We start from the raw sequence: 57671 nt of genomic DNA on the forward strand, positions 1-57671 counted from the left end.
TCTCGACCAGCTCGAGCAGTTCCTTGTCGTCGACCAGGTCGACCTTGTTCATGAACACCACCAGGGCCGGCACGCCGACCTGACGGGCCAGCAGGATGTGCTCGCGGGTCTGGGGCATCGGGCCGTCAGCGGCCGACACCACCAGGATCGCGCCGTCCATCTGGGCGGCACCGGTGATCATGTTCTTCACATAGTCGGCGTGGCCGGGGCAGTCGACGTGGGCATAGTGACGGTTGGCCGTCTCGTATTCCACGTGCGCGGTGTTAATCGTGATGCCGCGGGCCTTTTCTTCCGGCGCGGCGTCGATGTCGGCGTAGTTCATCGCCTTGGCACCACCGGCCTTGGCCAGCGTCATCGTGATCGCCGCCGTCAGCGTCGTCTTGCCATGGTCAACGTGACCGATCGTGCCGATGTTGCAGTGCGGCTTGGTGCGTTCGAACTTTTCCTTGGCCATTCTCTTCTCTCCATCCCCTGAGTAGGGGCTTATCCAGTTTGTCAGGGGTGATGGCGGACGATGTCCGCCGGTTTATCCAAAGGTATCAGGCGGAATACTTCTTGATCACTTCGTCGGCGACGTGTTGCGGTACCGGCTCGTAGTGGTCGTATTGCATGGTGAAGGCGGCGCGGCCCTGCGACATCCCGCGAAGGGTGTTCACATAGCCGAACATGTTGGCCAGCGGCACGAAGGCGTTCACGACGGTGGCGTTACCGCGCATGTCCTGACCCTGGATCATGCCGCGACGGCCGTTCAGGTCGCCGATGACCGAACCCAGATACTCTTCCGGGGTCACGACCTCGACCGCCATGATCGGCTCGAGCAGCTTGGGCGAACCCTTCTCCTTCAGCTCGCGGAACGCAGCGCGGGCTGCGATTTCGAACGCCAGCACGCTGGAGTCGACGTCGTGGAACTTGCCGTCCGTCAGCGTCGCCTTGAAGTCGATCAGCGGGAAGCCGGCCAGCAGGCCGTTGTCCTTGGCCGAGTTCAGGCCCTTTTCGACGCCGGGGATGTATTCCTTGGGCACCGCACCACCGACGATCGAGTTCTCGAACACGAAGCCCGAGCCCGGCTCGCCGGGTTCGAAGGTGATCATGACGCGGGCGAACTGACCCGTACCACCGGTCTGCTTCTTGTGGGTGTAGTCGATATCGACCTTGCGGCCCAGGCTTTCACGATAGGCCACCTGCGGCTGGCCGATGTTGGCCTCGACCTTGTAGGTGCGCTTCAGGATGTCGATCTTGATGTCGAGGTGCAGCTCGCCCATGCCCTTCAGGATCGTCTGGCCCGACTCGTGGTCGGTCGAGACGGTGAAGGACGGGTCTTCCGAGGCCAGCTTCTGCAGGGCGACGCCCAGCTTTTCCTGGTCGGCCTTGGACTTGGGCTCCACCGAGATCTCGATCACGGGGGCCGGGAATTCCATCTTCTCGAGGATGACGGGCGACTTGATCGGGTCGCACAGGGTATCGCCCGTGCGGGTTTCCTTCAGGCCGGCCAGGGCGACGATGTCGCCGGCGTAGGCTTCCTTGATGTCCTCACGGTTGTTGGAGTGCATCTGCAGCATCCGGCCGACGCGCTCGCGCTTGTCACGGCTGGAGTTCAGCAGGCCCATGCCCGTTTCCATCTTGCCCGAGTACAGGCGGCAGAAGGTCAGCGAGCCGACGAAGGGGTCATCCATGATCTTGAACGCCAGGACCGACAGGGGCTCGTCGTCCGAGGCCTTGCGGACCACGGGCTCTTCCGTCTTGAAGTCGATGCCGGGCGTCGGCGGGATGTCGATGGGCGACGGCAGATAGTCGACCACGGCGTCCAGCAGGGTCTGCACGCCCTTGTTCTTGAAGGCCGAGCCGCACAGGATCGGATAGAAGGCACCGGTCAGCACGGCCTTGCGGATGCACTTCTTCAGCGTCTCGACCGAAGGCTCGGTGCCTTCCAGATAGGCTTCCATCGCCTCGTCATCCAGCTCGACGGCGTTGTCGATCAGGTACTGGCGGGCCTCATTGGCCTTGTCGACCAGATCGGCGGGGATTTCGCCGACGGTGTAGTTGGCGCCCAGGGCGTCGTTGTCCCAGACCACCGACTTCATCTCGACGATGTCGACCAGGCCGGACAGCGAAGACTCGGCACCGATCGGGAACTGGATCGGCACGGCCTTGGCACCCAGACGGTCGCGGATCGACTGGACCGAGGCGTCGAAGTCGGCGCCGATCTTGTCCATCTTGTTGACGAAAACGATGCGCGGAACCTTGTACTTGTCGGCCTGGCGCCAGACGGTTTCGGTCTGCGGCTCCACACCGGCGTTGCCGTCCAGCACGGTCACGGCACCGTCGAGCACGCGCAGCGAACGCTCGACCTCGATGGTGAAGTCCACGTGGCCGGGGGTGTCGATGATGTTGAGGCGCTTCTCTTTCCAGAAGGCGGTCGTCGCGGCGGACGTAATGGTGATGCCGCGCTCCTGCTCCTGGTCCATCCAGTCCATGGTGGCGGCGCCGTCGTGCACTTCGCCGATCTTGTGGGACTTGCCGGTGTAATACAGGATCCGCTCGGTCGTCGTCGTCTTGCCCGCATCGATGTGGGCCATGATGCCGAAGTTGCGGTAGTCTTCGATTTTGTGCGTACGGGCCATGAGGCGTGCCTTGAAGTGAGTTCAGGACGCGTCAGGCGCCCTCGGGGAGATCAGTCTGTGCGGATAAGCGAGCGCGGGCGATTTAGCTCAAACCGCCCGCGCCGGAAACCCTTAGATAGTCAGCGCAAGTGACGCTTTGAAGGCGTTACCAGCGGTAGTGCGAGAAGGCGCGGTTGGCTTCGGCCATCTTGTGGGTGTCTTCACGCTTCTTGACGGCGGTGCCGCGGTTGTTGGACGCATCCAGCAGCTCGGCGGCCAGCTTTTCCGTCATGGTGTTCTCACCACGCTTGCGCGCGGCGTTGACCAGCCAGCGGATGGCCAGGGCGCGACGACGGTCCGGACGAACCTCGACCGGCACCTGATAGGTGGCACCACCGACGCGGCGCGAGCGCACTTCGACCGAAGGCGCGACGTTGTCTAGGGCCGAGTGGAAGGTGGCGACCGCTTCCTGGTCCTTCTTCTTCTCGGCCAGGATGTCGAACGCGCCATAGACGATGTTCTCGGCGACGGCCTTTTTGCCCTCGTACATGACGTAGTTCATGAACTTGGTGACGATCAGATCCTTGTACTTCGGATCCGGCAGGACTTCGCGTTTCTGAGCGCGGTGGCGACGTGACATGGGCTTGGCCTTCTAAAGACGTATCGAGGATGCCGGCCCAACATCCGAGGGAATGGGCCGGCGAATGGAGAAGCGGAGCGCTTACTTCGGACGCTTGGCACCGTAGTGCGAGCGGCGCTGCTTGCGGTCCTTGACGCCTTGCGTGTCGAGCACGCCGCGCAGGATGTGGTAGCGCACGCCGGGCAAGTCCTTGACGCGGCCGCCGCGGATCAGGACCACCGAGTGCTCCTGCAGATTGTGGCCTTCGCCCGGGATGTAGCACACGGCTTCGATGCCCGTGGTCAGACGAACCTTGGCGACCTTACGAAGCGCCGAGTTAGGCTTCTTGGGGGTCGTGGTATATACGCGGGTGCAGACGCCGCGGCGCTGGGGGCAGCCCTTCAGGGCGGGCACCTTGTTGCGGACCGGCTTGGGTTGGCGCGGCTTGCGGATCAGCTGGTTAATCGTAGGCATAGAGGTCTCGTCTCTTTCAAATCGGTGGAGGCGTGTGCCTTTCGGCCGGAGCGCCTCGTGAGCCTTCTTTTCGGACGACGCAGGTGCGCCGCCCCGGGTTGAGTTTCGAGCCGTGAGATGACCGCCAAACGAAAAAACCGGAACGCGCGCTTCGGGCGTTCCGGCGGGACACAGCCCGTCCGTTCAACTGTCACGATCCCGACGCCCGGCGAACCGGACACCTCGAAAGTGCGCGGCTTCTACGCCGGGGGGCAGGTTTGGTCAAGTCGCGCAGCGTCGCAGCGATTAACGACCGACTTCACCGCCCCAATACCGCCATGCTGACACCCTCACCTGTCTTCGAACAGGGTTCGGGGGACGGATGAGCGCGGGGCAGGTCATTGGACGCAGGTTGCCCGAGCGCTGGCACAAGCCTGCCCTCGTCGCGGGATCGGTGGCCTTTCATGCCCTCGTCCTGGCGGTGCTGGGCCTCCGGGCGGTTCAGCTGGAAGAGGTGCCCTATACGCCTCAGCCACCGGTGGTGTTCGTCGATATCGCGCCTCGCCCCAAGCTGAGAGACGAGACAGCGCGGGTCAGGCCGACACCGTCCGAAAGCCCGACCGATCGGCTGACCCTGCCCGACCAGGCGGCGGCCAGCCAGGCCCTGCCTCTGCGTGATCCGCGTGAGGAGGAACAGGTGCAAGGCCTGCCGTCCTCGCCGAGTCCGCGTGTCGGCACCCCCGCGCCGGGTGTGCCCGCCCCCACAGGCTCTGCGGCGTCCGGCGGATGGACCGTCCGGCCCGAGACCCAGGGCGACCGTATCCAGCGCGGGCTGAACAACAGCGTCCTGGCCTGCCGCACGCCCCAGTTGCTGACGCCCGCCGAACAGGCGCGTTGCGACGAGCGCATGGCTAATGCGGCCAACAGCACGCCGGAAATGCGTGGCTCCGGCGATCCCGAGACCGACAGCCGCTTTGCCCGCCAGGGGGCCGCGCGGCTGGCCGAATACGAGGCGCGCCGTCGCCCGCTGTCCGGCGGCAACGGCAATGTGGGGGTTCAGGAGGGTCCGGGCTCCAACTTCGGAATCGGTGTGGCGGGTGCGCATCTGGACCCGTCGCTTCGTCCAGACAGCACCACCAATATCCGCACCCGCCGCGACGGCCGGCGCGCCGCCGGCGAACCTCTGGTGCCGGGCGGTGGTGGGTTTTCACGGGAGTAGCGCTACCTCCCCGTTGCCGGTGCGAAAGCAACGAGGCTCTGCGGGCTCAGCGATAGCGCAAGAAAAAGACGGCCCCGTTTCCGGGACCGCCTTGTTCAGTTCAGTCTGAACCGGGGATCAGCTTTCGCTGCCCTCCAGCTCCAGGGCCAGGTCGGCCGGCAGTTCCTCGATGGCCTCTTCGCGAGCGGACGTCAAAGCGGCGTCGCGCGCGTTGGCGATCTTCTGCAGGCTGCGCAGATAGGCACCGGTGCCCGCCGGAATCAGACGGCCCACGATGACGTTTTCTTTCAGGCCTTCCAGCGTATCCTTCTTGCCGTTGACCGAGGCGTCGGTGAGGACGCGGGTGGTCTCCTGGAAGGACGCCGCCGAGATGAAGCTGCGTGTCTGCAGCGACGCCTTGGTGATACCGAGCAGTACCGGCTGCACCGTGGCCAGCCGGCCACCGCGCTTCTCGACCTTGTCGTTCTCGGCCTGGGCCTCGGCGATCTCGACGGTGTCGCCCTTGATCAGGGTCGTTTCACCCGAGTCGATCACCTCGACCTTCTGCAGCATCTGGCGGACGATCACTTCGATGTGCTTGTCGTTAATCGGCACGCCCTGCAGTCGGTAGACCTCCTGCACCTCGTTCACCAGATACTCGGCCAGCGCCTCGACGCCCTGGATGCGCAGAAGATCGTGCGGATCGGGGTTGCCGTCGATGATGTAGTCGCCCTTCTGGATCAGATCGCCGTCGTGGACGGAGATGTGCTTGCCCTTGGGGATCAGGAATTCGACCGGTTCGGCCTGGTTTCCATCGGCATCCGGCTCCGGCGTGATCTTGATGCGACGCTTGTTCTTGTAGTCGCGTCCGAACTCCACGCGGCCGTCCATCTCGGCGATGACCGCGCAGTCCTTTGGACGACGGGCTTCGAACAGCTCGGCCACCCGCGGCAGACCGCCGGTGATGTCGCGCGTCTTGGCACCCTCGGTCGGGACGCGGGCGATGATCTCGCCCGGCTTGACCACGTCACCGTTGGACACCGACAGAACGGCCCCCACCGGCAGCAGGTAGCGGGCGTCGGAGCCCGAGGCCAGCTTGGCATAGGCGTCGCCATTGGTGACACCCATCGCCGGACGCAGGTCCGCACCGCGCGGGCTGGCGCGCCAGTCGCTGACGACGCGCTGGGCGATACCCGTGGCTTCGTCGGTTTCCTCGCGGACCGACAGACCATCGACCAGATCTTCGAACCGGATCGTGCCGCCGACTTCCGTCAGGATCGGAGAGGTATAGGGGTCCCACTCCGCCAGACGCTGGCTGCGCGCGATGTCCGCACCCTCGGTCACCCGCAAGCGAGCACCGTAGGGCAGTTTGTGGGTCTCGCGGTCCTTGCCGTCGACGACGACCGTGATCGTGACGTTGCGACCCATGGCCACCAGATCGCCGTGCGCGGCCTTGACGGTCGGGCCGGTGATCTTGGCGACACCGGCGTTGGTCGCCTCGTAGAACGAGGTTTCCGCCACCTGGGCCGTACCGCCGATGTGGAAGGTCCGCATCGTCAGCTGGGTACCCGGCTCACCGATCGACTGGGCGGCGATGACGCCGACCGCTTCACCGATGTTCACGTTGGTGCCGCGCGCCAGGTCGCGACCGTAGCACATGCCGCAGATGCCGGCCTCGGCCTCGCAGGTCAGGGCCGAGCGGACCTTGATGGACTGCACGCCGGCCGCGTCGATGGCCTCGATCTCTTCTTCCTGCAGATAGGTGTCTGCGGGGAACAGGATCCTGTCGCCGCCCGGCTCCTTGATGTCCTCGGCCGCATAGCGACCCAGAACCCGCTGGCCGAGCGAGACCAGCACGTCACCGCCTTCGACCACGGCGCGCAGGGTGATGCCGCGCGTGGTGCCGCAGTCTTCCTCGGTGACGATCGAGTCCTGCGCCACGTCGACCAGACGACGCGTCAGATAGCCGGAGTTAGCGGTCTTCAGCGCGGTGTCGGCCAGACCCTTACGGGCACCGTGGGTGGAGTTGAAGTATTCGAGGACGGTCAGGCCTTCCTTGAAGTTCGAGATGATGGGCGTCTCGATGATCTCGCCCGACGGCTTGGCCATCAGGCCTCGCATGCCGCCCAACTGCTTCATCTGGGCCTGCGAACCACGGGCACCGGAGTTGGCCATCATGAACACCGAGTTGATGTCGGGGTTCTCGCCCTTGATCAGGGCGCGAGGCTGGGCGATCTCGCCCATCATCGCGTCGGCGATCTTGTCCGTGGCCTTGGCCCAGGCGTCGACGACCTTGTTGTACTTCTCGCCCTTGGTGATCAGGCCGTCGGCATACTGTTGCTCGTATTCCTCGACCTGGGTGCGGGTATCCGCCACCAGTCCGGCCTTGGCCGCAGGGATGACGATGTCGTCCTTGCCGAACGAAATGCCCGCCTTGGCAGCCTCGCGGAAGCCCAGCTGCATCATCTGGTCGGCGAAGATGACCGTCGCCTTCTGACCGCAGTGGCGATAGACCTGATCAATCAGGTTGCCGATTTCCTTCTTGGTCAGGTTCTTCTCGAGCAGGCGGTAGCCGATGTTGGCGTTGTGCGGCAGCAGCGCACCCAGCTTCATCCGGCCCGGCGTGGTGTCGATCACCTTGGTGATGACTTCGCCATCCGCGTTCATCTCGGTCCAGCGCGCCTTGATCTTGGTGTGCAGGGTGACGACCTTGGCATCCAGCGCGGCATCGATTTCGCCGATATTGGCGAACAGCTTGCCTTCGCCCGGCTCGCCTTCCTTGACCAGCGACAGATAGTACAGACCCAGGACGATGTCCTGCGACGGCACGATGATCGGCTTGCCGTTGGCGGGCGAAAGGATGTTGTTCGTCGACATCATCAGGACGCGCGCTTCCAGCTGGGCCTCGAGGCTCAGCGGGACGTGAACGGCCATCTGGTCGCCGTCGAAGTCGGCGTTGAACGCGGTACAGACCAGCGGGTGCAGACGGATAGCCTTGCCCTCGATCAGCTTGGGCTCGAACGCCTGGATGCCCAGACGGTGCAGCGTCGGCGCACGGTTCAGCAGGACCGGGTGTTCGCGGATGACCTCGTCCAGGATATCCCAGACCTGCGGCTGCTCGCGCTCGACCATGCGCTTGGACTGTTTGACGGTGCCCGACAGGCCCTTGGCGTCGAGGCGCGCATAGATGAAGGGCTTGAACAGCTCCAGCGCCATCTTCTTGGGCAGGCCGCACTCGTGCAGCTTGAGCTCGGGACCCACGGTGATGACCGAACGGCCCGAATAGTCGACGCGCTTGCCCAGCAGGTTCTGACGGAAGCGACCCTGCTTGCCCTTCAGCATGTCGGCCAGCGACTTCAGCGGACGCTTGTTGGCGCCCGTGATGACGCGACCGCGACGGCCGTTGTCGAACAGGGCGTCGACGGATTCCTGCAGCATCCGCTTTTCGTTGCGGATGATGATGTCCGGCGCGCGCAGCTCGATCAGGCGCTTCAGGCGGTTGTTGCGGTTGATGACGCGGCGATACAGGTCGTTCAGGTCCGAGGTCGCGAACCGACCGCCGTCCAGCGGCACCAGCGGGCGCAGTTCCGGCGGGATGACCGGCACGACGGTCATGATCATCCACTCGGGCTTGTTGCCCGATTCCAGGAAGGCCTCGATCAGCTTCAGGCGCTTGGACGCCTTCTTGGCCTTGATCTCGGACGGGCTGTCGGCCAGCTCTCCGCGGTGACGCTCGGCCTCGGCATGCAGGTCGATGCCGATCAGCAGGTTGCGCACGGCCTCGGCGCCGATCTCGGCAGTGAAGCCGTCATCGCCGTATTCGTCCTGGTAGCGATAGAACTCGTCTTCCGTCAGCAGCTGGTTCTGCTTCAGCGGGGTCAGGCCCGGCTCGGTGACGATGTAGTTCTCGAAATACAGGACGCGTTCGACGTCCTTCAGCGCCATGTCCAGCATCAGCGAGATGCGCGACGGCAGCGACTTCAGGAACCAGATGTGGGCGACCGGGGCGGCCAGTTCGATGTGGCCCATCCGCTCGCGGCGAACGCGGGCCAGGGTGACCTCCACGCCGCACTTCTCGCAGATGATACCCTTGTACTTCATGCGCTTGTACTTGCCGCACAGGCATTCGTAGTCCTTGGTCGGGCCAAAGATACGGGCGCAGAACAGGCCGTCACGCTCGGGCTTGAACGTGCGGTAGTTGATGGTTTCCGGCTTCTTGATCTCGCCGAACGACCACGAGCGGATCTTCTCTGGCGAGGCCAGAGCGATCTTGATCTGGTCAAAGGTCGGGGTGACCGGAAGCGGGTTGAAGATGTTCAGGACGTCCTGGTTCATCTTGGTTTCCTTCTGCGGGGCTTCCCGCGAAAATTCAGACAGTGGAGAGAGCGAAAGACCGTCCCTCCCCGCTTTCGCGGAGAGGGATCATCCGGTCGGTCAGCTGTTCTCCAGCTCCACGTTCAGGCCCAGCGAGCGCATTTCCTTGACGAGAACGTTGAAGCTCTCGGGGATGCCCGCCTCGAAGCTGTCGTCGCCGCGGACGATGGCCTCGTAGACCTTGGTACGGCCGGCGACGTCGTCGGACTTCACCGTCAGCATTTCCTGCAGGGTGTAGGCGGCGCCGTAGGCTTCCAGAGCCCAGACCTCCATCTCCCCGAAGCGCTGGCCACCGAACTGCGCCTTGCCGCCCAGCGGTTGCTGGGTGACGAGCGAGTACGGCCCGATCGAACGCGCGTGGATCTTGTCGTCGACCAGGTGGTGCAGCTTCAGCATGTAGATGTAGCCGACGGTGACCGGCCTCTTGAACTGCTCGCCCGTCTGACCGTCGTAGACGATCGACTGACCCGAGCGATCCAGACCGGCCTTCTCCAGCAGGTCCTCGATGTCCCCGATGTGGGCACCGTCGAAGACCGGCGTAGCGAACGGCACACCCTTGGACAGGTTCTTGGCCAGCTCGATCAGCTCTTCTTCCGTATCCGGAAGAGGCGTCTCGGGGCCGTAGACGCTGGTCAGGTGATCTACCAGCGCCTTCTTCTGTCCGCCCTGTTGCCAGGCTTCCAGCAGACCCTGGATCTGCTTGCCCAGACCGGCGGCGGCCCAACCCAGGTGGGTTTCGAAGATCTGTCCGATGTTCATGCGCGACGGCACGCCCAGCGGGTTCAGAACGACGTCGACCGAGGTCCCGTCCTCCAGGTGCGGCATGTCCTCGATCGGCAGGATCTTGGAGATGACGCCCTTGTTGCCGTGACGGCCGGCCATCTTGTCGCCGGGCTGAAGCTTGCGCTTCACGGCCACGAAGACCTTGACCATCTTCATCACGCCGGGGGGCAGTTCGTCGCCGCGTTGCAGCTTCTCGACCTTGTCCTCGAAGCGGCGGTCGAGCGCCTTGCGGGCGTCCTCGAACTGCTTCTTCATGGCCTCGAGCTCGCCCATGGCCTTCTCGTCATCCAGGGCGATCTGCCACCACAGGCCGCGCGACAGTTCGCCCAGCTTGTCCTCGGTGACCTCACCGCGACCCAGGCCCTTCGGACCCGACACGGCGTTCTTGCCCAGCAGCAGGGGCTTCAGGCGACCATAGACGTTGCGCTCCAGGATCTTGAGCTCGTCGTCGCGGTCCTTGCCCAGGCGCTCGATTTCCGAACGCTCGATGGCGATGGCCCGCTCGTCCTTGTCGACGCCGTGACGGTTGAAGACGCGAACGTCCACGACAGTACCGGCCACGCCGGGCGGCAGGCGAAGGGAAGTGTCGCGCACGTCCGAAGCCTTTTCGCCGAAGATGGCGCGCAGCAGCTTCTCTTCCGGGGTCATCGGGCTCTCGCCCTTCGGCGTGACCTTGCCGCACAGGATGTCGCCCGGCTGGACCTCGGCACCGATGGCCACGATGCCCGCCTCGTCGAGGTTGCGCAGGGCCTCCTCGCCGACGTTGGGGATGTCGCGGGTGATCTCTTCCGGCCCCAGCTTGGTGTCGCGGGCCATCACCTCGAACTCGTCGATGTGGATCGAGGTGAAGATGTCGTCGCGCACGATACGCTCGGAAATCAGGATCGAGTCCTCGAAGTTGTAGCCGTTCCAGGGCATGAAGGCGACGAGGGCGTTGCGGCCCAGGGCCAGTTCGCCCAGGTCCGTCGAGGGGCCGTCGGCGATCACGTCACCGGCCTTGACCTCGTCACCCACGCGCACGATCGGGCGCTGGTTGATGCAGGTCGACTGGTTGGAACGCTGGAACTTCGACAGGCGATAGATGTCGACGCCGGAGCGGCCGGCATCCAGTTCGCCGGTGGCGCGCACGACGATGCGGGTACCGTCGATCTGCTCGACGACGCCGTCACGCTTGGCAACCACGACCGCGCCGGAGTCGACGGCCACGACCGCTTCCATGCCGGTGCCGACCAGCGGCGCGTCCGACTGCACCAGAGGCACGGCCTGACGCTGCATGTTCGCGCCCATCAGGGCCCGGTTGGCGTCGTCGTTTTCCAGGAAGGGGATCAGGGCGGCGGCGACCGAAACGACCTGTTTCGGCGACACGTCCATCATGTCCACCGACTCCTTGGTCAGCAGCTGGCTGTCGCCGTTGATCCGGCCGGGGACCAGGTCCTCGACGATCTGGCCGTCCTTCAGCTCGATGTTGGCCTGGGCGATGGTGTATTTCGCCTCTTCCATGGCCGAGATGTAGACTACCTCGTCCTGGGCCTGGCCGTCCTTGACCCGGCGGTACGGGCTTTCGATGAAGCCGTACTTGTTAACGCGGGCGTGGGTGGCCAGCGAGTTGATCAGGCCGATGTTCGGGCCTTCCGGCGTTTCGATCGGGCAGATGCGACCGTAGTGGGTCGGGTGCACGTCGCGGACCTCAAAGCCGGCGCGCTCACGCGTCAGACCGCCCGGGCCGAGCGCTGACAGACGACGTTTGTGGGTGATCTCGGACAGCGGATTAGTCTGGTCCATGAACTGCGACAGCTGCGACGAACCGAAGAACTCGCGCACGGCGGCGGCGGCCGGCTTGGCATTGATCAGGTCATGCGGCATGACCGTGTCGATATCGACCGAGGACATGCGCTCCTTGATGGCGCGCTCCATCCGCAGCAGGCCGACGCGGTACTGGTTTTCCAGCAGTTCGCCGACCGAACGGACCCGGCGGTTGCCCAGGTTGTCGATGTCGTCGATCTCGCCCCGACCGTCCTTCAGGCCGACCAGGATCTGGAGGACCTTCAGAACGTCTTCCTTGCGCAGCACGCGGATCTCGTCGGACACCTCGGGGGTCTCCAGACGCATGTTCATCTTGACCCGGCCCACGGCCGAAAGGTCGTAGCGCTCGCTGTCGAAGAACAGCGAGTTGAACATGGCCTCGGCGGCTTCGGGGGTGGGCGGCTCGCCCGGACGCATGACGCGATAGACGTCGAACAGCGCGTCCTCGCGGCCCGTGTTCTTGTCGATGCGCAGGGTGTTGCGCATGTAGGCGCCGACCGTCACGTGGTCGATGTCCAGAACGTCGATGGTGGTGAAGCCGTGACTTTCCAGCAGTTCGATGGTCGGCGCGTCCAGCTCGTCACCGGCCTCGGCATAAATCTCGCCGGTTTCGTAGTTGACGGCGTCGGCGGCCAGATAGCGGGTCAGCAGGGCGTCAGCGGCCAGCGACAGCGAGGTCGTGGTCTCGCCCAGCTTCTTGGCCTGGCGGGCGCTGATCTTAGTGCCGGCGGCGGCGATCACTTCGCCGGTGTCGGCGTCGACCAGATCGAACTCGGGCTTCACACCTCTCCAGCGCTCGGCCTTGTAGGGGGTGACCCAGCCTTCGCCGCGCTTCTCATAGGGCACGGTGTCGTAGAAGGTCTTGAGGATTTCCTCGCCGTCCATGCCCAGGGCCATCAGGAAGGTCGAGGCCGGCAGCTTCCGACGACGGTCGATACGGGTGTAGACCACGTCCTTGGCGTCGAACTCGAAGTCCAGCCACGAGCCACGGTACGGGATGACCCGCGCGGCGAACAGCAGCTTGCCCGAGCTGTGCGTCTTGCCCTTGTCGTGGTCGAAGAAGACGCCCGGCGAACGGTGCATTTGCGAGACGATGACCCGCTCGGTGCCGTTGACGACGAAGGTGCCCTTGTCGGTCATGAGCGGGATGTCGCCCATGTAGACGTCCTGCTCCTTGATGTCCTTGACCGAGCGCGCGCCGGTTTCCTCGTCCGCCTCGAACACGATCAGGCGCAGCTTGACCTTCAGCGGCGCGGCATAGGTCATGTCGCGCTGGATGCACTCCTCGACGTCGTACTTGGGGTCCTCGAATTCGTAGGAGACGTATTCAAGGATGGCGCGTTCGTTGAAGTCCTTGATCGGGAAGACCGACTTGAACACCGCCTCGATGCCTTCATCCCGACGCTGCCCGGCGCGCACTTCGCGCTGCAGGAACTGTTCGTATGAGGCGCGCTGAACCTCGATGAGGTTCGGCATCTGGATCGCTTCGGGGATGCGCCCGAACGAGTGGCGGATGCGCTTCTTGCCGGTGAACGAGGTGGCGGTGGCGAACTGACCGGGGGCGGCGAGTTCGGCGTTGGACTTGGCCATTCTGTCTTCCCAATGCGCCACCCGGGCAGGCGGCGATCAAATGCAGCAGCCACGGCTCACCGCTCGGTGACCCGTGACCATCGGTTTCGGCGTCCACCCTCGGGCCTTGCGGCACCAGGACACCTGAAATGTAGAGCTCCCTTGGGGAGGAGCGCGTCTTCGCTCGGTCGGAGGGCGACGGACCGGGCCTCGACGCTTTCGCGCGCGGACTCATGGAGTTCTGCGGAGGGCGGACATATACGCCCTTCTTCGGCGAAATAAAGGCCCCGATCGCATTGGATCGGCCGCTGGGTGAAGATTTTTTGCCGCCGGTGTCGATCTGCGCGCCCCTCGCGCGTCTCCCGATTGTCGCGCATGATCGGACAGTCCGATCAGGTGACCGAAAATGGAGGCTGACCGATGCAATACGTTCTTCTGATCCACGAACCCGAAACCGAGTCCTATCCCGACGGCGAGAACGGCCAAGCCTGGCTCGACATCCTCGAAGCGCACAACGCGTATGGCCAGGAGATGGGTGCCGCCGGCGTCTTCGTCGGCGGCGCGGGTCTGAAGTCGGCCAGCCTGGCCACCACCGTCCGCGTCACGCCGCAGGGCCGCACGGTTCACGACGGCCCGTTCGCCGAGACGCGCGAGCAACTGGGCGGGCTCTATATGATCGATGTCCCCGATCTGGACGCCGCCATCGACTGGGCCAAAAAGCTGCCGATCGCCGGCAACGGGTCCATCGAGATCCGCCCCCTACTGCCGCCACCGCCGATGCCCGGCTGATCGGCAAAACTTGAGCCTTCTTGACCAGACCTTTCGACAGGCCGGCGGGCGCGTCATCTCCGCGCTCGCCGCGTCCTTCCGCGATCTGGACGTGGCCGAGGAGGCCTTTGCCGAAGCCTGCACCCGTGCCGTCGAAAAGTGGAGCGACGCCCCGCCCGCAGACCCCGCCGCCTGGCTCTATGCCGTCGCCCGGCGCTGGGCGCTTGACCGCTATCGGCGCCGCGCCACCGCCGCCGCCTGGCGTCCCGACGACGCCCCGCCCGAGCCGACGCCCGAGGACCTGGTCATGGCCATGGACAATCCCATACCCGACGAGCGGCTGCGTCTGATCTTCGTCTGCTGCCACCCTGCGGTAGCCCCTGAAGCGCGCGCGGCCCTGACCCTGCGGACGGTCTGCGGCCTGACGACGGCGGAGGTGGCAACTGCCTTCCTGCTACCGGAGCCGACCTTGGCCCAGCGACTGGTCCGAGCCAAGCGCAAGATCACCGAGGCCGGGGTGCCGTTCGACATCCCCACGCCCGACCGCTGGCCCGAGCGAATGGACGCCGTCCTGTCGACGCTGGAGGTCGCCTATGCCCAGGCTCATGCCGACGCGGCGTTGGCGGGGCCTCATGCGGATTTCGCCCGGGAAATACTGCACCTGACCGACCTGCTGGCGCGGCTTGTCCCTGATGACCCCGAAGTCCTCGCCCTCGCGGCGACGGTTCGCTTCACCGAGGCGCGTCGACCGGCCCGGCTGGCCGCCGACGGGGCCATGACGCCGCTCGCCGACCAGGATGTGCGGGACTGGAACGCCGAGCTCTGCATCCAAGCCGAGCGACTGTTGTCCAGCGCCGCAGCCCTGGCGCACCGGAACCGCCGTCCGCCCGGCCCGCGTGCGCTGCAGGCGGCCATCCATGCGGTCCACGCCGACCGCCGCCGATTGGGCCTGATAGACTGGCGCGCCATCGTCGGTCTGTATGATGCGCTGCTGACCCTCCGCGACGATCCGGTCGTCCACACCAATCGTGCCATCGCCGTGGCAGAGGTCCAGGGCCAGGCCGCGGCCCTGTCACTTTTGGACGCCGCGCCCCAGCCTGCCTGGCTACCCTGGCGGGCCGCACGCGCCGACATGCTGGCGCGTCTGGGTCGGGGGCGCGAAGCGGTGGCCGAATATGATGCGGCGCTCGCACTGCAGCCCTCCCCTGCCGAAGCCCTATTCCTCGCCGCCCGCCGCGCTGCTAGCGTCAGCGCATGACTCGCACCTCGCTTTTTGCCGCCGCCCTGAGCCTGACCCTCGCCGCCTGCGCCGGTGCGCCCAGCCGGCCTGCGATGAACCTCGACTTCTCGGGCAGCAACACCCAGGAAAACTGGAACGCCGGCAATGCGGCCTATCTGGTCGTCAACGGGGCAAAGCGCGGCTGGACCACGACCGAAAGCGGCCTGCAATACCGTCGCGTCGGCCCGGCCAAGCCCGACGGCAGGCAGCCGGTCGCCACGGATACAGTAAAGGTCCACTATCGCGGCACCTTCGTGGACGGTCGCGAGTTCGACAGCTCCTATTCCCGCAACGAGCCCGCCGAGTTTCCGCTGAACCGCGTGATCAAGGGCTGGACCGAGGGTGTGGCCCTGATGCGCGAGGGTGAAAAGTTCGAGTTCGTGATTCCCGCCTCGCTGGGCTACGGCGACCGCTGGGTCGGCGGCGACGACCTGCCGCCCAACTCCACCCTCTTGTTCACGGTGGAACTGCTGGAAGTTCAGCCCGCCCCCTGAGGCAGACATTACAGGATTGTAATCCTTTCGGCCGCTCGCCGGGTTGACCCACGCGGCCTGCCGTCGTGATCTCCGGCTCCCTGTTTTTTGCCGGAAGTGCCGAGATGATGCGTCCCCTGCCCCGCCTGCTGCTGTCGGCCTGTGCCACCGCCCTGCTGATGGGGTCGCCGGCTATGGCCCAGATGGCACCCGCCCTGGATCGCACCCTGGCGCCCATCCCGGCTCCGCGCGACGTTCCCTATCCGGGCACGATCGCGATCAATATGGACGCCACCGATATCGATCGAAGGATCGTTTCGGTGCGTCAGACCATTCCGGTCGCCCAGCCCGGCCCTCTGATCCTGCTGTATCCAGAGTGGATCCCCGGCAACCATGGCCCTGTCGGGCCCGTGGACGACATCGCCGGCCTGCACATCACCGCCAATGGGCAGGCGTTGCGCTGGGTCCGCAACACTCTCAACACCAATGCCTTCGAGGTCGAGGTTCCCGCAGGCGTGTCCCAGGTCGAGGTCGCCTTCAAATGGCTGACCCCCATCGACGGCTCCCAGGGCCGGGTCGTCATCACCGACGAAATGTTGAACATCCAGTGGGAGAAGGCGCTGCTCTATCCCGCCGGCTATTACTCGCGTCAGATCACCTTCAAGCCGACCCTGCGTCTGCCCGAAGGCTGGCAATATGGTGTGGCGCTGGATACGGAATCGTTCGCGGGCGGACTGGCCACATTCGCCCCCGTGACGCTGGAGCACCTCGCCGACAGCCCTGTCTTTGCCGGTGCCCATTACCGCCAGGTCGATCTGGATCCTGGCGGCCGCTCGCCGGTTCGCCTGAACATCGTCGCCGACGAGCCCGAAATGCTGGCGGCCAGCGAGGCCCACATCGCCCAGCACCGGAGCCTGGTCCAGCAGGCCGACCGTCTGTTCGGGGCCCGCCACTTCAACCACTATGATTTCCTCGTCGCGGTGACGGACCGTCTGGGCGGGATCGGGCTTGAGCATCACCGCTCGTCTGAGAACAGCGTCGATCCGAAATACTTCACCGATCCGACCGGCACCCTGGCCGACCGCGACCTTCTGGGCCACGAATACACCCACAGCTGGAACGGCAAGTGGCGCAGGCCTGCGGATCAGCTGGTGCCGAACCTGAACGAGCCGCTACAGAACTCCCTGCTGTGGGTCTATGAGGGCCAGACCCAGTATTGGGGTCTTGTGCTGACCGCGCGCGCCGGTCTGATGAGCAAGCAGCAGGCTATCGACGTCATCGCCAATACCGCCGCCAGTTTCGCCGATATCCCGGGCCGCGAGTGGCGGGCGATGCAGGACACGACCAACGACCCGATCATCGCGCGTCGCCAGGCCCAGCCCTGGCCCAGCTATCAACGTAGCGAAGACTATTACCGCGAAGGCGCTCTGATCTGGCTGGATGCCGACACCCTCATTCGCGAACAATCACGGGGCCGGCGGTCGCTGGATGATTTCGCCAAGGCCTTCTTCGGCGTTCAGGACGGCAGCTGGGATCCAGCGCCCTATACGTTCGGCGACGTCACCGAGACGCTGGACGGGGTCCAGACCAACGACTGGTCGACCTTCCTGCGCACCCGTCTGGATGCTGTCGGCCCCGACGCCACCGGTCCTTTGGGCGGGATCGAACGCGGCGGCTACCGGCTGGTCTGGCGCGAGACCCCGAATGACTACACCAAGTCCCTGAACGCTGAACTGGGCCGGAACGATTTCCAGTATTCGCTGGGCCTGTCGACCAACGCCGCCAACCGCATCACGGCGGTCCGCTGGGGCTCGCTCGCGTTCGAAGCTGGCCTGACCTCCGGCTGGGAAATCATCGCCGTCAACAACCGCACCGCCAGTCCGACCGTGATCGCCGAGGCGATTACGGCGTCGAAAGGCAACCAGACCCCGATCGAGATGATGCTGAAACGCGGCGAGCAGTTCCGCACCGTGTCCTTCGCCTACCACGACGGACTGCGCTATCCGCATCTGGAGCGCATCCCCGGCACCCCTGACCGACTGGGCGACATTTTCAGCCCGCGCAGCCGCTGAAAGTGACATCACAGATGATCCGTACCGCCGCCCTCGCCCTGCTCCTGACCTCCGCCGCGCTACCGACGCTGGCGCAGGTGCCGGGCTCCCAGGCTCAGACGCCGCTGCCCGTTCCGACCAGCCTGCCGCGCCCCCTGCCGCCGATTCCGGCCCCTCAGGATCGCGACTATCCCGGCACGATCGGCATCGTTGCCGACATAACGGACGTTGACCGGCGCATCATTCGCGTCACCCAGACCGTGCCTGTCAGCGCCGGCCATCTGGTCCTGCAATATCCGAAATTCATTCCCGGCAACCACGCCGACACCGGCCCGATCCAGCTGGTGTCGGGCGTCACGATCACCGGCAACGGGCAGCGGATCGAATGGGTACGCGACACGGTGGACCCTCACGCTTTCCACCTGGACATTCCCGCCGGCGTCACGTCCATCGAGGTGAAGTTCGAGTGGCTGACCCAGCCTGACAACGCCGTCTGGCGCGTGGTCATGACACCCGAGATGGTCAATCTTCAGTGGGAGAAGGCTCTGCTCTATCCCGCGGGCTACAGCCACAGCCGCATCACCTTCCAGCCGTCGGTCCGTATGCCGACAGGGTGGCAGTACGGCGTGGCGCTGGACACCGTCTCCTTTGCCGACGGCCTGGCAACCTTTGCCCCGATTTCGCTGGAGCATCTGGCCGACAGTCCGATGTTCGCCGGGGCCCATTTCCGTCGCATCGGCCTGGACACAAACGGGCGCTCGCCGATTCACCTGAACCTGGTCGGGGATACAGCGGCCAGCCTGGCTGCCTCCGACGCCCGCATCGCGGAGTATCGCAGTCTGGTAGAGCAGGCTGACCGTCTGTTCGGAGCCCGCCATTTCGACCGCTACGACTTCCTGCTGGGCCTGACATCCAAGATGGGCGGGATCGGTCTGGAGCACCACCGCTCGTCCGAGAATACCGCCAGCCCCGGCTTCTTCACGGGCTCCAATCCCGACTACGGCTCACGCACCCTGCTGCCGCACGAGTTTGTTCACAGCTGGAACGGCAAGTTCCGCCGCCCGTCGGACGAGTACGTCCCCAACCTCAATATCCCGACCCAGAACAGCCTGATGTGGGTCTATGAGGGCCAGACCGAATATTGGGGCGATGTGCTGGGGGCCCGCTCTGGCCTGGTCACCCGCGAAGAGGCCCTGGCCAATCTGGCCGAGGTCGCAGGCTTCTATGACCAGCAGCCAGGGCGTCAGTGGCGGGCCCTGCAGGATACGACCAACCACAATCTGCTGGGTTATCGCACCACCAACCCCTGGCCGTCGTGGATGCGGGGCACGGGCGACTATTACCGCGAGGCCCTGCTGATCTGGCTGGACGCCGATACCCTGATCCGCGAAGCCACGGGAGAGAGCAAATCTCTCGACGATTTTGCCAAGGCCTTCTTCGGCCAGGACGATGACGACAACTGGCAGACCCCGCGCCCCTACACGTTTGAAGACGTCGTGGCGGCGCTGAATGCGGTGCATCCTCACGACTGGGCGGGATTCCTGCGTACGCGGCTGGACGCGGTGGGTCCCGACGCGCGGGCACCGCTGGATGGGATCGCTCGCGCCGGCTACCGCCTGACCTATGTCGACAGTCTCAATGACGTCGAAAAGCGCATCCAGTCCGGCTGGGCAAACGACTTCCAGTATTCGCTGGGCTTTTCGCTGGGAGCGAACAACCGGATCACCGGCATACGTTGGGGTGGCCCCCTGTTCGAGCAGGGCATTGGTGCGGGCTGGGAACTGGTGTCCATCGGCAACCGCACCGCCTCGGCCCAGGCTCTACGCCGTGCCGTCACGGCCGCAAAAGGGACCGACCGACCGATCACCATGGTCATCAAGCGCGGCGACGAGTTCCGCACCCTGTCGATCCCCTATCACGACGGCCCTCGCTATCCCCGCCTCGAGCGGATCGAGGGCACACCGGATCGCCTGAGCGATATCCTCAGCCCCCGTAGGCGTTAACGCCACGCTCTCCCCATCGCCGCGCGGCGATGGGGAGAGCGCGTACGACGTGTTGAGCGCAGGGCCGAGAGCCTACTTCAGCAGCGCCAGCAAGGCCTCGGCCGCGCCTTCGGACGACGCCGGGTTCTGGCCGGTGACCAGCTTGCCGTCCGTCAGGACGTGCGGGGCCCAGTCCGCGCCGCGGGAATAGTCGCCGCCGTTCTTCTTGAGTTCGTCCTCCAGCAGGAAGGGCACCACGTCGGTCAGGCCGACGCCCTCCTCCTCGGTGTTGGAAAAACCGGTGACCTTGCGGCCCTTGACCAGGAATTCGCCGTCAGGACCCTTTACATGGCGCAGGGCGGCGGGTGCGTGGCAGACCGCTCCTACCGGCTTATCGGCCTTGGCGAAGGCCTCGATCAGGGCGATGGAGGTCTTGTCCTCGGCAAGGTCCCACATCGGGCCGTGACCGCCAGGATAAAAGACAGCGTCATAGTCCTGGGCCTTGATCTCTGACAGCGGATGGGTCGCGGCCAGGGCGGCCTTGGCGTCGGCGTCGTTTTTGAACCGTTCGGTGGCCTCGGTCTGGGCGTCCGGCTCGTCGCTCTTGGGATCCAGCGGTGGCTGGCCGCCCTTGGGCGAGGCCAGGGTGATGTCGGCTCCCGCATCCTTCAGCACGTAATAGGGGGCCGCGAACTCCTCCAGCCAGAAGCCGGTCTTCTTGCCGGTGTCGCCCAGTTTGTCGTGCGACGTCAGGACCATCAGGATTTTCATGGGTTGAGCCTTTCGGGTTCGGAGGGTGACGGCATGTGGGAAGCCCACGCCGCCGATGCCACGACCCAAACGAAAACAGGCCCGGAGGTTTCCCTCCGGACCTGTTCATTTCGTAATGCCCTCAAGCAGCAAGGCTCCGCGAGCCTCGCGTTAGGGCACTGAAAAGTTCAGATCTTACTTGATCTGGACCTTGGCACCGGCTTCCGTCAGCTTCTTGGCGACTTCGTCGGCAGCTTGCTTGGAGACGTTCTCGACGACGTTCTGAGGAGCGCCTTCGACCAGGTCCTTGGCTTCCTTCAGACCCAGGTCCGAACGCACGCCGCGCACTTCCTTGATCACGTTGATCTTCTTGTCGCCACCGTCCAGCAGGACGACGGTGAACTCGGTTTGCTCTTCGGCAGCTTCGGCCGGAGCGGCACCGGCGCCACCACCGGCCGGCATGGCCATGGCGACGGGAGCGGCAGCGGAAACGCCCCACTTTTCTTCCAGCATCTTGGACAGCTCGGCGGCTTCCAGGACGGTCAGGGCGGACAGGTCTTCAACGATTTTGGCGAGATCGGCCATTGGGATTTTCCTTCGGAGGATAGGGGTTCAGATAGAGAGGTTGCAGAGATGAAAGTGGCGAGATGCCTTACGCGGCGTCCTTGGTGGCATAGGCGTTGAAAACGCGTGCCAGTTGGCCGGCAGGGGCTTGAACGACGCCAGCGATCTTGGTCGCAGGTGCGTTGAGCAGGCCCAGCATCGAAGCGCGGATCTGATCCAGCGACGGCAGTTTGGAGAGAGTCTCCACGCCCTTCGCGTCCAGAACCTTGTCACCCATGAAGCCACCCAGGACGACGAACTTGTCGTTGGCCTTGGCGTATTCGGCGGTGACCTTGGCAGCCGTCACCGCGTCATCGGCATAGGCGATGCCCACGGGACCCTTAAACAGGCCGTGGTAGTCGCTGCCGTCTTCGGCTTCGAGCGCCTTGAGCGCTAGGCGGTTCTTGACCACCTTGAACGTGCCGCCCGCTGTACGCAGGCGACCCCGCAGGTCTTCCATATCCGCAACGGTCAGACCCAGGTTGTGGGTCACGACCACGGCACCCGCGTCGGCAAAAACGCCCTTCAGCGTTTCGATCGACTCGGCTTTTTGTGCGCGATCCATTGCGGTCTCCAGTCTAGCATTCGCCGCCGGGCTTATTCCCGAACGGCGGTTGGCACGGCGTCTCGCATCGCTGCGAGGCGTTCGGGCCGGTCGTATTGTCCGAAGGAGGCTTGCGATCCCGACCTGACCGGATACCGGTCGCGTCTGGCGTCGTCTGCATCCCCATCTCCCCACGGCGTCAGAGGGCTCTCTGACATTTATGGTCTGGGTGACCCCCAGACCCCGAAGTTCTCGGACAGGACCGTCAGAACCGGTAGGGTCCGGACGGCGAAGGGGCGCTCTATACACGGCTCGCCGTCAAACTCAAGCGCCGCCTCTTCACAAGGGGCGCTGAAGGCGCTCACATCCGGCGGAAGGGGGAGCGACACCATGACTGAGTCCATCCAGACGGCCACGCCGGAAGCCACCGGCCGCGACAGCCTGGGCCGGGCCGCCTCGCCGCTGCTGTTTCCGATCCGCCTGGCCATAGGGGCGGTACAGGGGCTGGCGCTTTGGTGGCTTTACAGGGCGACCGAGACCGGCCCGTACGTGAACGATATGCCGCCCCCGCGCGCCTGGCCCGCCAGCGAGCCTGCACTGTTTGCGCCGTTGGTGCTGGTTTTCCTGTTCGTGCCGGTGTTGTTGCTGGCCGGCGTGGGTCGTATGCGGCCCCGCACCCTCGCCGTCTGGGCGGTCGCTGCGACCGCCGCCCTGGCCCTGCTCGGCTGGCACGATGTGGCGCGTCAGAGTGCGGAGACCCTGCGCTATCCGCCCTTCTTCACTGCCCCCCTGTTCCTGTTCACAGCCGCTGCCTTGTTCATCGGCCATCATCTGATCCTGCCCGCCGATCTGGAGCGTCGCTGGGTCGCGGCCTTTCCGACGTACTTCGACACAGCCTGGAAGGCGGGCGTGCAACTGGGCCTGTCCATCGGCTTCACGGGGGCTTTCTGGCTGCTGCTTCTGCTCGGGTCCCAGCTGTTCGGGATCATTGGCCTGCCATTCCTCAGCAATCTGATTGCCGAGGAGTGGTTCACCATTCCACTGACCTGCCTGGTCTTCCCCGTCGCGGTTCACCTGACCGATGTGCGCGATGGCCTGATCCGGGGCGTGCGGACCGTCGTGCTGATGCTGCTGTCCTGGCTGCTGCTGGTCATGACCGTGCTGGTCGCAGGTTTCCTCGTCGCCCTGCCCTTCACCGGCCTCGACGGTCTCTGGAACACCGGCAGCGCGACGGCCCTGGTTCTGTCCGCCGCCGCAGCCCTGATCATCCTGATCAACACCGCCTATCAGGATGGCCGCCCCGACAACCTGCCGCCCGCAGTCCTGCGCATCGCCGTCCGCGTCGCCGCCGTCCTGATCACACCTCTGGTCATCCTGGCCTTCTGGGGTCTGGCCCTGCGGATCGGCCAGCATGGCCTGACGCCGGACCGGATTATCGCCCTGGCCTGCGCCGTGGTCGGCCTGGTCCATGCCGTAGGCTACCTTTACGCCGCTCTTCGCCCCTTCTGGCAGCGCGATGCCGCGTGGATGACCCCGCTTGAGCGCACGAATATTTCAGGTGCCATCCTGGCCGCCGCCCTGATCCTGGCCCTGTTCAGCCCGCTCGCCGACCCCACCCACCTGTCCGTCAACGACCAGGTCGCCCGGCTGGAGCGCGGTGCGGTCACGGTCGAGGCGTTTGACTTCCGCTTCCTGCGCTTCGAGAGCGGCAAGGCGGGCTTGTCGGCGTTGGAAGAACTTTCACGCTCGACCGATCCATCTATCGCCCAGCGCGCCAAAAACGTCATCGCGGCGTCGGATCGGTTCGAGGATGCCGTGACCGGTGCGCAAGCCCGTCGACCAGTCTTCGCCGACTGGCCCACAGCAGCGGCGTTACCCGAAGGCTTCCTCACGCCAGTCGATAGTGAAGACAGCCGGTACCACTGCACCGCCGCCGATGACTGTGTTGCACGCCCCATCGACCTCGACGGCGACGGCATTGAGGAAGTGTTGGTCGCAAACGCCAACATCATCCGCATTTGGCAGCGTCAGCCTGATGGTGTTTGGGTAGATGCCGGGGCGTATCGCACGGTGATGTGTGGGACGGACTCTGGCGAGAATGACCATCGCATATGGCTCCGCTCATCCGATCTCCGACCCGTAGCCCCAAGCTTTCCCGACCTTGATTTGGGCGGTGGCCGACGAGCCTCAGCGGAGGGCGTACTACGGTGCCCTGAAGAAGAAGCCAGCAGCACCGTGGGCGTTCGCCCGCAAGTCAAGTTACGAACTCCGCCCCGTTAACCCCCCGCTCACCCTGCCCGACCACCCGATCTTCACCTTGTCGGGCCTAGAACGTCCCGGAATGAGCCAGTCCCGCCGAACGAGGACCGGCCACGATCTGCGATGTTTGAAGGGTGTTTCCGCATGGCCAAGACCGTTCTGGTGGTCGACGACGATCCGACCCAGCGCCGCCTGGCCCAGGCCGTGCTTGAGCGTGAAGGCTATGCCGTCGTCCATGCCGATAGCGGGGGCGAGGCGATCGACCGCCTGACCAAGGGCGGCGGGGCCGACGTCGTCCTGCTGGACATGGTCATGCCAGGCATGAGCGGCATGGAGGCCCTGGCCGAGATCCGCACCGCCGGCGTCACCACGCCGGTCATCGTTCTGACCGCCAACGGCGGCGTGGACGCCGTGGTCAAGGCCATGCAGGCCGGGGCCCAAGACTTTTTCGTCAAGCCGGTGTCGGCCGAACGCCTGCTGGTCGGCGTCTCCAACGCCCTTCAGATGACCCGGCTGACGGCCGAGGTCGGCCGCCTGACCAAGCGGGTCTCCAACCGTTCCTCCTTCGACGATCTGGTCGGCGACAGCCCGCCCATGCGCATGGTCAAGGCCATGGGCACACGCGCCGCCAAGTCCGGCATTCCCGTCCTGATCACGGGCGAAAGCGGCGTCGGCAAGGAAGTCATCGCCCGCGCCCTGCACGGTGCGTCCGACCGTTCGGGCAAGCCCTTCGTCGCCGTCAACTGCGGGGCCCTCCCCGCCAACCTGATCGAATCTATCCTGTTCGGCCACGAAAAGGGGGCCTTCACCGGGGCCCATGACAAGCATCTGGGCAAGTTCCAGGAGGCCAACGGCGGCACCCTGTTCCTCGACGAGATCGGCGAGCTGCCTCTCGACATGCAGGTCAAGCTGCTGCGCGCGCTTCAGGAGGGCGAGGTCGATCCCGTCGGGGCTAAACGCTCGGTCAAGGTCGATGTCCGCATCGTCTCGGCCACCAATCGCGACCCGGCCCAGCAGGTCAAGGAAGGGGCCTTCCGTGAGGACTTGTTCTATCGCCTGAACGTCTTCCCGATCGAGGCCCCGGCCCTGCGCGACAGGCGCGAGGACATCCCGGCCCTGGTCGATCACTTCATCGCCCGCTTCAATGCCGAGGAAGGTCGCCGCGTCACCGGCTGCGCGCCCGAAACGATGGCGCTGCTGACCGCATTCGACTGGCCCGGCAACGTGCGCCAGCTGGAGAATGCCGTTTACCGCGCCATCGTCCTGGCCGACTCTCCGTTCCTGCAACCCCACGATTTCCCGGCCATCTCCGGCATGGCCGCGCCTCTGCTCCCCTCCGTGGGGGAGGTGGATCGCCGCGCCAACGAAGAGACGGAGGGCTCAACGGCAGACGCCGTCGTCGCGGCTCCCGACAGCCCCATCCGCATCCTCGACGACCGCGGCCACCTGCGCACCCTGGAAGAGATCGAACGCGACCTGATCCAGCACGCCATCGAGGTCTATGCCGGCCACATGTCCGAGATCGCGCGCCGCCTCGGCATCGGTCGCTCCACCCTGTACCGCAAGGTTCGTGAACAGGGGCTGGAAGACGTTTTGCGCGAGGTGGGGTGATCGATCGCGCGTGAGCCTTGAGGCTCTTGCCTCCGCGATGCCTCAAACCTGTCCGAAAGTTCACTGGCGATCAGAGGCATGTGTGGCGATGTCCGGCGGCACGCCGTCGAATAATGCCTGGCCGGGCGACGGATTTTTACCGCCTGCGCGTTCAGACAGTTCCTCCCCTTGTGGATTGCCCCATGCTTCTCGTCACGACCGCCTTGTCGGGCCTGCTCGCCAGTTCCGTCCCCGCCGCGACAGCGCCTCAGGCCGCACCTCAAACGCCGCCTCCGGTGACACGGCCGGCTCCGGTCGCCTCGGCTCCGGTTGAAGAGGACGAGGAAGCCTATGATCTGGGCACCGTCACCGTCACCGGCAGCCGCCCGCGCGGTGCCGTCGACACCGACATCGAACCCGAGTTGTCACTGACCGCCGACCAGATCCAGGCCTATGGCGCGGCCAACATCTCCGAACTTCTGGCCTATCTGGAACCGGTCACCCGCAGTTCCCAGGGTCGCGACGGCGGTCAGCCCGTCCTGCTGGTCAACGGGCGCCGCATCTCAGGCTTCCGTGAAATCCAGAGCATTCCGACCGAAGCCATCGAACGTACCGACATCCTGCCCGAGGAGGTCGCGCTGCAGTTCGGCTATCGCGCCGATCAGCGCGTGGTCAACTTCGTGCTGAAGGCCAACTTCCGCTCCATCTCGGCCGAGGCCGCCTATCGCGCCCCGACCCAGGGCGGCCGCACCACCACCGAGCTGGAAAGCACCCTCTTCAACATCGCGGGCGGCAACCGCTACTCGCTGGATGCCGAATACACCCGCTCCAGCCCGCTGTTCGAGTCCGAGCGGGATATCCGGCGTGATCCCGACGACCTGCCCGCCCCGTTGTTCGGAGACCCGGCGGATCAGGGGGCCTACCGCACCCTGCTGTCCCAGAGCGAACAGCTGGAGGCTCGCGGCTCGATCAAGCGCGACCTGAACAGCACGACCCAGGGCACGCTCAGCCTCAGTCTGGAAAACACCAACACCCGCAGCTTCAACGGCCTCCCAGGCGTCGTCATCGACGTCGATGGCGTCGATACGGGCACGGACGAGACCATCTTCCGCTACCTCGATGCCCCCGCCTCCCTCGGTCGCAAGACCGACACCCTGACAGCCAATGTCGGCACCGTTCTGGACGGCTTCATCGGCGAGGACTGGCGCTGGACCTTTAGTGGCAACTACGACCGGGTCGAGACCGACACCTTCACCGGCCGCGGCTATGGCGTGACGCCGTTCCAGGATCGCATAAATGCGGGCGACCCGACCGCCGACCCGTTCGGGACCGTCACCCCGGCCGATTTCGCCGCTCTGGCCGGTGACACCGCCAACTCCGTGTCGCAGTCACTGGCGGCAGAACTGGTCCTGACCGGAGATCTCTACGACCTGCCTGCCGGTGGCATTTCCTCGACCTTCAAGCTGGGCGCGGACACCCGCTCGCTCGATTCGACCAGCGTCCGTTCCGGCATCACGACCGAACGCTCCCAGTCGCGCGACCGCTTCACGGGCTCCGGCAGCTTCACCTTCCCCATCGCCGACCGGAGCCAGGGCGTCCTGCCCTTCCTTGGCGACCTCTCGGTGAACTTCAACGCGGGATATGAGGAGCTGTCCGACTTCGGTGGACTGCCAGTCGTCGGCGTGGGCCTGAACTGGTCGCCGATCGAACCCCTGTCCTTCCTGGTCAGCTATACCGACGAACAGGGCGCGCCCTCGATCTCGCAATTGAACGACCCGATCATCTCGACCCCGAACGTGCCGGTCTTCGACTTCGTCACGGGCCAGACCGTGTTCGTCACCCGCATCGATGGCGGCAATCCCGACCTCAACTCCGACAACCGCCGCGTTTTCAAAGTCGGAGCCACCCTGCGCCCCTTCGACGAGCAGGATTTCAGCCTGTCCTCAACCTGGACGGTCAGCCAGACCGACGACGTCATCGCGGCCTTCCCGACGATCACGCCGGAACTGGAAGCCGCCCTGCCCGGCCGGTTCGTGCGCGATGCCGACGGCACGCTCGTTTCCTTCGACGCCCGCGCCCTGAACTACGACAGCGCCGAGCGTCAGGACATCCGCACCGGCTTCAACTTCTCCAAAGCGTTCGGCACACCCAATCCGGCGGCGGCAGGCGGACCGGGCATGCGCGGTCCCGGCGGCGGCGGCGGTCCTCGCGCGGGCGGTCCCGGCGGCGGCCCCGGTGCCGGCGGCCCTCCCGGCGGCGGAGCCTTCCGATTCGGCGGTGGCGGTGGTCGCGGGCGTGGCGGTGGCATGCAGCCGGGCCAGGGCCGCTTCAACCTGTCGATCTATCACACCTACAGAATCCAGGACGAGATCGTCATCCGCGACGGCCTGCCCGTCATCGACCTACTGGACGGCGGCGCGACCGGCAGTCGGGGTGGCAGCCCGCGCCACGAAATTCAGGCCCAGGGCGGCGTGTTCAAGAATGGAATGGGCGCCTTCGTCAACGCCAACTGGCGCGACTCTACCACCGTCGGCGACACCCTGCGCTTTTCGGATCAGACTACGATCAATCTCAACATGTTCGTGGACCTGGGCCAGCAGCGCTCGCTGGTCCAGCGTTTCGGTTGGCTGGAGGGGTCGCGCCTGAACCTGGGCTTCCAGAACATCTTCGACACCCGCACCGAAGTCACTACCCTGGACGGCACCGAGCTTCCCCTGAACTACCAGGCCGATTATCTGGACCCGCAAGGCCGGACGATCAGCCTGACGTTCCGCAAGATCCTGTTCTGAGGTTCGAGGGACGAAGGACGAGGGACCAGTTTGGCTGAGCGTTTGAGCTTAACCCCATCCCCCATCCCCCATTCCTCGTCCCTCGTCCCTAATAGCTCTTCTTCCCCCACCGCCGCTTCGGCGCCTCGCCCTTCGCCTTGGCGGCGATTTCCTTCAGCTTGCGGCCCTGCAGGGATGACAGGGCCTGACCCGGCGCGCCCTTTTCCGGATCGCCAAACGCGCGGCCGTGGGTCTTCACCCGCTCGCTGACCGAGTCCAGGAACTCGCCCTCCCAATCAGACAGCGAAACGCCCGCCTTGTCGGCTGACCGGCGGGCGCGTCTCAGGGCATTCAGGGCCGCGCGCTGCGCCGCCTTGCGCTCGGCCTCGAACGGACTGGCAGGCGGCTTTTTCGAACCGCCCCCACCCCTGTCCAAGCCGGTTCGCTTCAGTGTCAGACCTCGCCGAGCGCCGACAGGTACAGGTCCAGGATCGCGTCCTCTTCCTGGCGCTTGGCCTTGTCCTGTTTGCGGATGCGGATAACCTTGCGCAGGATCTTGACGTCATAGCCCTCGCCCTTGGCCTCGGCGAAGACCTCCTTCATGTCCTCCATGACGGCGGCCTTGTCTTCTTCCAGCCGCTCCAGCCGCTCGATGATGGTGCGCAGACGCCCCTGAGCCGTCGCAGTCAGGACGTCTGGCGAGGAATCGAAGGACGCATCATCGGCCATGGAAAGGCTCCGGCAACAGGATCAGAAACTGAGAACGCCCTCAACCAGGCCGAACGACCGTCAGGGCAAATGGAAAACGGACGCTAACCACGTCGCTCGATCCGGCTCAACACCGGACACGAAAAAGGCTGCGGACAAAATCCACAGCCTCATCATTCTTGGGCGCTATGCTCGGCTCGCGGAGCCTCGCGACTTGAGCGCCTATTAGCCCTGCTTCGCCTTGAAGCGCGGGTCGGTCTTGTTGATCACATAGACCACACCCTTGCGGCGCACGACCTTGCAGTCGCGGTGGCGGGTCTTGAGCGACTTGAGCGAGCTGCGGACCTTCATGGTCGTCGTCCTGAATCAAAATCAAAAATAGAAAAGCCGCAGGCGGACCAGCGGCGGAACGGGGCGTATAGAGACGCTCGTTCAATCCGTCAACGCCTGCCTGACCCTTCGGCGTCAGAAATGCGGCTCGCAGGCCAGACCGTCTCCATCGCCATCCATCGTCTCTCTATACGACGGATCCCACGCAGGAATGCTGGACCGGCCAGCGGCTCTCACTGCATTGCAGCCGCTATAATGCTGATCCGTTATTCGGAGCTCGATATAGCTATCGATCGCTTCTCGTCCGGGCGCGCTTGGCGTTATCGCATAGAGAGTGCCCGCGAATACCGCTGTGCCGACAAGTCCGACCAGAAGCGGAAATGACAGCTTTCGGGCATAGCGACGCCGTCCCATTGGATTAAGCAGATTACGAAAGACACGCCCCAGCATCGCCACGCCTCCCCTGCGCTCAAGCAGCGAGCGACCGCGTAGCGAGCGATAGCGCCCTAAGAAAGATGGAGGCCTGGCCTCCGAGTTGAACGGAGGGTCTGCGGGGTTGCACCCCCGCCGCGTCGCCCCTCCGCCACCAGGCCGTATCAGAGAGCACGCCCCTTATCGCGCCTGACCCTTGCCACCGCGTTTCCAGATGCGGTTAGCGCCCGGTTTACCCTTTTCTCCGATCCAGAGAGACTGAACCGCCGAGCGGCGACGCAACGGCCCTGCGCCTCGCGCACTTGTCATCACGCCCCCCGCCTCCTGCCGCTAGAGTACCGCCATGCGTTCCAGATTCAGCCTTCTCCTGCTCCTGTCCGTCGCTGCCTGCGGCCCCATGCTGCCCGAGGCTCCGCCCGCCGGTCCGACGCCCGCTCCGCTGCCGGGCGCGCCCGTGCCATCGACACCCGCGCCCGCGCCGACCACTCCCGCTCCGGCCGGTCCCGCCGATCAGGCCGGGTTCGACGGCTGGAAACAGGGCTTCCTGTCGCGTCACGGCGGCGACCGCGCCACCTTCTATGCGCGCGAACTCGAGGGGCTGACCCCCGATCCCACCGTCATCCGCCTGGACGGCAACCAGCCCGAGTTCAGTCGCCCGGCCGGGGCCTATATCCAGAATGCGGCGTCCGCGACCCGCATCGCCCAGGGTCGCCGCCTGTCCGACCGCGTCCCCTTCGCCGTGGTCCAGCAGTATGGCGTGCCGACCGAAATCCTGGTCTCCATCTGGGGCAATGAAAGCGCCTTCGGCCAGGTTCAGGGCAACTATGACGTCATCCGCTCGCTGGCGACGCTGGCCTATGACGGCCGCCGCCGCGCCTGGGCCGAGACCGAGCTAAAGAACGCGCTCGATATCGTCATCGACGGCAAGCGTGAGCGCGCGGGCCTGAAGGGCAGCTGGGCCGGGGCCATGGGCCAAACCCAGTTCATGCCCAGCACCTATACCCGCCTGGCGGTGGATCAGACCGGCGACGGCATGATCGACATCTGGGGCTCGGACGCCGACGCCCTGGCCTCCGCCGCCAATCTGCTGGCCCAGGCCGGATGGAAACGCGGCCAATCCTGGGGCTATGAGGTCATCCTTCCCTCAAACTTCGACTACACCCAGGCCGAAGGGCCGAAACACCGCTGGAGTGACTGGGCCGCGCGCGGCGTGCGTCTGGCTCACGGCGGTACGCCCAACCAACTGGAGGCGCTGGAAGAGGGTGTCATCCTGCTGCCCCAGGGTGCGCGCGGCCCGGCCTTCCTGGCCCTGCCCAATCACTATGTGATCCGCCAGTACAACAACTCCGTATCCTACGCCCTGGCCATCGGCCTGACGGCGGACGGGATCGCGGGCAAGCCCGGCCTGGTCGGCACCTGGCCCGACGACGCTCCCCTGTCGCGCGACCAGCGAATCGGGGCCCAGCGCGCCCTGACCGCCATGGGCTTCGACACGCAAGGGGTGGACGGCGTCATCGGGGCCAACACCCGCTATGCCCTGCGTCGCTGGCAGGCGGCCAACAACCGTACTCCAGACGGCTATCTAACTGCCGACCTGGCCGACGAGCTGATCCGCCGGGGCGGGTAGGCCTATTGGTCTTTGCGCGATGGCCCCTCGCACTGCGCGCGAAGTGCGTTGTGTAGCCGTGCGGCCTTCGCTAACCGTCTCCTAAAGAAACCCGGAGCTCTCTCATGTCGCGCACGGTCGACCGGTTCGAAGGCACGTCGAACTATATCGCCACCGACGATTTGAAGATCGCGGTCAATGCCTCGGTCGCGCTGGAACGTCCACTGCTGATCAAGGGTGAGCCCGGCACCGGCAAGACCGTCCTGGCCTATGAGATGGCCAAGGCGCTGAACGCGCCGCTGATCACCTGGCACATCAAGTCCACGACCAAGGCTCACAACGGCCTTTATGAATACGACGCCGTCAGCCGCCTGCGTGACAGCCAGCTGGGCGACGAGCGCGTCCACGACGTGCGCAACTATCTGAAGAAGGGCAAGCTGTGGGAGGCCTTCACCTCCCCCGTCCGCCCCGTCCTGCTGATCGACGAGATCGACAAGGCTGACATCGAGTTTCCCAACGATCTGCTGCAGGAACTCGACCGCATGGAGTTCTACGTCCAGGAAACGGACGAGACCATCAGCGCCGCTGTCCGCCCGGTCGTGGTCATCACCTCGAACAACGAAAAGGAGCTGCCAGACGCCTTCCTGCGCCGCTGCTTCTTCCACTACATCCGCTTCCCCGACGACCAGACGATGAAGGCGATCATCGAGGTCCACTTCCCCGGCATCAAACCGCGCCTGGTGTCCGAAGCCCTGCGCACCTTCTACGAGATCCGCGACACGCCGGGCCTCAAGAAGAAGCCCTCGACGTCTGAGTTGCTGGACTGGCTGAAGCTGCTGATGGTCGACGACGTCGATCCGGAAACCCTGCGCGAAAAGTCGCCGAACAAGCTGATCCCGCCACTGCACGGGGCCCTGTTGAAGAACGAGCAGGACGTCCACCTGTTCGAACGCCTGGCCTTTCTGAACCGACGGGAAGGCACGCGTCCCGGCGTTTAAGCCCCTGAACGCGCCGTCCGATGCACCGGTTACCGCGATTTCATTGGATTTGCGGGCCGGTCGGCGCAGGATGATGTCAGAGGCAAAGGATTTGCGACCATGATGGCTCGACCCTTTCTGATCCCCACCGTCTGCGCACTCGCCGTGCTGGCGAGCGCCTGCGACAACAATTCCGTGCGCATCTCCTCGACCCGCACCATCGATAATGATTCGACCGGCGTCCTGCGCGTGGTCGAGGCCCTGCAATGCCCGCAGACCCTCGGCACCCTGACCCGCAAGGGTTCGGCGACGGAACAGGGCACCGTCTGCACCTACGGCGGTCCGCGCGGGGCCGAGGTCATCCTGCATCTGGTCAGCCTGTCAGGCACCGACAGCACTGCGGCGCTGAAAGCCTTCGAAGACCGCCTGTCCGCCTCCCTGCCCCAGGCCGTGGCCGGCATCCGCGCCCAAAACAGCGCCCAGAACAGCGCCGCCGCGACCGCGTCAGGCGACAGCGCCTCGGTCAAGGCACCCGGCGTCGACATCCAGGCCGAAGGCGACAAGGCCACTGTCCGCCTGCCCGGCATCAGCATCGACGCCGACGGCGAGGATGCCTCGGTCAACATCGGCGGCTTCAACGTCGAGGCCAATGACGCCGGGGCCAATGTCGACATCCAGGACGGTGGCGACAGCGTCAGCGTCCAGGCCAATGACGCCGCCACGGTGGTCCGCACTGCCGCCGCAGGCGACGCCACCCGCGCCAACTGGATCCTGACCGACAACCGCCCATCGGTCGAAGGCTGGCGCCTGGTCGGCTATGAGGCGCGCGGCCCCGCCGGCGGCCCCATCGTCGTCGTCACCGTTCGCTCCAAGGACCGCGAGGGCGGCGACGTCTTCGACGACGCAAAGGACCTGGTCACCCTCAACGTCGGGGAATGATCGCATTCCTCCCCCAACGGGGGAGGGGAACCATCCGAAGGATGGTGGAGGGGGGAAGATCAGCCACGCCGATCCAATCGATCCTCCATTTGGCAGCTTTGTCCCGCGCGACCTTGATCCCGCGGCCCCGATGCGCCACCACACCGGGCCATTCCCGCAGGAAACCCTCTTGGCCGTCAGTCCCCGATCCTCCGCATCCAAAGCTCCCCGCGCCTGGCAACGCATGCTGTCGGGCCGCCGCCTCGATCTGCTCGACCCTTCGCCCTTCGACATCGAGATCGAGGACATCGCCCACGGCCTGGCCCGCGTCGCCCGCTGGAACGGCCAGACCATCGGCGAACACGCCTTCTCCGTCGCCCAACACTCCTGCGTCGTCGAGGAGATCGCGGCCCATATCAAGCCGGGGCTGGAGCCGAAATGGCGTCTCGCCGCGTTGCTGCACGACGCCTCGGAATACGTCATCGGCGACATGATCTCGCCGTTCAAATCGGCGCTGGGCGTCAACTACAAGGCGTTCGAGGCGCGTCTGGAATCGGCCATCCACGTTCGCTTCGCCCTGCCGCCGAAATCACCCGTCGCCATCAAGACCCTGATCAAGAAGGCCGACCGCGCCTGCGCCTATTTCGAGGCCACCCAGCTGGCCGGGTTCAACAAGACCGAATCCCTCGCCCTCTTCGGCGCACCACCCGCCGGCTACGACCTGGTCATCGAGCCTCTGCCCGCCCCCGTCGCCCAGGCCCGCTACCTCGAACGCTACCGCATCCTGGCCGAGGCCACCGGCCTGACCCCCGGTCCCGACGCCTGGCACACGGAATAGGACCGATGGCCGCTCAGGACGAACAGGGCGTTCGCATCGGTCTGTCGGCGGTCGTCATCGCCGTGCGTGACCGCACCGCCTGCGTCCTGACCGTCACCGGCGACGATGGCCAGACCGCCCTCCCCTTCGGCCCGTTCGATCCGGTTCGCGATCGCACCTTCGAACGCGCTCTGCGCGACTTCGTCACTGCCCAGACCGGCTTTCGCCTGGGCTTCGTCGAACAGCTCTACACCTTCGGCGACCTGGGCCGCGCCAGTCCCCGCGCCACCCCCGGGCCCGAGCGCCGCCGCGAAGTCTCCGTCGGCTATCTCGCCCTCACCGCCGACGCCGCCGACGCCCCGCCCCTGGCCGAGGCCCGCTGGACACCCCTGCTCGACATCTTTCCCTGGGAAGACCGCCGCGACGGCCCCGCCGTCTGCCTGCCCGCCCTCCTCGCTGCCCTGACCGACTGGGCCGCCACTGATCCCCGTCGCCAGACACGCGTCCAGACCCTGTTCGCCACCACGCCTCCCCTGCGCTGGAACGAGGGCCGCGTGCTGGACCGCTATGAACTGCTCTACGAAGCCGGTCTGGTCGCCGAGGCCGACCGCGACCATGACCGCCCCATTGTCCCCGCCGCGCCCGGCCTCGCCATGGCCTCCGACCACCGCCGCATCCTGGCCACCGGCCTGGGCCGCCTGCGCAGCAAGCTGAAATATCGTCCCGTCCTGTTTGACCTGATGCCCGCGACCTTCACCCTGTCCGACCTCCAGTCCGCCGCCGAGGCCATCAGCGGGCTATCCCTGCACAAACAGAACTTCCGCCGCGGCGTCGAACGTACCGGCCTCGTCCAACCCACCGGCGTCATGTCTTCGGCCACGGGCGGGCGGCCCGCAGAACTGTTCCGCGTCATCGACGGCGACCTGACCGACGGCGACACTCTGGGCCTGCCACTTCCGGCGCAACGCTGACGGTTTTTCCCGCTTGCAGGCCGGACGCTGCGCCATTAGAGAAGCCCCTCGCTCGACCAAGCGATTTCGGCACCGCGGAGAGGTGGCAGAGTGGTCGAATGTACCGCACTCGAAATGCGGCGTGCCTTTACGGGTACCGTGGGTTCGAATCCCACCCTCTCCGCCACCGACCTTCCCCTTTAATCTCAGCTACCCAGGTTGCTCTTACAGCGTCCGCGATGGTTTGAAAGCGGACACTCAAGTAGTCGATACGCTCGCCGCCCTCCGATTAAAGTGTGCCGCAAGAACGGGCAGCACGATCAGGGTGAGGAGGGTCGCGGTCGTCAGCCCGCCGATCACCACTGTGGCCAAGGGCTTCTGTACCTCCGCCCCGGCACCAAATGCGAAAGCCATGGGCACGAAGCCCAGGACGGCGGCCAAGGCGGTGGTCATGACCGCCCCCATGCGGTCGATTGCGCCTTTCAAGGCCGCGAAGGTCGGGGCCGCTCCCTGGGCCAAGCGCTCCTGAATCGCCCGCATCAGCACCAGACCGTTCAAGGTCACCACGCCGGACACGGCAATGAATCCCACCGCCGCGCTGATCGAGAACGGCATACCCCGCAACGCTAGCGTCAGGGCTCCTCCCACCAGAGCCAGCGGCACGCCCGCGAACACCAGCGCTGCGTCCTTGGCCGACCTCAAGGCCCAGAACAGCAGGTCACCGATGGTCAGAAATACGATCGGCACGATCAGGGCCAGCCGGGCGGAGGCTCATGATGCCGCTACAGAGGGCCAGCTCCTTGCACGCTGCTTTCCGCAATCACTTCAATAGGATCGCAAGCTCATCCGCAGAGAGACCTAAAGGGTTCAACGCTCATCTGCCTCGGCTCCGTGGTAGACGCTCGCCGGAAAGGCTCTGGGTCCCTGCCTCACCGACGGTTAGCGGCGACGAGCTAGAGTTGGACTGACAGCACCACCACGCTCCTCACCTTTGGCTCGCACGACTGGTGATCAGATCATGTACCACCGACGGATCGGCCAAGGTGGAGGTGTCGCCCAGGGCATCTATCTCGTTGGCAGCGATCTTGCGCAGGATGCGCCGCATGATCTTGCCTGATCGGGTCTTGGGCAGGCCGGGGGCCCAGTGGATGACGTCGGGCGCGGCGATCGGGCCGATCTCCTTGCGGACGTGCGCGATCAAGGCCGTCTTCAGATCGTCCGTCGGCGCGACACCCGCCTTCAGCGTGACATAGGCATAGATGCCTTGCCCCTTGATATCGTGCGGGAAACCGACGACCGCGGCTTCGGCGACCTGATTGTCCAGGACAAGGGCGCTCTCGACCTCCGCGGTCCCCATCCGATGGCCCGAGACGTTGATCACGTCATCGACCCGCCCGGTGATCCAGTAGTAGCCGTCCGCGTCCCTTCTACAGCCGTCGCCGGTGAAATAGTTACCGGGATAGGTCGAGAAATAAGTCTCGAAGAACCGCTGGTGATCGCCCCAGACGGTCCGCATCTGGCCCGGCCAGCTGTCGGTGATGACCAGATTGCCCTCGGTCGCACCGTCCAGAACAGCGCCCTCGGCATCGACCAACTGCAGTTCGACGCCCGGCAACGGCTTGGTTGCCGATCCCGGCTTCAATGCCGTCGCGCCCGGCAGGGGCGAGACCAGAATGCCGCCCGTTTCGGTCTGCCACCACGTATCGACGATGGGACACCGTCCCTTGCCCACCACATCATGATACCAGCGCCAGGCCTCGGGATTGATCGGCTCACCCACTGTGCCCAGCAACCGCAGCGACTTGCGGCTGGTGGCCTTCACCGGCCCGTCACCCTCGCGCATCAGAGCCCTGAGCGCGGTCGGGGCCGTGTAGAAGATCTCGACCTTGTGTCGGTCCACCACCTGCCAGAAGCGGCTGGCGTCGGGCCATGACGGAATGCCCTCGAACATCAGCGTGGTCGCGCCATTGGCCAGCGGGCCATAGACGCAATAGCTGTGGCCGGTCACCCAGCCGACATCGGCGGTGCACCAGAAGACCTCGCTGGGCCGGTAGTCGAAGACCAGCTCGTGGGTCCAGCTGGCCCAGAACAGATAGCCGCCGGTAGTGTGAAGAACCCCCTTCGGCTTGCCTGTCGAGCCCGAGGTATAGAGGATGAACAACGGATCCTCGGCATTCATCGGCTCGCAGGGGCAGTCGTCGGACACGCCCTCTCGCGCCGTTTCATATTGCACGTCGCGGCCCTCGACGATCGCCACTTCCGCGCCGGTGTGCGAAACCACCAGAACCTTGTCGACCAGACCCTGAACGCCGGGCCTTTCCAGGGCCGCATCGACATTGGCCTTCAGCGGGACGACCTTGCCTCCCCGGCGGCCCTCGTCAGCGGTGATGACGAAGCGCGAGCCACAGTCCTCGATCCGACCCGCGATACTGTCGGGCGAAAAGCCGCCGAAGACGACCGAGTGCACCGCCCCGATCCGGGCACAGGCCAGCATGGCCATGGCCGCCGTCGCCACCATGGGCATGTAGATGGTGACGCGATCGCCCTTCTGGACGCCCATGCCCTTCAGCACATTGGCCATGCGGCAGACTTCGGAATGCAGCTCACGGTAGGTCAGGCCACCGTGCCGATTAGGATCGTCGCCCTCCCACAGGATTGCCGTCTGATCGCCGCGCGTCTCCAGATGCCGGTCCAGACAGTTCCAGGCGACGTTCAGCACGCCGTCCGCGAACCAGCGAATGCGGAAATCGGCCTTGTCGAACGAGACATCCTTGATGACCGTCGGGGCCGTCACCCAGTCCAGCCGCCGAGCCGCCTGGGCCCAAAAGGCCTCCGGATCGCGACGCGCGGCATCCCGGGCGGCTGCGTAGGCATCGGCATCCATGTGGGCACGAGCTGCCCAGTCTGACGGGACAAGATATACTTCAGGATCAGTCGACATTCAGCCAGTCCTCGGCAAGCCAATACGCCGCCCGGCGCTGTCAGCCGCCGAACGGTCCGGGACCAGCCAACATCACCGTGACGGGCGCGTCCAGCCCTTGCGATGCGCGCGGGTCCAGGCCCAGACGATCGTGACGATCGTGACGCCGACCATTCCCGAGAAGGCCACGTCCCAGGCGCCGTCAAACAACAGGGCCCCGACCAGACCGGTCAGGCCCAGCCCCAGCAGAACCAGCGGGATTCCCAGTATTGCGGTTAACGACAAATGGCTGCGCATCAGATCGCTCTCCGCCGTTTGCCCAGCCAGAGATAAAGCCCTGACCCCAGGACGATGATGGTGATCACGTCCAGGACCGCCCACACGATCTTCAGCGCCAGCCCGCCATAGTCCCCGAAATGCAGCGGCTGCGACAGGGCCAGGGTCTTCACATACCAGGGCGTCGGCGCGACCGCGGCCAGCTCGCCGGTCCGCGCATCGATCAGGGCCGGTGTCGTGAGATGCGTCGTCAGGGGCGTGTCCCCGTGAAAGAAGACCGCATAGTGATGATCGGTCGAATAGGCCGTGCCCGGAAACGCCACGAACTGCAGGGTCTTGCCCGGCAGGGCCGCCCTCGCACGCTCCACCGCCGCGTCCAAAGAGGCACGCTCGCCGACGGGAGCCGGATCGGCATAGGCCGCCATCAGCTCCTTCAGCGCCGTGTCCTTCCAATAGGCCAGGATTGGGGTCGCAAGGGTGTTGACGATCCCGGTCACCCCCACCACGAGCACCCAGCCCACCGTCACGATGCCCAAGAGGTTGTGGTAGTCGAGCCAGCGGGTCCGTGCGGCCTTGTCGATCCGAATCGTTCCGAACACCAGCCGCCGCATGAACGGCACATACAGCACGACGCCCGACACCACGGCGACGACCAGCAGCAGCCCCATCACGCCCAGAAACAGCATCCCGGGCAGGCCCAGGAACATGTCCGTGTGGAGCTGAAGCAGGAACTCCATCACCGGATGGCCGGCCACCAGCGGGGCCGCGTCACCGCTGGTTTGGTCGATTGGCTGGAAGGAATACTGACCCTCAGCCGCATCGGGCATCCGGCTGGTGACGTTCACCACAGGTCGGTCCTCGTCGAAGCTCATGAAGGCCGGCACCTCTCCGGGTCGTCGCGCCAGTGCGGTCTCCAACACCTGATCCAGCGACAGGCGACGCCCATCCGCATGGGCGGGGGCCCAGGGCTCATCCAGCAGGAGGTGGTCCAGTTCGTGTGTGAACACCAGCGGCAGGCCGGTGATGCACAGCATCAGCAGGAAGATGGTCGAGACAAGGCTCGACCACTTGTGGACCCATGACCAGCCCTTGAGGGTGCGTGTCTGCATCCGCCTCAGAATTCCGTCGACAGCGAAAGACGCAGGGTGCGCGGCGCACCCAGCGTCAAATAGTTGGCCCCCGGGAATCCGCCGACGGCGACCCACTGGTCTTCGTCTGCCAGATTCTCGACCCGGGCCCGCAGGGTGACCGGGCGATCCGCGATCCGGGTGACATAGCGCAGACCGGCGTCGAAGCGGGTCCAGCTGTCGAGTTGCACCGTGTTCGCTTCATTGACCTGCTGCTCACCCGTAAAGACGGCGCGGCCTTCAATGGTCAGACCAGCGAACTGCGGGACATCCCACTCGACATTGGCATTGGCCTGAAAGTCGGGGACACCGATGGCTTCGGCTGAGGCGATCTTGGTATCCAGCCAGCTTGCTCCGCCGATCAGACGCAGGCCGGAAACCGGCTCGCCGAATACGCTGACCTCGACACCCCGGTTCTGCTGCTCATCACCGCCGCCGTAGATACCGAACTGCTCCGCAAGAGGGGCGTCCGGATTGACGATGTCGAACGACTCCGTGGCCTGGGTTGTCTGGAAGAGGCTAAGGGTACCGCCGAAGGTTCCTCCATCATACTTCACACCGATTTCGCTCTGTTTCGAGCGGAACGGCGACAGTACCTCCTGCTCGTTCTGCACGCGCACACCGTTGACGACGGACGGCGCGATCTTGCCGGGCTGCAGGGCTTCGGCGTAGTTCGCATAGACGGCCACAGCGTCGCTCAGCTTGTAGACCAGAGCGAACACCGGCGTGATCGCATCGCCTTCGACTGGAGTGGGGGCAGGCGCCCCAGTATTGTAGTCGTAGGTCCGCGTCTCGATCTGCTGATACCGGGCACCAACCGTGGCCAGCAGCCTGCCGTCCATGAAGGACATCATGTCGGCAATGGCGATACTGCTGTTGTTGACCCGCTCGGTGACCAACGGATTGTCGAGGTTGCCGCCAATCAAGGCGTCCGGCACCGGAGGCACCACCACGACCGGAGCGTAAAGATCGCTCGCAAAACCCGCGAAGTCGGAGAAGGCATAGGCGTTTTGCGACCTGGACTGAACCTGCGAGGCCGAGGCTACGAGCGTATGCCCGACCGGGCCGGTGGTCAGCTCGGCACGCACGCCGACATCGCCGGACCAGACCGTGTCCTCGCGCGTATTGTCGAAGCGATAGGCGCTCAGGGTGCCGTCGGGCTGGGCCCTCGGGTTGGCCAGCAGATTGGCCTCCTCGCCCTGACGTCCACCGAAGGCCGCCCAGGCGGTGACGGTGTCGCTGAGATCAAACTCGCCGCGGACGACGCCGAACAGCTGACGCTCGTCGGTATAGGTCCAGGGCTGGGCGAAGTTGCTGTCGGCGGACGGCGGCGCGGGCACGGCCCCGAGCGGCGTCACGGTCGGGCGCGGGGCGTCGATGCGGTGGTCCTGATAGCCGATGTCGGCGGAAAATCGCGCCCGCTCGCCACGACGGTCAAGACCCAGGCCGACGGCGGTCAGTTCACGGCTTTCGCCCTCGATCCCCGCCTCCCCGTCCCGGCGGGCCACGTTCAGGCGCAGGCCATAGTCGTCGGAAACACCGAAACGTCGGGCGACATCGGCGGCCAGATACAGTTCGCTCTCGCCGTCGATCCCGGCGGTCAGCCGCGTCAGGGCTGCGTCCGGGGCGCGCTTGGGCGTCAGGTTGAACGCCCCACCAACGCCGCTGCCGCCCGGTGCCGCGCCGTTCAGAAAGGCCGTCGCACCGTGAAAGACCTCGACCCTTTCCAGAAACTCCGCCGCCACGAACTGACGCGGCAAAATACCGTACAGGCCGTTGTAGGTCATGTCGTCCGAATAGACCGGGAAGCCGCGGATGACATACAGCTCCTGGAAGTTGCCGAAGCCCTTGGATACCCGCACCGCCGGATCGTTCTGCAGAACGTCGCCGACGCTGCGGGCCTGCTGATTGCGGGTGAGCTCTTCGGTGTAGCTGGTCGTGGCGAAGGGCGTATCCATGACACCCAGATTGCCGAACAGGCCGACCCGTCCACCGCGCGCGACCTGACCACCAGCATAGGGCGACGTCAGGGTCACCTGCGAGCCCGTGACGATCACGTCGTCGATCTGGGTCACCTCCGCATCCTGCGCCTGCGCCTGCGCCTGCGCCTGGCTGGCCAGCACCAGGGCGGCGGATGAAGCGAGCAGCAGCGTACGAAGCATCGGAACCAACAATCATGCGAATGAGAACGCGTCGCAGTATAGGACAGCAGCCGGCCTTTCAAGACCTCTGCGTCGCCCGGCCACCCATCCGGCGCATCGGTCGCAGGCACGCCTTTTCGCTTGAGCGATCAGCCCGCCCTCCTAAGCTGAATTTGAGGTCGATCAACAGGCCAGGAGGGGCATCATGGCGGAACCGATACGCAGCGTTCTGATCGTCGGCGGCGGCACGGCCGGCTGGATGGCGGCGGCAGCCCTGCAACGCACCTTGGGCCCGCATGCCAGGGTGACGCTGGTCGAGTCCGAGGACATCGGCATCGTCGGCGTGGGCGAAGCGACCGTGCCCCCGATCCGCGACTTCAACGCCATGATCGGCCTGGACGAGGCCGAGTTCATGCGCGAGACCAAGGCGACGCTGAAGGTCGCCATCGTCTTCCAGGACTGGGGCCACGTCGGCAATCGTTACGTCCATCCGTTCGGCACCTTCGGGCGCGGCCCGACCCTTGCGGATTTCCAGCAGACCTATTTTTCGCTCAAGGCCAAGGGTTTGGCCGGAGACCTCGGCGACTATTCCGTCTGCTGGCGCGCCGCCGATGCCGGCAAGGTCGGTGACCGCAATCCGGACCCGAACTCTCCGCTGAACAGTATGTTCACCGCCTATCATTTCGACGCCGTCCTCTATGCCAAATACCTGCGCAAGGTCTGCGAAGGCCGTGGGGTCGAGCGGGTCGAGGGAAAGGTCGTCGATGTGGTCCAGCGTGCCGAGGACGGCTTCGTCCAGGGCGTGACGCTGGAGGACGGCCGCCTTCTCGAAGCCGATCTGTTCATCGACTGCACCGGCTTCCGTGGCCTGCTGATCGAGGGGGCGCTGAAGGCCGGCTATGAGGACTGGTCGCACTGGCTGCCGGTCAATCGGGCGATGGCCGTGCCTTGTGCCAGCGTGAAGCCCCTGACGCCCTATACTCTGTCCACGGCGCGTGAGGCCGGCTGGCAGTGGAGGATCGCCCTGCAACATCGCACCGGCAACGGCTATGTCTATTGCTCGGACCACACCACCGACGATGCGGCGCGCGAGACCCTGCTGGCCAATCTGGACGGAGAGGCCCTGGCCGAGCCTCGCCCTCTGCGGTTCGTGACCGGCCGTCGCAAGAAATACTGGGACAGGAACGTCGTCAGCCTGGGCCTGTCCAGCGGCTTCATCGAGCCGCTGGAATCGACCAGCATCCATCTGGTCCAGGCGGGCATCTACCGCCTGCTGCAGCATTTCCCGGACAGAAATTTCAGCCCGGTCAACATCGACGGCTACAACCGCCGTCTGGGCCGCGAGGTCGAGCTGATCCGCGACTTCGTCATCCTGCACTATCACGCGACCCAGAGAGACGACACGCAGTTCTGGCGGCAGGTCCGCGACATGCCCATTCCCGACAGCCTGGCCGAGCGGGTCGAGGCCTTCCGCGACCGCGCCCTGCTGTATCAGGTCGGGGCCGACGAATACTTCAGCCAAGCCTCATGGCTGGCGGTCATGTACGGCCAGGGCATCGTCCCGCGCGGAGCAAATCCGCTGTATTCGCTGAACGACGCACAGCGGCCGGCGGCGGGCCTGCGCCAGCTGTCCGACATCCTGGCCCGCACCGTCTCCGCCCTGCCCGACCACGAAACCTATCTGAAGGCGAAAGGCATGTGGTCGGGGGCGGACTGACGAAATCAGTGCAGGGTGGCGACCGTCGCGGCGTCGCGAGCTTCCGGCTTCTTGCGCGCCGCCCCGACTGCGAACACGGCCAGCAGGGCATAGCCCGCCAGCGGCACAAAGAAGGCCGGGTTGAAGATCTCGGCCGCATCGTCGACCAGCATGCCGCCGATCAGTGGCAGGACCGCCCCGCCGACGATGGCCGTGCACAGCAGGCCCGACGTCGCCGAGACCGGCGCGGTCGAACGCTCCAGCGTCAGGGTGAAAATGGTCGGGAACATGATGGAGTTGAAGAAGCCGACGCCGATGGCCGCATAGGCGGCGGTGCTGCCCGTGGTCTGGGTCACGACCAGGCACAGGATCGCCGCGATCACCGTATTGACCGTCAGCAGCACACCGGCCGGCACCCGCGTCAGCAGAGCGGCGCCGATCAAACGACCGACCATCGCTCCGCCCCAGTAGAAGCTGACCAGACGGCCCGCATCGACCTCGGGAATGTTCAGGATCGTCGGGCTGGCCAGGAAGTTGGTCAGCAGGCCGCCGATGGTCACCTCGGAGCCGACATAGATGAAGATGGCCAGGGCGCCGAACACGGCCCAGCGCGAGCTGAAAGCCTTGAGCGGCGAGGAAACGGCGTCGCTCTGGGCGCTGGCGGCGGCGGCGTTGATCTTCTTGCGCGCCGTGAAGATGAAGAAGGCGACCAGAGCGAAGAAGCCGCCCAGGGCCAGGAAGGCGAAGTCGATGCTGCGCAGCGATTCATCCCGCGTCGCCGCCGTGACCACGGCACCGGCGGCGAAGACGCCTCCGGTCAGCAAGACACTCGATCCCAGCAAGGGCCCCAGCGTTGTGCCCAGCGAGTTGAAGAACTGCGAGAAGTTCAGGCGCGCATGCGATCCCTTCGGCGAGCCCAACACGGCCACCAGCGGATTGGCCGCGACCTGCAGCAGGGTCACGCCCGATGCGATGACGAACAGGCCCAGCAGCACGATCTCATAGACATCCACCAGCGTCGCCAGCGGGATGATCAGACAGCCCAGCACCATGACCACCAGGGCCGCGATGATCGACCGGCTATAGCCCAGCCTGCCCAGAATGGCGGCCGCAGGAATCGAGACCACCGCATAGGCGATGAACCAGGCCGACGCCGTCAGCAGCGCCTCGGTCGTTGTCAGGTCGAACACCTTGCGCACCGCCGCGATCAGCGGATCGATCAGCGAGGTGGCGAACCCCCAAGCGAAAAAGAGCGTGGTCACATAGGCGAAGGCCAGGCCTGTGCCCTTGCGTGGTGCTGTTGAAGTGTCGGTCATGTCTCTCCCCAAGGGTCGTCGGCGGCATCCGCGCAACGATCAAGCGGTCTAGGTTTCATCCGTGCGCGGTCACGTCCAGCGCCTTTTCACAGGCCGTAACCAAAAGTGCCCCCAGCGCGGCCAAAGAAAAGGCCGCCCCGGTTTCCCGCGGCGGCCCCAGTTTGACCGTTCAGGGCGGTCAGTAGCGGTAGCTCAATCCAACGAGGAAGGATCGGCCATAGGTCTGATGGTCGATGACCTGGCGCTCGTCGCCATTCTGGAAGGTGTAGAAGGGCTCGTCGGTCAGGTTGTTGACCTGGGCCAGGAAGGACAGGCCCTCCAGAGGACCGGATTCGAACTGGTAACCGATCTGGGCGTCCACCACGCTTTCCTCGCCGACACTGCGCAGAGTGCGGCCGTTGCCGAACCCGGCCACTTCCCCCAAGAAATCCGAGCGGTAGCGGTTTGAGGCCCGCACTTGGAAGCCGTTGTTTTCATAATAGATGGTGGTGTTGACGACGGTTTCCGACAGTCCCGGAAGCGCGGTGGCGTTCACGCCGTCAGGCTTGATCTCGCTGGACGTTTGCGAGGCACTGAACTGAAGGCCGAACCCTTCCAGGGCAGGATGGAAGACGTCGAACGGTACGGACGCAGCGAACTCGATACCGCTGATGTAGCCGCCATCGCCATTGGCCGGAGCCGAAACGATGCCCTCGTTGATGACTGGCGTCACACCCGGTGCATTGGTCGGATAGCCGGTGAAATCGAAGATCTGATTGCGCGTGTAGGTGTAGGTTTCCAGATCCTTGTAGTAGGCCGCAACCGAGACGTACCCGCGCCGATTGGCGAAATACTGCTCGAACGAGAGGTCCACGACATTGGCGATCGTGGGCCGCAGTTCGGGATTGCCGCCGCCGCCGCTCCACGGCGAGTTCTGCTCGGGCGTTGCTGTCGGCGTATTGTTGCTGACGTTGAAGTTGTAGTTCTGCGAAGCCCGCATGTCGTCCATCCGGGGACGCGCTAGCACACGTGACGCCGCAAAGCGCACGAAACGATCCTCACCGATCTCCAGAATCAGGTTGGCGCTGGGCAGTACCTCAACATAGTCGTCGCCACCCGACACCGCGATCGACACTGTGCTGGCACCCGAGCCACTGGCCGAGAAGCCGCTGGATCGTTGCGACGTATCGACAATCTGCAAACCGGCGTTGCCGGTCAGCGCCATGCCGAACAGCTCGGTGCCGATGTTGGCCTTGACGTAGTAGGTGTTGACCTCTTCGCTCACGACCCAGTTGCCGGACAGCACGTCGGCATTGGGATTGCGCACCAGCGAATAGAAGCCGGAGTTGACCAGACCCAGGGCATCGTAGCTGATGACGGCTGGAATGCCGAGATAGCCCAGTTCCGTCGGTGACAGCAGGAACTGCGTCGGGATCGGGGTGGTGTCGCCCGCCGCGCCCAGGAAGAACTGGTCGTTGACGAAGGACTTCTCACGCTCCGACAGGTTGATGCCGAAGTCGACCGAGCTGAAGGGCCCGCCGTTGATCTCCCGGCGGGCGGTTAGACGCACGGCCTTGATCTCGTCGTCGATGGAGGGGTTGTTCAGATAGCCATCCTGGCCACCCGGGATGATATCCCCGCCCCAACCCTGCGGGCTGGTCAGGAAGATCAGATTGGGATCGGCATAGTTCAACGTGGTGGTCAGGACCGGTACGCCGTTGCTGCCGATCGTGAAGCCGACGCTGTCCAGCGCGCCAGCGACATCACGTCCGGTGCCGGCATAGGTTTCAAGAACCACGTCCTCGCGCTCGACCTTGGAGTAGTTCAGGTCCAGACCCAGACGCCAGTTGTCGTCCGCTTGAAACTGGGTGTTCCAGCCCAGCGACGTGATCTTGCTCTCGCGAGTGTTGACGTCGTTGCGGATGACACCCTTGACGTTGTCATAGGTACCCGAGGTGATCAGGCCGTCTTCAATCGTCGTCGTAGGACGCAGCCGCGGTGCCGGACGGCAGGTCGCAGTTTGCGGCGGGCTCGGATTTGCGGATTGCGGCGGGCAACCCGCGCCGGAGCTACCGCCCCAGAACAGGGGAAACTCGATGCCGCGCAGGATCTGGGTGTTGTCGAACTGAGAGTAGAAGGCGTCGATGGTCGAGGAGAAGCGGTCGTTGGGCCGGAACTCCAGCACACCCATGAAGCCGTCGCGCTCCAGCTCGCTGGACATGACATAGGGCTTCATCCCGCCGATGACCAGTTGGCCGATTTCTTCGGAGTAGCCGGCGCGAGGGGTGCGCGGGCCGCCCGGAACCAGTTCCTCTCCATACAGGTCGTTGCCCAGCTCCACCGTGGGATAGCCCCAGGCGTTGAAGCGCTCGGACTGATACGGGCTTTCGATATGAGCATAGCCCAGCGCCAGACCGATCGTGTCGTCGGCGAACTGATCGACGTAGGAAATCGAATAGCGGCTGCCGTTGTCTGTCGTGCCCGAGTTCAAGGCCCCGATGTCGTTCCATTCGTACCGGGCGTTCATGGCTATAACCTGACGGCCATAAGCCAGAGGCCGGATGGTCTGAAGGTCGACGGTGCCGCCCAGCCCCTGGCCGATCAGCGCCGAATCCGGGGTCTTGTAGACCGTCACGCCGCTGAGCAGCTCGGACGGATACTGGTCGAATTCCACGCCGCGGTTATCGCCAGTCGTGACCTGCTCGCGTCCATTGAGCAATGCGGTGGTGAAGTCGGGCCCCAGGCCGCGGATCGAGATCGCCTGACTGCGTCCGTCGAGGCGCTGCGCCGTCAAGCCCGGCAGGCGGGCCAGCGATTCGGCGATCGATACGTCCGGCAGCTTGCCGATGTCCTCAGCCGAAATGACTTCGACGATCGAGGTGTTGCGCGCCTTGGCGGCGATGGAGTTCTGAATCGAGGCGCGGATGCCGGTGACGATAACCTCGTCGACCTCGGTCGCTTCATCCGGATCGGCCTGGGCCGGCGCATTCTGGGCAGCCGCGCCGCCGGCAAAGGCTAGCAAACCAACGGCACCGATGGCGGCACCGGTCAACAGACGCGCACGACGTGTGACGTGGGTTCTCATCATTCTCTCTCCCTCAGGCCGTCGTCGCATTTCTGATGAAGCGTCCGGGCTCTGATCGCAAAGTTATGCAAACTTGTGAGAACGTTGCAACCCTGTAATCTCGGGAGGCCGTCAAACAGTGACGAAAATGCGACGCCGCAGCGGCCTATATTGCGATGCAGCAAGGTCTAGAGAGCTTTACGCCGCTATTTCGTCATTCGTCATCAATGGATTGACAGTCAGCCAAACGACTGCAAAATCTTGCAAAGCGATCCAGCAGGCCATGTCGTCTGCGGACATTTGAGGGAGGCCGTCCATGAGCGGAAAGGCTGTGAACGGGCGCAGGCGGCGAATCGTCCTGACCGCCGCAATCGGTGCCGCCCTGTCGTGCGCCGCAAACGCGGCCTGGGCCCAGAGCCCCGCCCTTGAGGCCTTGCGCCAGCGACCGCCAGAGGACGAGGTCATCTATTTCATGTTGCCGGACCGGTTCGCAAACGGCGACCCGTCCAATGACACGGGCGGCATCGCGGGCAGCCGGCTGGACCACGGTTTCGATCCGACACACGAAGGCTTCTATCATGGCGGTGATCTGGCCGGTGTGATGCAACGGCTGGACTACATCCAGGGCTTGGGTGCGACCGCCATCTGGTTCGCCCCCATCTTCAAGAACAAGCCCGTCCAGGGCGAGCCAGGCCGTGAGTACGCCGGCAACCACGGTTACTGGATCACCGACTTCACAGCCGTGGATCCGCATTTCGGCGACGAGGCGGCGATGAAAGCCCTTGTCGAAGCTGCCCATGCGCGCGGCATGAAAGTCTATCTGGACATCGTCACCAACCACACCGCCGATGTGATCCGCTATCGGGAGTGCCCGGCGAACGACTGTGCCTATCGCAGCCGTGCCGACTATCCGTTCACGCGACGGGGCGGGGTCGAAGGCGCAGCGATCAATGACGGCTTTAACGGGAGCGATTACGGTCGGCTGACCCGCCCGGACTATGCCTACACCCCTTACGTCCCGGAGGGCGAAGAGACGGTCAAGGTTCCGGCCTGGCTGAACGACCCGATCTACTATCACAACCGGGGCGACACGACCTTTCGGGGCGAGAGTTCACTGGACGGAGATTTCGCGGGTCTGGACGGCCTGATGACCGAACATCCCCGGGTCGTGGCCGGCATGATCGAGATCTTCGGCGGCTGGATCGATAGGTACGGCATCGACGGCTTTCGCATCGACACCGCGCGCCATGTGAATCCCGAGTTCTGGCAGGCCTTCGTCCCCGCCATGCTGGAGCGGGCCGAGGCCCGGGGTATCCCGAACTTCCACATCTTCGGCGAAGTCTACGACCACGATCCGGCCGTGCTGACGCGCTTCACCCGGGTCGACAGCTTCCCTGCGGTGCTGGACTTCGCCTTCCAGAGCGTGGTCACGGACGTGGTGGGGCGCGGCAAGCCGACCGAGCTGCTGGCCAAGCTCTATGACGCCGATGTCAACTATGAGGGTGGTGCCGAGACGGCGATGCAGCTGCCGACCTTCCTCGGCAACCACGACATGGGCCGGATCGGCAACTTCATCCAGGTCGCCAATCCCGACATCGGTGACGAAGAACTGCTGGCCCGGGTACGGCTGGCTCATGCGGTCATGATGTTCACGCGCGGCGTCCCGACCCTCTACTACGGCGACGAACAGGGTTTCTCAGGCGACGGCGGCTATGGCGGATCGCGCCAGGACATGTTTGCCACTCAGGTAGCGTCTTATGCAGACGACCGCATCGTCGGCGGTCGCCGCGCGCCCTATGACACCGAGGCCCCGCTGTATCGCGCCATCTCGGAGATGGCCGCGCTGCGCCAGGCGCATGCTGGACTGCGGCGCGGACGCCAGGTCGTCCGACAGTCCGGCGATGGCGCCGGACTGTTCGCCGTGTCGCGGTTCGATCAGCCTGAGCGCGAAACCCTGATCGTCTTCAACACCTCGACGGCCCCGATCACGGCTCAGATCGAGGTCGAGAACGCCTCGACGGTCTGGCGGTCCATCCACGGCGAATGCGCTACGACAGCCAGCGCGCCCGCGAGTCTGCGCGTGACCGTGGCTCCGCTGGACTACATGATTTGCCTATCGGAAGGTGCGCGTTGAACGTCCAGACCTCAATCCAGCCAGTCGCTGACATCGCCGCCAATAGCGAATGGTGGCGGGGAGCCGTCATCTATCAGGTCTATCCGCGCAGTTTCGCCGACAGCAATGACGACGGCATCGGCGATCTGAATGGCATCACCGATCGACTGGAGCACATCGCCTCCCTGGGCGTGGATGCGGTCTGGATCAGTCCCTTCTTCACCTCGCCGATGAAGGACTTCGGCTATGACGTAGCCGACTATTGCGACGTCGATCCGATTTTCGGCGCCCTGGCCGACTTCGACCGGCTGATCGACAAGGCCCATCGGCTTGGCCTGCGGATCATCACTGATCTGGTGTTCGCCCATACCTCGGATCAGCACGCCTGGTTCGACGACAGCCGTCAGTCGCGCACCGGCCCGCATGCCGACTGGTACGTCTGGGCCGATGCCAAGCCTGATGGATCGCCGCCGTCAAACTGGCAGTCCGTGTTCGGCGGCCCGGCCTGGACCTGGGATGCCCGGCGCGGCCAGTACTACATGCACAACTTCCTGCCGTCGCAGCCGCAGCTGAACCTGCACAATCTGGACGTGCAGGACGCTCTTCTGGACGCCGCCCGCTTCTGGCTGGACCGGGATGTGGACGGCTTCCGCTTCGACGCCATTAACTTCGCGATGCACGATCCGAAGCTGACGGACAATCCGCCCCTGCCCCCCGGTGGCAAGCGGACGCGGCCCTTCGATTTTCAGGACAAGATCAACAACCAGTCCCAGCCCGGCATCGTCGACTTCGTCGCCCGCATCCGCGCCCTGACCGACAGCTACGGCGGCCGGTTTAGTGTGGCCGAGGTCGGCGGCGACCATGCCGAGCGCGAGATGCAGGCCTTCACCGCCGGCGATACGCATCTGAACAGCGCTTATGGCTTCCTCTACCTCTACGCGCCGTCCCTGGCTCCGGATCTGGTGCGCGAGGGGGCCGAGGTCTGGCACGGGCGCGGCGGTCAGGGCTGGCCGTCCTGGACCTTTTCGAACCACGATGCACCGCGCGCCATTTCCCGATGGGCGCAAGGCCGCGACCCCAAGGCCTATGCCGAAATGGCCATGCTGCTGCTGATGTGCCTGCGCGGCAATGTCTTCATCTACTATGGCGAGGAGCTAGGCCTGCCCCAGGCCGAGGTACCGTTCGAGCGCCTGACCGATCCCGAGGCCATCACCAACTGGCCCCAGACCCTGGGCCGGGACGGGGCCCGCACCCCCATGCCGTGGCAGGCCGATCGGCCCCAGGCGGGCTTCTCGTCCGTAGAACCTTGGCTACCGCTGGATCCGCGCCATGCCGCGCTGGCCGTGGATCGTCAGGAGGCCGATCCGACCTCCATGCTGCATTCGACCCGTCGTCTGGTGGCGTTCCGGAAGTCGCAGCCGGCCCTGATGTGGGGCGATATGGCGATGCTGGATGCGGGCCCCGGCCTGCTCAGCTTCGAGCGCACCCAAGGAAATCAACGGCTTATCTGCGTCTTCAATCTGGGCCATACGGCCGCCGACTGGACCCTGCCCGACGGCTGGCGGGTCATCGAGGCAGTCAATCTGAACGCCCCGCCGGAGGGTCAGTTGCCGCCCATGGCCGGGCTGGTCATGGCCACGGCATGATCCTAGCCGCCGCAGCTTTCGCGCACGATCAGGTCGGTAGGGATCCGCTCCGACCGGCCGACCGATGTGCCGGAGTTGTCCAGCAGCTTGGACACCAGCAGGCGACCCGCCTTCATCGTGTCCTGGGCGATGGTCGTCAGCGCCGGGCGGCTGTACCGGCTGAAGGGCACATTGTCGAAGCCGATGACCGAGACATCTTCGGGCACCCTCAGACCCGCATGCAGCAGGGCCCGCACGGCCCCCAGCGCGATCTGGTCAGAGGCGCAGACGACGCCGTCGAACTGGACGCCACGCCGGATCAGGCTGTCGACCGAAGCCTCGGCGGACTCGACCTCGAAATGCGCCTCCATGATCAGATCGGGATCGGCGTCCAGACCGGACCTGGCCAGGGCCTCCAGATAGCCCCGGTGCCGCTGCATCGATTCCGGCGGGTCCAGATCGCCCAGGAACACGATCCGCTTTCGCCCCAACCGGGCCAGATGCAGGGTCGCGCGGCGCCCGCCCGCCAGATTGTCGGACCCGACCGAGCAATAGAGCTGATCGGCCAATTCGGCACCCCAAACCACAAACCGCCCCTCGGTTTCAGCCAGCCGATTCAGGCTTTGATGCAGGAAGCTCTGGCCCAGAAAGATCACGCCGTCGGCGCGCGTGTTCATGGCGGCGGCCATGTCGTCATGGTTGGCCGGCGAGAAGTGGCTCAGGATCACATCGCATCCCCGCTCACGCGCCGCCTCGCCGACACCTGCCAGCAGTTCCAGAAAAAAGGGATCGCTGAGGCGCCCTTCCCGCCCCTGCGGGCGAGGCGTGACCAAGGCGATGACGCCGTCGGCCCCCACGGGTCCGGCGGGCATATAGCGGCGGAACGGATAGTCGTGCTCGCGGGCCAGCTTCCAGATCAGCTGTTTGGTCCGCGCATTTACTGCCGGGCTGTCGTTAAGCGCCCGCGACGCCGTCGAGATCGAGACGCCCGCCAGCTTGGCCAGATCTTCCAGACGGGTGTTGCGGGTCACGCTGCGGCTCCGGTCGAAATCACGTCTGCAAAATTTGCTGCAAACCTTGCTTGTTCTGCGCCGCTACGGTCGCGCTTGGCAAGCCCTCGTTACCGGAGTGCCCCCTCATGCTGACCCGCCGCTTCCTGATCACGACCACGGCTCTAATGGCCGCTGCTCCTGCCATGGCCCACGCGCAAGCCGCTGCACCCTTGGTCACGGCATCGTCGCCCGACGGCGTCCTGTCGGTCCAGGTTGGGGTCAATGGCGAGGGCCGCCCCGAGTATTCGGTCACGCGTCTGGGCCGACCGGTCATCGCCCCCTCGCGGCTGGGCTTCATCCTTACCGACGGACCTAAACTGGAGCGCAACTTCACTGTAAGCGCCGATGCTCCGACCCAGCACGACGACACCTGGGAGCAGCCTTGGGGCGAACAGCGCTTCATCCGCAACCGCTACACCCAGCTGCGGGTTCATCTGACGGAGCGGAACGGTCTGCAGCGGCGGCTTGATGTGGTCTTCCGCATCTATGACGACGGGATTGGCTTCCGCTACGAATTCCCCGAACAACCGGGCCTGACCACCGTCCGCATCGGCGACGAACTTACCGAGTTCGCGGTCGTGGAGCCCGGCACCGCCTGGTGGATCCCCGCCTTCGAATGGAACCGCGAGGAATACCTGTACAACCGTACTCGCATCGACGGCGTGGGCGTCGCCCAGACGCCGCTGACGGTGCGGACCGATAATGGCCTGCATGTCTCGCTGCATGAGGCAGCCTGCGTGGACTATGCGGGCATGAACCTGCGCCGCGTCGAGGGCGGACGGTTCAAGGCGGCGCTGACGCCCGGCCTGACCAATGCCGCGGTCGAGCGCACCGCTCCCTTCGCCACGCCTTGGCGCACGCTGCAGATCGCGGACCGCGCGGGCGATCTGGTCGAGTCCCACCTGATCCTGAACCTCAACGAAGCCAATGTTCTGGGTGACGTCAGCTGGTTCAAGCCGATGAAATACATTGGCATCTGGTGGGAAATGCATCTGGAACTGAAGAGCTGGAACGCCGGCCCCAAACACGGGGCCACGACCGAGAATGCCATCAAGCACATCGATTTTGCGGCCGAACATGGCTTTGGAGGCGTGCTGATCGAGGGGTGGAACGTCGGCTGGGACGGCGACTGGTTCGGCACCGGTTGGGACTACAGCTTCACCCAGGCCTATCCCGATTTCGACATCGAGCGCGTCGCCGCCTATGCCCGCCAGAAGGGTGTGGAGATCATCGGTCACCACGAGACGGGCGGCAACGCCTACCACTATGACAAGCAGCTGGACCCCGCCTTCGCCCAGATGCAGCGATTCGGCTGGCATTCGGTCAAGACCGGCTATGTCGCCGATGCGGGCGGTGCGCGGGTCGCCGGGCCCGACGGCCAGCCTCGCCTGGCCTGGCACGAAAGCCAGCCCATGGCCCAGCACCACATGCGGGTCGTCGAAACCGCGGCCAAGTATCAGGTCGCGGTCAATGCCCACGAGCCGTTCAAGGACACGGGCCTGCGCCGCACCTATCCCAATATGATCTCCCGAGAGGGCGCGCGCGGGATGGAATTCAGCGCCTGGGGCCAGCCGGGAAATCCGCCGGAGCATGAGGCCAATCTGGTCTTCACCCGCCTTCTGGCCGGGCCGATGGACTACACCCCCGGCATCTTCGGCATGCAGACCCGCAGCCCGGACGGCATCGCCACCACCTGGGCCAAGCAACTGGCGCTGTATGTCGTCATCTACAGCCCGATCCAGATGGCGGCGGACCTGCTGGAAAACTACGAGGCCAATCCGGCCCCCTTCCAGTTCATCAAGGACGTGCCCGTCGACTGGGCCGAGACCCGCGTGCTGGACGGCGAGATCGGCGACTATGTTGTCACCGCCCGCAAGGACCGGAACTCCGACATCTGGTGCCTGGGGGCCGTCACGGACGAAGAGCCGCGCGTTTTGTCGGCTCATCTAGGATTCCTCGATGCCGGACGCCGCTACCGCGCCGAGATCTATCGCGACGGCCCCGAGGCCGATTGGCAGGGCAAGCGCGAGGACATCGTGATCGAACAGCGTGAAGTGACCGCCGCGGACACCCTGGCCCTGCGCCTCGCGCCCGGCGGTGGCCAGGCCATCCGCTTCGTGCCGATCGGAAGGGCACGCCGTTGACCGACTATGCCCCCCGGACTCTGCTGACCGTCCGGCCGCGCCTGACGCGGCTGGCGATCTGGAACATGTGCGTCGGCTTCTTCGGCATCCAGATCGGCTTCGGCCTGCAGAACGCCAACACCAGCCGCATTTTCCAGACCTTGGGGGCCGAGGTCGACAGCCTGGCCATCCTGTGGATCGCCGCGCCCCTGACCGGCCTGATCGTCCAGCCGATCATCGGCCATTTCAGCGACAAGACTTGGGGCCGGCTGGGCCGTCGCCGGCCCTACTTTCTGTTCGGTGCCATCGCCACGACCATCGCGCTCATCTTCATGCCCAACGCCCCCGTCCTCTGGATGGCGGCGGCGACGCTGTGGATCATGGACGCGGCGATCAATGTCACCATGGAGCCGTTCCGCGCCTTCGTCGGCGACAACCTGCCCGAGGAACAACGCGCCACCGGCTATGCGATGCAGAGCTTCTTCATCGGCACGGGCGCGGTCTTCGCATCCTGCCTGCCGTGGCTGCTGACGCAAGTCGGTGTCGCCAACACGGCACCGGAAGGCATTGTGCCCGATAGCGTTCGCATCAGCTTCTACGTCGGCGCGGCCTTCATGCTGACGGCGGTCCTGTGGACCGTCTTCTCGACCAAGGAATACAGCCCCGCCGAGATCGACGCCTTCGAGGGCGCGCGTGCCGCGCCGCTCGCACACGAGGCGCTGCGCCCGGCGTCGCGCTATATGTCTGGCGGCCTTGGCTGGCTCGTCGTCGGGGCACTTGCCTTCCTTGCCGTCTGGTTCGTGCGCGACCAGGCTGCGGCCCTGCCCGCCGAGGTCGACGAATGGCGCAAGGCCGTCGGCAAGGAACTCTATGTCCTGGCCGGGTTCGTCGCGGGTTTCGGCGCGCTGCAACTGGTCGTCGCCGCCTTCCGCCGCGCCACGAAGTCCAACGGCCTGACCGAAATCCTCGATGACATGTTCGGCATGCCCGAGACCATGCGCGGCCTGGCCGTGGTCCAGTTCTTCAGCTGGTTCGCCCTGTTCGCCATGTGGATCTACACCACCGCCGCCGTCACCGCCATGCACTTCGGGTCGTCCGACACGACCTCGGTGGCCTATAACGAGGGCGCGGATTGGGTCGGCGTCCTGTTCGGTATCTACAATGGCGTCGCGGCCCTGGTCGCCTTCGCCCTGCCCGTCCTGGCCCGCCGGGTCGGCAAGCGCGGAGCCCATGCGGTTGCGCTGGCCATGGGAGGCCTCGGCCTGATCGGCATCTTCCTGATCCGCGACCCGCAGATGCTATGGCTGCCGATGATCGGTGTCGGCATCGCTTGGGCCTCGATCGTGTCGATGCCCTACGCCATCCTGTCCAGCGCCGTGCCGGGGCGGAAAATGGGCGTCTATATGGGCGTCTTCAACATCTTCATCGTGGTGCCGCAACTGGTCGCCGCGACCCTGCTGGGGCTGATGCTGAACGCCCTGTTCCAGTCCCAGGCCATCTGGGCCCTGGTCGTCGGCGGGATCAGCTTCTTCATCGCCGCGGCCATGTCCCTGCGGGTGCGCGAGGTGAAGGCGTGAACCGGCGAGGCCTCCTGGCCACCCTCGCCGCCCTGCCCTTCGCCGGGTCGGCGCTCGCCCAGACAGGCGCGATCGCAGGCGGACGACTGGTCGATTACGAGGCCGTCGCCTCCGCCCATCTCGGCCCCCGCAACGTCACCGTCTGGCTGCCGCCCGGCTATGACGCCGGCTCGGATTGCCACCCCGTCCTCTACATGCATGATGGCCAGAACCTGTTCGATCCGGCCCGCGCCAACTTCGGCGAATGGGGTGTGGACGAGCATCTGGTGCGCCTGATCGAGACCGGGCAGGTCCGCGTCCCCATCGTCGTCGGCGTCTGGAACACGCCGCTGCGCCTGCGCGAATACGTCCCAGCCGACCTGATCGCGGCCCTGCCCGGCGAGGTGCGCGACAGCCTGATGCCGATGTACGGCGGCGAGCCCTTGTCCGACGCATACCTCCGCTTCCTGGTCGAGGAACTGAAGCCGCGCATCGATGCGGAGTACCGCACCCTGTCCGGCCGCGACGATACGGTGATCGCGGGCTCCAGCATGGGTGGGCTGATCTCGCTCTACGCCATGATGAAATACCCGGAAGTCTTCGGCGCGGCCGGGTGCCTATCGACCCACTGGCCGCTCAGGCTGGAGCGGCTGGAAGGCGATGCGCTGAACACCTGGCGCGAGACGGTGGTCCAGGCCTGGTCCGACGTGATCCGGCGCGGCCTGCCCGATCCGGCGACGCATCGCCTCTATATGGACCGGGGCGACGAGACGCTGGATCAGTTCTACGCCTTCTTCCAGTCGCGCATCGACACCGTGATCCGCGACGCCGGCTGGGATCCCGACCGCTTCAGAACCCTCGTCTTCCCGACCGCCGAACACAACGAGAAGAGCTGGAACAGCCGCCTCGATGTGCCCCTGACCTTCCTTTTGTCGCCCAACCTGTGAGTCCCCGCATGACCAAGTCCCTGATCCTGGCCTCCGTCGCTGCCCTAGCCCTGTGCACCGCCCCTGCCCTCGCCCAGGACCAGGCCCGCATCGCTCCCGGCGCACCCGGCGACGCCCCGACCTGGGTCAATGCCGCCAAAACCGGCGCGGGCGCGTCTTATGAGGCCTATGTCGACGGCCGCTACGCTGACGGCGGTCCAACCGGCGACGTCAGCCGCGTCTGGTTCTCCTTGGCCGATGGCGTCCTAACCGAGACCATGTACGGCCTCATCCACGAGGCCCAGATCAAACAGATGCGCTTTGCCGTCGTCACCGAAACCGGCCTGTCGGTCGAGGGGACTGACACCACCAGCCGCACCGAATACCTGCACACCGATGCCAACGGTCGCCCGCTGTCGCCGGCTTACCGGGTCATCACCACGGACAAGCAGGGCCGCTACGAGATCGAGAAGCGCATATACACCGACCCGGATCAGCAGTCCTTGGTGGTGCGCACAACGTTCAAGGCGATGCGCGGCGAGATCACGCCCTA

At 65.3% G+C, this 57671-nt stretch carries 41 protein-coding genes, 1 tRNA gene and 1 pseudogene (1 of these 43 running past the window's edge); 22 read left to right on the plus strand and 21 right to left on the minus strand.

Translation table 11 applies throughout. The annotated features are described in order from the left end of the window. The 4 genes from ACE3TH_RS12400 to rpsL all read right to left on the minus strand — a co-directional run. Positions 1 to 454 (minus strand): GTP-binding protein (locus ACE3TH_RS12400; protein ID WP_374599587.1); only part of this gene is annotated, 454 nt, incomplete at its 3' end. An 85-nt stretch (positions 455 to 539) separates the two neighbouring features. Beyond that, a complete protein-coding gene (gene fusA, locus ACE3TH_RS12405; RefSeq protein WP_374600082.1) occupies positions 540 to 2621 on the minus strand; it encodes an elongation factor G in 2082 nt (693 codons plus the stop codon). A 145-nt stretch (positions 2622 to 2766) separates the two neighbouring features. Beyond that, on the minus strand, positions 2767 to 3240 hold the full coding sequence (gene rpsG / locus ACE3TH_RS12410; RefSeq protein WP_292175481.1) for a 30S ribosomal protein S7: 474 nt from the start codon (positions 3238 to 3240) through the stop codon (positions 2767 to 2769). 81 nt (positions 3241 to 3321) lie between these two features. Beyond that, entirely contained in the window at positions 3322 to 3693 is a 372-nt protein-coding gene (gene rpsL, locus ACE3TH_RS12415) for a 30S ribosomal protein S12 (protein ID WP_055832311.1), read from the minus strand. Between the two features lie 391 nt (positions 3694 to 4084). Here rpsL and ACE3TH_RS12420 point away from each other — a divergent pair, with 391 nt between their 5' ends. After that, positions 4085 to 4891 carry a hypothetical protein gene (locus ACE3TH_RS12420; protein ID WP_374600084.1) on the plus strand — a complete coding sequence of 269 codons (807 nt, stop codon included), beginning with the start codon at positions 4085 to 4087 and terminating at the stop codon, positions 4889 to 4891. A 117-nt stretch (positions 4892 to 5008) separates the two neighbouring features. Here ACE3TH_RS12420 and rpoC read toward each other — a convergent pair whose 3' ends face one another. Continuing rightward, on the minus strand, positions 5009 to 9205 hold the full coding sequence (gene rpoC, locus ACE3TH_RS12425) for a DNA-directed RNA polymerase subunit beta' (RefSeq protein WP_374600086.1): 4197 nt from the start codon (positions 9203 to 9205) through the stop codon (positions 5009 to 5011). A 99-nt stretch (positions 9206 to 9304) separates the two neighbouring features. Then, on the minus strand, positions 9305 to 13420 hold the full coding sequence (rpoB, locus tag ACE3TH_RS12430) for a DNA-directed RNA polymerase subunit beta (RefSeq protein WP_374600088.1): 4116 nt from the start codon (positions 13418 to 13420) through the stop codon (positions 9305 to 9307). A gap of 399 nt (positions 13421 to 13819) precedes the next feature. On the opposite strand from rpoB, the gene ACE3TH_RS12435 reads away from it, so the two are divergent. The 5 genes from ACE3TH_RS12435 to ACE3TH_RS12455 all read left to right on the plus strand — a co-directional run bounded on the left by ACE3TH_RS12435 (position 13820) and on the right by ACE3TH_RS12455 (position 19973). After that, on the plus strand, positions 13820 to 14188 hold the full coding sequence (locus tag ACE3TH_RS12435) for a YciI family protein (protein ID WP_374600090.1): 369 nt from the start codon (positions 13820 to 13822) through the stop codon (positions 14186 to 14188). 10 nt (positions 14189 to 14198) lie between these two features. Then, complete coding sequence (locus ACE3TH_RS12440; protein WP_374600091.1) at positions 14199 to 15425, plus strand: RNA polymerase sigma factor; 1227 nt, start codon at positions 14199 to 14201, stop codon at positions 15423 to 15425. Beyond that, entirely contained in the window at positions 15422 to 15940 is a 519-nt protein-coding gene (locus ACE3TH_RS12445) for an FKBP-type peptidyl-prolyl cis-trans isomerase (RefSeq protein ID WP_374600093.1), read from the plus strand. Before ACE3TH_RS12440 ends, ACE3TH_RS12445 begins: the two co-directional genes overlap by 4 nt. A gap of 104 nt (positions 15941 to 16044) precedes the next feature. Next, positions 16045 to 17991 carry a M61 family metallopeptidase gene (locus ACE3TH_RS12450; protein WP_374600095.1) on the plus strand — a complete coding sequence of 649 codons (1947 nt, stop codon included), beginning with the start codon at positions 16045 to 16047 and terminating at the stop codon, positions 17989 to 17991. Positions 17992 to 18005: 14 nt separating this feature from the next. Beyond that, positions 18006 to 19973, plus strand: coding sequence for a M61 family metallopeptidase (locus ACE3TH_RS12455; protein ID WP_374600096.1), 1968 nt, complete (start codon positions 18006 to 18008; stop codon positions 19971 to 19973). Between the two features lie 72 nt (positions 19974 to 20045). Here the strand turns inward: ACE3TH_RS12455 and ACE3TH_RS12460 are convergent, their stop codons facing one another. From ACE3TH_RS12460 to rplJ, 3 genes are all read right to left on the minus strand, one after another. After that, on the minus strand, positions 20046 to 20723 hold the full coding sequence (locus tag ACE3TH_RS12460; protein WP_374600097.1) for a type 1 glutamine amidotransferase domain-containing protein: 678 nt from the start codon (positions 20721 to 20723) through the stop codon (positions 20046 to 20048). A gap of 174 nt (positions 20724 to 20897) precedes the next feature. Then, positions 20898 to 21287 (minus strand): 50S ribosomal protein L7/L12, encoded by a 390-nt coding sequence (rplL, locus tag ACE3TH_RS12465; protein ID WP_296166139.1) that lies wholly within the window; start codon positions 21285 to 21287, stop codon positions 20898 to 20900. A 67-nt stretch (positions 21288 to 21354) separates the two neighbouring features. After that, positions 21355 to 21870: a 50S ribosomal protein L10 gene (rplJ, locus tag ACE3TH_RS12470; RefSeq protein ID WP_292171918.1), complete on the minus strand. Its 516-nt coding sequence runs from the start codon at positions 21868 to 21870 to the stop codon at positions 21355 to 21357. Between the two features lie 369 nt (positions 21871 to 22239). Between rplJ and ACE3TH_RS12475 the strand changes: the two genes are divergently transcribed. The 3 genes from ACE3TH_RS12475 to ACE3TH_RS12485 all read left to right on the plus strand — a co-directional run bounded on the left by ACE3TH_RS12475 (position 22240) and on the right by ACE3TH_RS12485 (position 28487). After that, positions 22240 to 24129 carry a DUF4153 domain-containing protein gene (locus ACE3TH_RS12475; RefSeq protein ID WP_374600100.1) on the plus strand — a complete coding sequence of 630 codons (1890 nt, stop codon included), beginning with the start codon at positions 22240 to 22242 and terminating at the stop codon, positions 24127 to 24129. Positions 24130 to 24252: 123 nt separating this feature from the next. Beyond that, entirely contained in the window at positions 24253 to 25719 is a 1467-nt protein-coding gene (locus ACE3TH_RS12480; protein ID WP_374600102.1) for a sigma-54-dependent transcriptional regulator, read from the plus strand. Between the two features lie 182 nt (positions 25720 to 25901). Beyond that, positions 25902 to 28487, plus strand: a complete 2586-nt coding sequence (locus ACE3TH_RS12485; protein WP_374600104.1) for a TonB-dependent receptor — start codon at positions 25902 to 25904, stop codon at positions 28485 to 28487. A gap of 88 nt (positions 28488 to 28575) precedes the next feature. Here the strand turns inward: ACE3TH_RS12485 and ACE3TH_RS12490 are convergent, their stop codons facing one another. From ACE3TH_RS12490 to ACE3TH_RS12505, 4 genes are all read right to left on the minus strand, one after another. Beyond that, on the minus strand, positions 28576 to 28902 hold the full coding sequence (locus ACE3TH_RS12490; protein ID WP_374600106.1) for a hypothetical protein: 327 nt from the start codon (positions 28900 to 28902) through the stop codon (positions 28576 to 28578). 17 nt (positions 28903 to 28919) lie between these two features. Continuing rightward, a complete protein-coding gene (locus ACE3TH_RS12495) occupies positions 28920 to 29195 on the minus strand; it encodes a DUF2312 domain-containing protein (protein ID WP_296166151.1) in 276 nt (91 codons plus the stop codon). A gap of 204 nt (positions 29196 to 29399) precedes the next feature. Beyond that, entirely contained in the window at positions 29400 to 29525 is a 126-nt protein-coding gene (gene ykgO, locus ACE3TH_RS12500) for a type B 50S ribosomal protein L36 (protein WP_055832286.1), read from the minus strand. A 114-nt stretch (positions 29526 to 29639) separates the two neighbouring features. Further along, a complete protein-coding gene (locus tag ACE3TH_RS12505) occupies positions 29640 to 29954 on the minus strand; it encodes an excalibur calcium-binding domain-containing protein (protein WP_374600109.1) in 315 nt (104 codons plus the stop codon). Positions 29955 to 30279: 325 nt separating this feature from the next. On the opposite strand from ACE3TH_RS12505, the gene ACE3TH_RS12510 reads away from it, so the two are divergent. From ACE3TH_RS12510 to ACE3TH_RS12535, 6 genes are all read left to right on the plus strand, one after another. Beyond that, a complete protein-coding gene (locus ACE3TH_RS12510) occupies positions 30280 to 31563 on the plus strand; it encodes a lytic murein transglycosylase (RefSeq protein ID WP_374600111.1) in 1284 nt (427 codons plus the stop codon). Between the two features lie 104 nt (positions 31564 to 31667). After that, the gene (locus ACE3TH_RS12515; protein ID WP_374600113.1) at positions 31668 to 32540 is read left to right on the plus strand and encodes an AAA family ATPase; all 873 of its coding nucleotides are present in this window, start codon (positions 31668 to 31670) and stop codon (positions 32538 to 32540) included. 99 nt (positions 32541 to 32639) lie between these two features. After that, positions 32640 to 33458 carry a methyltransferase type 11 gene (locus ACE3TH_RS12520; protein ID WP_374600114.1) on the plus strand — a complete coding sequence of 273 codons (819 nt, stop codon included), beginning with the start codon at positions 32640 to 32642 and terminating at the stop codon, positions 33456 to 33458. A gap of 223 nt (positions 33459 to 33681) precedes the next feature. Further along, entirely contained in the window at positions 33682 to 34275 is a 594-nt protein-coding gene (locus tag ACE3TH_RS12525) for a YfbR-like 5'-deoxynucleotidase (protein WP_374600220.1), read from the plus strand. A 5-nt stretch (positions 34276 to 34280) separates the two neighbouring features. Further along, positions 34281 to 35225, plus strand: a complete 945-nt coding sequence (locus ACE3TH_RS12530) for an NAD regulator (RefSeq protein WP_374600116.1) — start codon at positions 34281 to 34283, stop codon at positions 35223 to 35225. 76 nt (positions 35226 to 35301) lie between these two features. Continuing rightward, positions 35302 to 35391: transfer RNA gene (locus tag ACE3TH_RS12535), tRNA-Ser, on the plus strand. 71 nt (positions 35392 to 35462) lie between these two features. Here ACE3TH_RS12535 and ACE3TH_RS12540 read toward each other — a convergent pair. The 5 genes and pseudogenes from ACE3TH_RS12540 to ACE3TH_RS12560 all read right to left on the minus strand — a co-directional run. Continuing rightward, positions 35463 to 35975: pseudogene (locus ACE3TH_RS12540) on the minus strand (efflux RND transporter permease subunit); the annotation flags it as partial. A gap of 214 nt (positions 35976 to 36189) precedes the next feature. After that, complete coding sequence (acs, locus tag ACE3TH_RS12545) at positions 36190 to 38145, minus strand: acetate--CoA ligase (RefSeq protein ID WP_374600118.1); 1956 nt, start codon at positions 38143 to 38145, stop codon at positions 36190 to 36192. 72 nt (positions 38146 to 38217) lie between these two features. Then, positions 38218 to 38421, minus strand: coding sequence for a hypothetical protein (locus tag ACE3TH_RS12550; RefSeq protein WP_374600120.1), 204 nt, complete (start codon positions 38419 to 38421; stop codon positions 38218 to 38220). Continuing rightward, positions 38421 to 39605 carry a PepSY-associated TM helix domain-containing protein gene (locus tag ACE3TH_RS12555; protein ID WP_374600121.1) on the minus strand — a complete coding sequence of 395 codons (1185 nt, stop codon included), beginning with the start codon at positions 39603 to 39605 and terminating at the stop codon, positions 38421 to 38423. Before ACE3TH_RS12555 ends, ACE3TH_RS12550 begins: the two co-directional genes overlap by 1 nt. Continuing rightward, on the minus strand, positions 39515 to 41689 hold the full coding sequence (locus ACE3TH_RS12560) for a TonB-dependent receptor (protein WP_374600123.1): 2175 nt from the start codon (positions 41687 to 41689) through the stop codon (positions 39515 to 39517). Before ACE3TH_RS12560 ends, ACE3TH_RS12555 begins: the two co-directional genes overlap by 91 nt. Positions 41690 to 41873: 184 nt before the next feature. On the opposite strand from ACE3TH_RS12560, the gene ACE3TH_RS12565 reads away from it, so the two are divergent. Beyond that, a complete protein-coding gene (locus tag ACE3TH_RS12565) occupies positions 41874 to 43385 on the plus strand; it encodes a tryptophan halogenase family protein (protein WP_374600125.1) in 1512 nt (503 codons plus the stop codon). A 5-nt stretch (positions 43386 to 43390) separates the two neighbouring features. Here ACE3TH_RS12565 and ACE3TH_RS12570 read toward each other — a convergent pair whose 3' ends face one another. Continuing rightward, on the minus strand, positions 43391 to 44680 hold the full coding sequence (locus tag ACE3TH_RS12570) for a sugar MFS transporter (protein WP_374600126.1): 1290 nt from the start codon (positions 44678 to 44680) through the stop codon (positions 43391 to 43393). Between the two features lie 178 nt (positions 44681 to 44858). Then, entirely contained in the window at positions 44859 to 47747 is a 2889-nt protein-coding gene (locus ACE3TH_RS12575) for a TonB-dependent receptor (RefSeq protein ID WP_374600128.1), read from the minus strand. A 292-nt stretch (positions 47748 to 48039) separates the two neighbouring features. Here ACE3TH_RS12575 and ACE3TH_RS12580 point away from each other — a divergent pair, with 292 nt between their 5' ends. Together ACE3TH_RS12580 and ACE3TH_RS12585 are read left to right on the plus strand one after the other, a co-directional pair. Next, on the plus strand, positions 48040 to 49857 hold the full coding sequence (locus ACE3TH_RS12580; RefSeq protein WP_374600130.1) for an alpha-amylase family glycosyl hydrolase: 1818 nt from the start codon (positions 48040 to 48042) through the stop codon (positions 49855 to 49857). Then, on the plus strand, positions 49854 to 51482 hold the full coding sequence (locus tag ACE3TH_RS12585) for an alpha-glucosidase (protein ID WP_374600132.1): 1629 nt from the start codon (positions 49854 to 49856) through the stop codon (positions 51480 to 51482). The genes ACE3TH_RS12580 and ACE3TH_RS12585 overlap by 4 nt, the downstream gene beginning before the upstream one ends. 2 nt (positions 51483 to 51484) lie before the next feature. Here the strand turns inward: ACE3TH_RS12585 and ACE3TH_RS12590 are convergent, their stop codons facing one another. Next, on the minus strand, positions 51485 to 52492 hold the full coding sequence (locus ACE3TH_RS12590; RefSeq protein WP_374600134.1) for a LacI family DNA-binding transcriptional regulator: 1008 nt from the start codon (positions 52490 to 52492) through the stop codon (positions 51485 to 51487). Between the two features lie 107 nt (positions 52493 to 52599). On the opposite strand from ACE3TH_RS12590, the gene ACE3TH_RS12595 reads away from it, so the two are divergent. The 4 genes from ACE3TH_RS12595 to ACE3TH_RS12610 form a co-directional block, all read left to right on the plus strand. After that, positions 52600 to 54657, plus strand: a complete 2058-nt coding sequence (locus tag ACE3TH_RS12595; RefSeq protein ID WP_374600136.1) for a glycoside hydrolase family 97 protein — start codon at positions 52600 to 52602, stop codon at positions 54655 to 54657. Between the two features lie 65 nt (positions 54658 to 54722). Further along, complete coding sequence (locus tag ACE3TH_RS12600; RefSeq protein WP_374600222.1) at positions 54723 to 56213, plus strand: MFS transporter; 1491 nt, start codon at positions 54723 to 54725, stop codon at positions 56211 to 56213. Continuing rightward, on the plus strand, positions 56210 to 57139 hold the full coding sequence (locus ACE3TH_RS12605; protein ID WP_374600138.1) for an alpha/beta hydrolase: 930 nt from the start codon (positions 56210 to 56212) through the stop codon (positions 57137 to 57139). The genes ACE3TH_RS12600 and ACE3TH_RS12605 overlap by 4 nt, the downstream gene beginning before the upstream one ends. An 8-nt stretch (positions 57140 to 57147) precedes the next feature. Next, positions 57148 to 57671, plus strand: the start of a protein-coding gene (locus tag ACE3TH_RS12610; RefSeq protein WP_374600140.1) for a glucan 1,4-alpha-glucosidase. Its footprint extends 1834 nt past the window's final position; only the first 524 of its 2358 coding nucleotides appear in the window; its start codon is at positions 57148 to 57150; the stop codon falls past the right edge of the window.

The organism is Brevundimonas sp., assembly GCF_041919755.1.
GTDB lineage: Bacteria > Pseudomonadota > Alphaproteobacteria > Caulobacterales > Caulobacteraceae > Brevundimonas.

Excerpts from the sequence above, each read along its gene's own strand:
- ACE3TH_RS12525 (WP_374600220.1), top strand. The coding sequence starts at position 33,682 with ATGCTGTCGGGCCGCCGCCTCGATCTGCTCGACCCTTCGCCCTTCGAC.
- ACE3TH_RS12480 (WP_374600102.1), top strand. The coding sequence starts at position 24,253 with ATGGCCAAGACCGTTCTGGTGGTCGACGACGATCCGACCCAGCGCCGC.
- ACE3TH_RS12475 (WP_374600100.1), top strand. The coding sequence starts at position 22,240 with ATGACTGAGTCCATCCAGACGGCCACGCCGGAAGCCACCGGCCGCGAC.
- ACE3TH_RS12435 (WP_374600090.1), top strand. The coding sequence starts at position 13,820 with ATGCAATACGTTCTTCTGATCCACGAACCCGAAACCGAGTCCTATCCC.
- rpoC (WP_374600086.1), bottom strand. The coding sequence starts at position 9,205 with ATGAACCAGGACGTCCTGAACATCTTCAACCCGCTTCCGGTCACCCCG.
- ACE3TH_RS12595 (WP_374600136.1), top strand. The coding sequence starts at position 52,600 with ATGCTGACCCGCCGCTTCCTGATCACGACCACGGCTCTAATGGCCGCT.
- rplL (WP_296166139.1), bottom strand. The coding sequence starts at position 21,287 with ATGGCCGATCTCGCCAAAATCGTTGAAGACCTGTCCGCCCTGACCGTC.
- ACE3TH_RS12460 (WP_374600097.1), bottom strand. The coding sequence starts at position 20,723 with ATGAAAATCCTGATGGTCCTGACGTCGCACGACAAACTGGGCGACACC.
- ACE3TH_RS12445 (WP_374600093.1), top strand. The coding sequence starts at position 15,422 with ATGACTCGCACCTCGCTTTTTGCCGCCGCCCTGAGCCTGACCCTCGCC.
- ACE3TH_RS12565 (WP_374600125.1), top strand. The coding sequence starts at position 41,874 with ATGGCGGAACCGATACGCAGCGTTCTGATCGTCGGCGGCGGCACGGCC.
- ACE3TH_RS12580 (WP_374600130.1), top strand. The coding sequence starts at position 48,040 with ATGAGCGGAAAGGCTGTGAACGGGCGCAGGCGGCGAATCGTCCTGACC.
- ACE3TH_RS12530 (WP_374600116.1), top strand. The coding sequence starts at position 34,281 with ATGGCCGCTCAGGACGAACAGGGCGTTCGCATCGGTCTGTCGGCGGTC.
- ACE3TH_RS12520 (WP_374600114.1), top strand. The coding sequence starts at position 32,640 with ATGATGGCTCGACCCTTTCTGATCCCCACCGTCTGCGCACTCGCCGTG.
- ACE3TH_RS12450 (WP_374600095.1), top strand. The coding sequence starts at position 16,045 with ATGATGCGTCCCCTGCCCCGCCTGCTGCTGTCGGCCTGTGCCACCGCC.
- rpsG (WP_292175481.1), bottom strand. The coding sequence starts at position 3,240 with ATGTCACGTCGCCACCGCGCTCAGAAACGCGAAGTCCTGCCGGATCCG.
- rpsL (WP_055832311.1), bottom strand. The coding sequence starts at position 3,693 with ATGCCTACGATTAACCAGCTGATCCGCAAGCCGCGCCAACCCAAGCCG.
- ACE3TH_RS12455 (WP_374600096.1), top strand. The coding sequence starts at position 18,006 with ATGATCCGTACCGCCGCCCTCGCCCTGCTCCTGACCTCCGCCGCGCTA.
- ACE3TH_RS12560 (WP_374600123.1), bottom strand. The coding sequence starts at position 41,689 with ATGCTTCGTACGCTGCTGCTCGCTTCATCCGCCGCCCTGGTGCTGGCC.
- ACE3TH_RS12495 (WP_296166151.1), bottom strand. The coding sequence starts at position 29,195 with ATGGCCGATGATGCGTCCTTCGATTCCTCGCCAGACGTCCTGACTGCG.
- ACE3TH_RS12575 (WP_374600128.1), bottom strand. The coding sequence starts at position 47,747 with ATGATGAGAACCCACGTCACACGTCGTGCGCGTCTGTTGACCGGTGCC.
- ACE3TH_RS12510 (WP_374600111.1), top strand. The coding sequence starts at position 30,280 with ATGCGTTCCAGATTCAGCCTTCTCCTGCTCCTGTCCGTCGCTGCCTGC.
- acs (WP_374600118.1), bottom strand. The coding sequence starts at position 38,145 with ATGTCGACTGATCCTGAAGTATATCTTGTCCCGTCAGACTGGGCAGCT.
- ACE3TH_RS12505 (WP_374600109.1), bottom strand. The coding sequence starts at position 29,954 with ATGCTGGGGCGTGTCTTTCGTAATCTGCTTAATCCAATGGGACGGCGT.
- ACE3TH_RS12570 (WP_374600126.1), bottom strand. The coding sequence starts at position 44,680 with ATGACCGACACTTCAACAGCACCACGCAAGGGCACAGGCCTGGCCTTC.
- ykgO (WP_055832286.1), bottom strand. The coding sequence starts at position 29,525 with ATGAAGGTCCGCAGCTCGCTCAAGTCGCTCAAGACCCGCCACCGCGAC.
- ACE3TH_RS12600 (WP_374600222.1), top strand. The coding sequence starts at position 54,723 with ATGTGCGTCGGCTTCTTCGGCATCCAGATCGGCTTCGGCCTGCAGAAC.
- fusA (WP_374600082.1), bottom strand. The coding sequence starts at position 2,621 with ATGGCCCGTACGCACAAAATCGAAGACTACCGCAACTTCGGCATCATG.
- ACE3TH_RS12550 (WP_374600120.1), bottom strand. The coding sequence starts at position 38,421 with ATGCGCAGCCATTTGTCGTTAACCGCAATACTGGGAATCCCGCTGGTT.
- ACE3TH_RS12515 (WP_374600113.1), top strand. The coding sequence starts at position 31,668 with ATGTCGCGCACGGTCGACCGGTTCGAAGGCACGTCGAACTATATCGCC.
- rpoB (WP_374600088.1), bottom strand. The coding sequence starts at position 13,420 with ATGGCCAAGTCCAACGCCGAACTCGCCGCCCCCGGTCAGTTCGCCACC.
- rplJ (WP_292171918.1), bottom strand. The coding sequence starts at position 21,870 with ATGGATCGCGCACAAAAAGCCGAGTCGATCGAAACGCTGAAGGGCGTT.
- ACE3TH_RS12485 (WP_374600104.1), top strand. The coding sequence starts at position 25,902 with ATGCTTCTCGTCACGACCGCCTTGTCGGGCCTGCTCGCCAGTTCCGTC.